Genomic DNA, 57,671 nt, shown 5'->3' with positions numbered 1-57,671 from the left:
GACAACCGGCCTCTGTCGATGCAGGCCGATCTGGCGCTCAGCGATCAACTGGTCGGCGAATTGTTCGATCATGATCTGCTGCTGATTTCCACGCCGATGTACAACTTCAACGTACCCAGCGGGCTCAAGGCCTGGGTCGATCAGATCGTGCGGTTGGGCCTGACCTTCGATCACACGCTGGACAACGGCGTCGCCCAATACACGCCGCTGTTACAGGGCAAGAAAGCCTTGATCGTCACCAGTCGCGGCGGATTCGGCTTCGGCCCCGGTGGCGAACTGGAAGCGCTGAACCACGCCGATCCATGGCTGCGCACGGCGCTGGGTTTCATCGGCATCAACGATGTCAGCGTGGTCGCCGCCGAAGGTGAAGAATCCGCCGAACGCACCTTCGCGGTGTCGGTGGCCGAGGCCGAGCAGCGTTTGCTCGACCTTGCCCGGGAGTTCTAGGTGGCCTGGGTGTTCCTGCTGATCGCTGCCGGTTTTGAAGTCACCTTCGCCATGGGCATGAAGTACGCAGAAGGTTTCACCCGGCTGTGGCCGTCGCTGATCACGGTGATCGCGGCGATCGGCGGGATTTACTTTCTGACTTTGGCGATGCGCGATTTGCCGGTGAGTATTGCTTATCCGATCTGGACGGCCATCGGCTCGCTGGGCACGGTGTTCCTCGGTTTTGCCTTGCTCGGCGAGAGCCTGACGCTGGTCAAACTGCTGTCGGTGGGGCTGATTGTGGCGGGGGTGGTGGGCCTGAAGTAGGCTGGTCGATGAGTTGTCATCATCAGGGAGGATGCTTGGCGGGCGTTTTGCAGGCCTTGCATCCACTCACCGACCACAAGGATGTTTGCCCATGTCCACGCGTTATCCGCTGGTGCTGGTACCGGGCATGCTCGGGTTTGTACGTTTAGTGCTCTATCCGTATTGGTACGGAATCATCAAAGCCTTGCGCCGTGGTGGTGCGACGGTGTTCGCGGTTCAGGTGTCGCCGCTCAATTCGACTGAGGTACGGGGCGAGCAACTGCTCGCGCGTATCGACGAGATCTTGCGCGAGACCGGCGCGCAGAAGGTCAACCTGTTCGGCCACAGTCAGGGCTCGTTGACGGCGCGCTATGCCGCGGCGAAACGCCCGGATCTGGTGGCGTCGGTCACGTCGGTGGCGGGGCCCAATCATGGCTCGGAGCTGGCGGATTATCTGGAAAAACATTACCCGGCGGACAGCGCCAAGGGGCGTCTGCTTGAGGCGTTGTTGCGTTTTTTCGGGTGGCTGATGGCGGTGCTGGAGACCGGTTATCGCGGGCCGGGATTTCCGGTGGATGTCCATGCTTCGCACCATTCGCTGACCACGGCGGGCGTGGCGCTGTTCAACCAGCGTTATCCACAGGGCTTGCCGCAAACCTGGGGCGGGCATGGGCCGGAAGAGGTTAACGGCGTGCGTTATTACTCGTGGTCGGGGACGTTGCAGCCGGGCAAGACCGACCGCGGCGGCAATCTGTTTGACGGGACCAATCGCAGTTGTCGCTTGTTCGCGAAAACCTTTGTGCGCGAGCCGGGGCAGTGCGACGGGATGGTCGGGCGGTACAGCTCGCACCTTGGCACGGTGATTGGCGATGATTATCCGCTGGATCATTTCGACATTGTTAACCAGTCGCTGGGGCTGGTGGGCAAGGGCGCGGATCCGGTGCGGTTGTTTGTTGAGCACGCGGCACGCCTAAAAGCTGCCGGCCTTTAAATCGCTTTTGTGGCGAGGGGATTTATCCCCGATGGGCTGCGCAGCGGCCCCCGCTTTTTTGGGGCCGCTACGCGACCCATCGGGGATAAATCCCCTCGCCACAAAGGTATAGGCATCAGGCAATGCGGGGCTGGCGGCCCAGCACGGTGGTCCAACGCTCAGAAAGTATCACCCCACCCAACGTCAGCAACCCGCCCACCAAGTGATACATCGCCAACTGCTCCTTCAACACCACCGCCGCAATCAGCGCAGTAATCAGCGGCAGCAAATTAAAGAACAACGTCGTCCGGCTCGGCCCCAGGCGTTGCACCGCCTGCATCCACGCCAACGGCGCAACCATCGACGCGAGCAGGCACGCATACAACACCAGCGGAACGTTCTGCAGAGTCAAACCGGTTTTCGGCGACGCTGCATACAGCGGAAACAACACGACAATCGCCACCAGTACCTGCAAATACAGCAACACCAGCGGCGGTAAGCGCAGCTGCCATTTCTTCAGCAGCGTGCTGTAAATCGCGTAAGCCAGCGTCGCGATCAACATCATCGCATCGCCCATGTTCAGGCCGTGTTGCAGCAATGCGCCAAGGCTGCCCGACGACACCACCACCAGCACGCCAGCAAACGACAGCACCGCGCCGACCAGCGCACCGGCGGTCAGACGTTGACCGAGGCTGATGATTGCCATGGCCAGCGACATCAACGGCATCAGCGACAAAATGATGCCCATGTTGGTCGCGGTGGTCAGGGTCGCCGCGAAGTAAGCGAGGCTCTGATACACCGCCATGCCGAGTACGCCGAGGACGAAGATCTTGCCCAGATTCGGGCGAATCTGCGGCCAGTGCGCGATCACCGCTTTGAGCATGAATGGCGTGAACAACAACCCGGCGAGCAGCCAGCGATAGAAACCGATCTCGGCGGGGAAAATCGCCCCGACCGCCAGTTTGTTGATCACGGTATTGCCGGCCCAGATAAAAATCGCCAACAGCGGAAACGCGTATTGCATGAGTTGAAACCAGTACGTTGATGAGTCGCAATTATCCCTTGTCTGGATGCAGGCCTATACTTCGAACCGGACAACCTGCCTCTGAAACCGGACAGCATGAACAGTAAACACATCGATCTACTGGATTTCAGCGAGCTGCCATCGGCGGTGTACTTCCGTTATGCCGATTTCAACGCCCACGAATTCGCCGCGCCGCACCGCCATCCGTGGGGCACACTGGAATACGCGGCGCACGGCGTGCTGCACATGGACGTCGACGGCAGTCGCTTCATGTCGCCGCCGCAATACGCGGTGTGGGTGCCGCCGCAGGTCGAGCACAGTTTTTACAGCCATCAACCGGTCAACTATCGCGCGGTGTGTCTGGATCCCAAGGTCTGCGCCGATCTGCCCCGACGCGCCTGCACGCTGGCGATCAGCGACATTCTCAAAGCGATCCTCAAGGACTTCGCCGCGCGCGATGTGAAAATTCCTCAACTCGATGCCGATCAACGACTGGCGCAGGTGTTGGTTGATCAACTGCAACAGGCGCCGGTGCACGAGTGTTATCTGCCCTACGCGAGCAGTCCGGGTATGCTGGCGATCCTCGAAGCGTTGCAGGCCGAGCCTGGCAACAACCAGCCGCTGGCGCATTGGGCGGCGCAAGTGCATGTCAGTGAGCGCACGTTGGCGCGTCAGTTTGTACGGGAGTTGGGGATGAGTTTTGGCGAATGGCGTCAGCGTCTGCGTTATCTCGCGGCGATCGAGGCGTTGGAGACTTCACGCAGCGTGCAGGAAATTGCCTTTGATCTCGGCTACAGCAGTGGCTCAGCGTTTATTGCGATGTTTCAGCGTCAGGCCGGCTGTACACCGGAGTTTTATCGTCGGCATAAATTGTTCTAGTCAGAAAGTGAGCTTTCTTACAGCACTTTCCGAAACAGGCTTCACGAGATAACGATGTGCTCGGGGTAGGCTCCTGCAGATTCTTTCAAGGATCGAGCAGGAATTAAAATGAGTAAGTCTTCAAGGTCTATCAGTCACTCTGTGAATAATCATTTTGGCCAAAGTGTTCATCATGAGTTCATTCGTGAGGCCATTCCTGAATGGCTCATCCAGTCATCGGGGAAAAGAGTTGCCGAACTTAAACAGGGCGTCAATGTTGTACCGGCCTGGTTAAAAGAGGCATCGTTAGTTCAACACGCATCGCTTCAGCGGGCGATAGCCTCGGGCTGGCGTGCTCAGGCTGCCGTCGATCGGATGTTTACGCGGTTGCAGGACGTCTACGCCTTCGCACAACCGTTGCTGACCCAGGCGTTGAAAGTTCAATACGGTGTGTCGGTCGATGTTCGCGAAACTTATATACGGCTTTATTCACCGGCACACCTGTCTCCCTGGACATTTAATGTAACGGGCGGTATGAGCATTCGCACCGTTTCTCTACTGGATGCGGCCCTGCATAACTTTTCAATCGATGAAAGTTTTAGCGACGGCAGTGGATTTATCAGTAAACCGGATGAGCGTGGTCAGTTTGAAGTTCGTGACTTGAATGCAATGACGGTCGAACAGTTCACGACGTTATGTCGAACACTGGATCTAGGCGCACGCTACAAGGCCTGTCTTGAAGACTACTTGCGTCCTGCCGATGCCCTGGCGCGCGGAGTCTTGCAAACACGGGTTATCGACAGCCAGAAACAGGCGCTCAAAGTGGCTGCTCACCTGGCGTTGATGAAAAAGGACGTTTCTGCTGACGGCTACTTGCACGTTCTGCATTTGTGCGACGGCAAACGTGGCCTGAAGCTCGATGGTTTGCCGGTTCGTTACTATCACCTGACGATGCTTGATGTTCGCCTGACCGGCATTGTGCTGATGATGCCGGATCCGGATGCCCCCGTTTCCGGCGTGCGGCGGGTGATCGCCTATGTGCCGCACGATGCACAACATCCCCTCAAGGAATACTCGTCATCGCAGGCTTTTTTCGTCGAGTTGACGCGACAGTTACAGGGGGATGCGGTACTGGCACCCTCCGCGCCAAACCCGTATCAAGTGTTTTTCAGCCAGTTTGTCGCGCATGAACAGCGCGGGCGGTTTTTTGCCCAACTCCAGGCACAACTGTTTCCGATTCAGTATCACGGGCCTTCGCCGCAACCCGGGCAACCGTCCTGGCGCGAAACGCCAACAGCAAACCCGCGCCTGCGCTTTGGCGCCATTGCCTTCGGCGAGCAGACGGGCGAGCACTTCAACGCCGATGTGTGGGGTTATCTGTTCCGCCAGCAAGTGAACAAGATGCTCAATGACGGCCGTACGCTGGCCGTTACGACTGCCGATGCCGACAGCGCCGCGCGCTGGGCGTGGGTCGAAGACCTTGAGCAGGTGTTTGCTGACATCCTCAATGTCGCGCTATTGGTGGTGACACCGTTTGTGCCGTTTCTCGGCGAAATGATGTTGAGCTACATGGTTTACCAGCTGGTCAGCAAAATTGTGGAGGGCGTGATCGACCTGGCCGACGGTGACTATGTGCAAGCGGCGCAACATCTCATCGGCGCGACTGAGTCGATCATTGAGGCAGGACTGTTTGCGGTCGGCGGCAGTTTTGCCAAAGAGGTTATTCAACCCAGGTTGTCTTCATTCCTGGAGAACACCCGACCGGTCACGCTGGCCGATGGCAGTCAGCGGCTGTGGGGGCAGAATCTCGACGTCTATCTGCAGCGCAATTTGCTGCTGGCGGCTGATGCCAGGCCGGAGGCTGACGGGTTGCATGTGCATCAGGGCAAATCGATCCTGCGTCTGGGCTCGCGTCACTTCGAGGTGCGCAAAGATGCACCGCGCGGCAACCATCGGCTGCAGCATCCGAGTCGTTCCAACGCCTATCAACCGGTGGTCAACACCAATGGCGCGGGGGCCTTTGTGATTGAGGGCGAGCAACCGCACACCTGGGATATCGACACATTGATGCGCCGGCTCGGGCCGTCGGTTGACGGTCTGGACGAAAGTTTCGCGGACATCCGCACCGTCAGCCAGGTAGAACCCGACGCCTTGCGGCGCATGTACAGCGGCAATGAGCGGCCTATTCCCTTGCTCAGCGATACCGTGACTCGCGTGCGAATCGACCGTGATATCAAGACCTTCATCGAGCAACTCTCGAGCGTCAGCCCCAAGCAATTTCTGCAGGCCGATCCCGCCTGGCAGTTTCAACTGCTCGATGGGCTATGGCCAGGCGAAGCCGTTGAACTGGTCGGCCCCCGCGGCGAAACGCTGGGTTATCTCGGTTCAGCCAATTCGCGGCCCTTACGCTTATCGCTGGAGGGTTTATTCGGCGGTGATTGGCTAAAAAGCCTGGTGACACAATTGGACGATGCGCAAACCCGCACCCTGCTGGGCGATCCGGCCAATGCACCGGTAGCCTCGCCCGAGGCTAGTACCCGACGGTTGCGTGCCGAGCTGGCGCGTTTGGCCCGTCAGCGGCAATCGAGTCTGTTCGAACGCCGCTACAGCAGGGAGGCCAGAACCATCTCGGCAGCGGCGCGAGTCATTCTGGACAGATTGGTCGATTTGCCAGGCCCTGTAGCGCAAGAACTGGTCTCGCTGGCCACGTCTTCGGAGCTTGAGATACTGGCGCTTGGAAAGGTTCCCGAGCGCTTGCTGAATCTCGGGCGCTGGGCTCAGCAAGATGTGCGAATCAGTCGGGCTTATGAAGGGCTTTTTCTGGACTCGGTCGAGAGTGCTGACAGCCACGCGCTGATCCTGCATTCGTTGGCGAATCTGCCGGGCTGGAACGCCGAAGTGAGCATTGATGTTCGTCTGTACCAGTACGGCGGTCGACGGCTGGATCACATCGGCGCCGATACCGCTGCGATTCAGCGCTCGATTGTCATCGACGACAACGGCAGGTTCCAGGCGCATGACGATTCGGGTCAGGCGTTGCACCCCTCCGGCGATTTCTACACGGCGATTTTGCAGGCGCTGCCGGATGCCGAGCGCAACCGTCTGGGCATCCACATCGGCGAAGGGTCGAGGTTGAAATCCGCGTTGCGTGAGCATCTCCTCAAACCTCATCGACTGCTCAAGGTTCTGAGCGATTTGCCCATTCTGCCGGTGCAGAGCTTCGATCCTTCGGTCATGCGCCTGCGCGGGGGCGGGGTGACCGAGGCCGATGAAGCCGTCTCGTTGCAGACGATCGCCGAAGAGTTTCCTGACTTTGTTACCTTGGCGTTTCACCCCAGCGTTGCCGAATATGAGCGGTACAACTATCTGCGCGGTTTGAAATTTATCGATGACAATCTGCCACTTGATTGCTGGAACGATCTTTGGGAGGCGATTGCGCACGCCAATCTTCAGGATGACGCCGCCAACCGGCGGGTGGTGGGCAGTATCGAAGTGCTACCGGATCTGAAGAAACTGCTGCCGGCGGATGCCTTTCAGCAACTCCTCGGGCGTCTGTTCACCGCCGATGGACTGGAGCCGCTGACAGCGTCCGAGCGCAATCTGGGCAACCATGCGCGCGATCTGCTGCAGACCGGGCGCGACCCGGACTATCGGGTTCTCGTGCGCGCGGTTCAGGCAAACCCGGAATACGTCGTCGAACCATCGGTGGAACTGCTTCACTACAGTGAAGTGCTCTTTCCGGGCCTCACCGTCGGTGTCACTTCGACCGAAGTCACGCCTCACGTAATGGCTAATCTGCAATTGGCGCAGCGGGCCATCTACCGAGCCAAGGAGTTGTTGCCATTGTCAGGCAATCAACTGCCGAGCATCTGGGAAAAAGGTGGTTCGGCGATTGCGAAAATCAAGGGTCTCAGGGAGCTTGATCTTCAAACGGGGCAGTTTGTAGCCCGTTTGACCCATGCGCAAACCGCGAAAAAAGCCATCGAAATCATGGGCGGAAACTGCTCGGAAAATTCCAAAGTGACGTTTTCTTTTCTCGCCAGCCAGCCTCGGGCGTCGCGCATCCATATCGTCAAAGCCACAGCCTTCGATCATCAATACGTGGTGATCGGTGATGACCTGAGCAACCTTGCCGACCTGGTGGTTGCGGACTCTTGGCCCGAGTTCCCCGTCGCGCACACGGCCGACAGGGGCTACTTCCAATTCGAGCTGCCGGCGCTGGAGACACTTGAAGCGGGCCCCGGCGTTGCCGAATACGCCTTCATCAACGACGTTCCAGCGGGCCCGGCAACGCTGCCACCGGTTTCGCGAGAGAACACCATCAGGCAAATCAAGATCAACAAGCTTCACCAACGAGGTGCCTACGCTCAATTCGTCTCACTGCTGGCGCCGGGGACGATGTACCACGTTGCGGGTGAGGTGCCGGTGTCCTTCGAGCGCCTGCCGGAATCTGTAGTGAATCGCAGACTCGAGGCCAACAGGGAATATATTCACGCGTTCGAGAGCTTGAGGACCGAAAGCACCGAATAAGCCGGAAACGGCTGGAGGAAGGTGTAACAAGATTTGGCTACACTCCTGCAGAGGCCGCACCCATCGGTGCGGCGACAAGGAGAAAACTCCATGAAGATGTTGCGTGTCCCTTTGTTGATGATTGGTTTGCTCCTGTGTTCCCAGGGTTTCGCCGCTACCGCGCAGCAAAACAAAATGACCACCTGCAATGCCGATGCGACCGCCAAGAGTCTGAAAGGCGATGAGCGCAAAACCTTCATGAGCACCTGCCTCAAGGCAACGCCAGCGGCCAATGACGGCAAGACGCTGACCCCGCAGCAGCAAAAGATGACCACCTGCAACGCCGATGCGAAAACCAAAGCGCTGACCGGCGATGCGCGCAAGGCGTTCATGAGTGATTGCCTGAAGAAAAAATAAGAGCAAAAGATCGCAGCCTGCGGCAGCTCCTACATGAGACCGCGATCCTGTAGGAGCTGCCGCAGGCTGCGATCTTTTCGGCGCGACGAGGCGCCCGGGCCTGTGCTCGCTTCGGCGCCGGAACGCTGGCAGACTGCCCATCCTTTTACGCCGTTCGTTTTGAGGCTGTATGCCAACGTTTTCTGAGCGTCATGTAGTGTTCTGGGTCAGTTGCATCATCATTTTCGGCGGTTTGCTGCTGGTGCTGCCGCTGCGCTTGTTGCCGAGCCTGCTCGCCGGCTTGTTGGTGTTCGAGCTGGTCAACATGCTCACCCCGCAACTGCAACGGCTGATCGAAGGCCGCCGTGCACGTTGGCTGGCGGTGGCGTTGCTGGGGACGTTGGTGGTCAGTGTGCTGGCGCTGCTCTTTGCCGGCGCGATCAGTTTCCTGTTGCACGAAGCGGAAAACCCGGGCGCCTCGCTCGATAAATTCATGGGCGTGGTGGATCGTGCGCGCGGGCAACTGCCGCCGTTCATCGACGCTTATCTGCCCGCCAGCGCCGGTGAATTCCGCGTGGCGATTGGCGAATGGATGAGCAAGCATCTCTCCGAGCTGCAACTGGTCGGCAAGGATGCAGCGCACATGTTCGTGACGCTGCTGATCGGCATGGTGCTCGGCGCGATCATCGCCCTGCAGCGCGTGCCGGACGTCACCAAACGCAAACCGCTGGCGGCGGCGCTGTTCGACCGTCTGCACCTGCTGGTTCAAGCGTTTCGCAATATCGTTTTCGCGCAGATCAAAATTGCCTTGCTCAACACCTTCTTCACCGGGATCTTCCTCGCGGTGATCCTGCCGATGTTCGGCGTGAAGCTGCCGTTGACCAAAACCCTGATCGTGCTGACCTTCTTGCTTGGTCTGCTGCCGGTGATCGGCAATCTGATATCCAACACGCTGATCACCATCGTCGGCCTGTCGCTGTCGATCTGGGTGGCAGTGGCGGCGTTGGGTTATCTGATCGTTATCCACAAACTCGAATATTTCCTGAATGCGCGCATTGTCGGCGGGCAGATCAGTGCCAAGTCGTGGGAGTTGTTGCTGGCAATGCTGGTGTTCGAGGCCGCGTTCGGCCTGCCGGGGGTGGTGGCAGGGCCGATTTATTACGCGTATTTGAAGTCTGAGTTGAAACTGGGCGGGATGGTGTAACCACCCCGTGATCGTTCCCACGCTCTGCGTGGGAATGCATCCCGTGACGCTCCGCGTCACAGCCTCAACAGCGGACGCAGAGCGTCCATGGCGGCATTCCCACGCGGAGCGTGGGAACGATCATCAGGCCATCGAACCGTAACGTTTCATCGCTTCAATCGCCAAACCACTACCAATGCTGCCGAAGATATTCCCTTCAACATGCCGCGCATTCGGCAGCATTGCCGAGACGCTGTTGCGCAGCGCCGGAATCCCGCTCGAACCACCAGTGAAGAACACCGTGTCGACCTGATCGACCGCCACTCCGGCATCGTTCAACAGCTGCGTAACACTGCCGCGTACCCGCTCCAGCAGCGCATCGATCGCCGATTCAAACAGCGCGCGGCTCAATTCCACGCTCAACCCGGCCTCGATCCGATCCAGCGGCACATGGCGGCTGTCGGTGTGGGTTAGCTGGATTTTGGTTTCCTCGACTTCCATCGCCAACCAGTGGCCGGCGCGCTGTTCGATCAACTTGAACAGACGGTCGATACCGCCGGTGTCTTCGATGTCGTATCGCATGCTGCCCAGCGCCAGGCTGGATTTCTGCGAATACACCGAGTTGATGGTGTGCCAGGTCGCCAGGTTCATGTGGTGGCTGGTCGGCATGTAGGCGCCGCTCTTCATGCGGCTGCCGTAGCCGAACAGCGGCATCAGGCCTTGCAGGCTCAGCTGTTTGTCGAAGTCGGTACCGCCGATGTGCACGCCGCCGGTGGCGAGGATGTCATCGTGACGGTTGTCGACACCGCGACGCTCGGGCGACAGGCGCACCAGCGAGAAGTCAGAGGTACCACCGCCGATGTCGACGATCAGCACCAGCTCTTCTTTTTCGATGGTCGACTCGTAGTCGAAGGCCGCAGCGATTGGTTCGTACTGGAACGACACTTCCTTGAAGCCGATCTTTTTGGCTACGTCGACCAAAGTGTCTTCAGCTTCCTGGTCAGCCAGCGGATCGTCATCGACGAAGAACACCGGACGACCCAGCACCACTTGCTCGAATTCCCGACCAGCGGCAGTTTCGGCGCGGCTCTTCAACTGACCGATAAACAGGCCGAGCAAGTCCTTGAACGGCATCGCGGTGCCGAGAACGCTGGTGTCGTGCTTGATCAGCTTGGAACCGAGCAGGCTTTTCAACGAGCGCATCAGTCGGCCTTCATAGCCTTCCAGGTACTCGTGCAGCGCCAGACGACCGTAAACCGGGCGGCGTTCCTCGATGTTGAAGAAGACCACCGACGGCAGGGTGATCTTGTCGTCTTCCAGCGCGATCATCGTTTCCATGCCGGGGCGCAGCCAGCCGACGGTGGAGTTGGACGTGCCGAAGTCGATGCCGCAGGCACGGGCTGGAGAGGCGTCTTTCATGTCTTTCGGTTCCGGTCAAAAAAACGGCCGCGCAGTGTATGTCAGTGCGCGCCAGAATCGAAGGCCGGTCATCTGCTATTTCGCGACTAAACTGCCTTGAAACCTCAAGCTTCGCCCCAAACTTGCTGGCATGGGCCGGCAGAACCACCGGCGGTCACAAGAACCGCCGTCTACTGCCGATAAACTTCTGCTGCGCCACCCGGTCACAACTTTGAGATCGGTCAACCTGGCACGCGCGAATCGGCGCATGCTTGGCAACGGCGCGAAATCGATAACGGATGGTGATTCCTTCAATGGACTTCAAAGACTATTACAAGATCCTCGGCGTGGAGCCGACAGCAGACGACAAGGCAATCAAGGCGGCCTATCGCAAGCTGGCGCGCAAATACCACCCCGATGTCAGCAAGGAAAAAGACGCCGAAGAGAAATTCAAGGACGCGTCGGAAGCCTATGAAGCGCTGAAAAGCGCCGACAAACGTGCCGAGTACGACGAGCTGCGCCGTTATGGCCAGCACGGTCAGCCGTTCCAGGGGCCACCGGGCTGGCAGAGCCGTGGCGGCTTTGGCGGCGGCGGTCAGGACACCGGCGACTTCTCGGACTTTTTCAGTTCGATCTTCGGCAATCGCGGCCCCGGTTTCGGTGGCGGTGAAGGTCGGCAACAACGCAGTGCAGGGCGCCGAGGGCAAGACGTGGAAATGGAACTGCCGATCTTCCTCGAGGAGACGCTGTCGAACGAGTCGAAGAAAGTCACCTTCCAGGTGCCGCAATACAACGCCAACGGCCAGCACGTCAGCAACACCACGAAAAGCCTGAATGTGAAGATTCCGGCGGGCGTGACCGACGGCGAGCGCATCCGCCTCAAAGGCCAGGGCGCACCGGGTGCTGGTGGCGGGGCGAATGGCGATCTGTACCTGACCATTCGTTTTGCGCCGCACCCGAAATTCGATGTCGAAGGCGACAACCTGATCATCACGCTGCCGCTGGCACCGTGGGAGCTGGCGCTGGGCACCGAAGTGGCCGTGCCGACCCTGACCGGCAAGATCAACCTCAAGGTGCCGGCCGGCAGTCAGAATGGCCAGCGCATGCGCGCCAAAGGACACGGTCTGAAAAACAAGGCTGGCGAACGCGGTTTCCTGTTTGTGCAGCTCAAAGCGGTGATGCCGAAAGCGTCCGATGACGAGGTCAAAGCGCTGTGGCTGGAACTGGCGAACAAAGCCGCCTTCAATCCGCGAGAGAACTTCTAAATTCGACGACGGAGTAGCCCATCATGAGCAGCCCCCTGATCGTTCAACTGGATCTGGCAGAATTCTGTGAGGCGGCCGATTTGTCGGACGTCTACGTGATCGAAATCGTCGAACACGGCATCCTCGAACCTCAGGGCGCGCAGCCCCGGGAATGGCGCTTCACCGACTACGAACTGGCCCTGGCCAAGCGCGCCGCCAAGTTGCGGCGCGACCTGGAACTGGAGTGGGAGGGCGTCGCGCTGGCGCTGGATCTGCTCGAAGAGGTTCGCGAGTTGCGTGCCGAGAACCGCATGTTGCGGCAGCGGTTGGGGCGGCTTGTGGTCGAGTAATTCTGAAGGATGTGTATTGGCTGATCGGGCCTCTTCGCGAGCAAGCCCGCTCCCACATTTGGAATGCATTCCCCTGTGGGAGAGGGCTTGCTCGCGAAGAACGATAACGCGGTATCGTTGATTAAACCCGCCTCGGCAACACCACGCTAAACCGCGTGCCGTCAGCCTCATTCGAGCTGACTTCAATCGTCCCGCCATGGGCATTGACCACTTCCCTGACAATAAACAGGCCCAAGCCCAGACTGGTCGAAGGCTGCCCAAGTTCTTCATCGGCGCTGCGCACCAGCGGATCGAAAATTGTCCCTAAGGCATCCTCCGGAATCGGCGTGCCGAAGTTATGCACCGACAGGCACACCGCGTCCGCCTCATCCTGCAAGGTCAGCGTTACCTGTTGCGTGTTCGATCCATGCTGCAGCGCATTGCCGATCAGGTTTTGCAGCAGTTGATCAATGCGCCCCGCGTCCCAGTTCCCGCGCATGTCGCCGCGAATATCCAGCACCGGCAAGCATTGCGGGTTACCGGCGCTCGCTTCGGCGATGGCGGCCCGGGCAGCATCGGCCAGATCCATTGCTGACGGATTGATCGGCAGACTTTTACCTAGACGACTGCGCACCAGTTCGAGCAAGTCACCGACCATCGCCGCCATGTGCCGGGCGCCGCGCTTGATGTTGTGGGCGCAGGCCAGCGCATCGCCTTGCAGCGCCGCTTTGCGCAACAACAATTCGGTGGACATGCTCACCGCCTGCAACGGCGCACGCAGGTCGTGGCCGAGAATCGCCAGAAAGATGTCCCGCGAACGATTGACCTGTTCCGCGTAGGCCGCCGTCGACTCGGCCAGCGCTTCATCAATGGCCTCATTGAAACGAATCATGTCCTGAAAGTAGGTCATGTCCGGTGCTTCGAGGCTGTCGGCCCAGCGACGGATCACACAGGCACGCAAATGACGAAATTCCGAGGTCATCTGCACCAGATCAAAACCGACGGTGTGGCGCAATTCACCATGGCTGGCGCCGGCCTGATCGAGGCTTGGGGTTTTCTCCGGGCCGTCGCCCTTGGCTTTGGCAGCCTGCTCGGCCGGGGTCTGCGGTTTGTTCATGTCGCGAGCGGCGGCCAGCAAAATGGCTTTGGCGTGGTCACGCAGGCCTTCGGCGTCAAGATATTCGGCCGCGGGGGTGATGGTAGCGGCGAACTGCTCCCACTCCGCGACGATGGGATCCACGTTGCACACGATGAACTCGGAAAGACGCATGAGCGGTTACCTGAGCATGAATCGATGGACGGCGATTCGAATATTAGCCCCTCTGGGGAGAAATACACGACCGCTGAAGCCCGGCTGCCGGGGATTTTATTTTGGTGCGGTACATATGTATTTTCGGCTCTCTAATTACTGCGCAGTTATGCGGTTTTCAGCGCTTTGTTGAGCAGGATTTTGGTTTTTTGTTTGTTCGGGTCGTCCGTAGTCTGAGCGCAAGTTATTGGATGACGAGATGCTCAATATGGATGTTGTGACAAACGAAGTGCCGATAAACCGTGGCCCGCACGCTGATGCGATGACCGCGCTTATCCCTGACGCGATCAAACAAGCCCCGGCCCATCGCCTGCAATCGCTCGACGCGAACCTCAACGTCGCGCACCAGTTTGCAACCTGGCCGCCCACCGGCCGCCAGCGTTTGAAAGAGCTTGTGCAAACCCATTGGCAGCTTCAGGGCGAGGTCGATACGACCCTGCAGCAGCTCGAACAAAATATCGAAGACTTCGCCCGGCCCTTGCTGACCGAAGCCCTGAAAAATCGACTGAACGTGAATCTGGACGTCGACACCGCGATGCTCAGGCTTTACGTCCCGGACAAAATCATCTTCGGCATCGACCGAGGCGCCACGCGTTCGCGGCATGCCTCATTGCTGGCGGCGGCGTTGCACAATTTCGAGCAGGCGGAGACCGAGGACGGCTACTTCCGTAGCGGCTCCGGTGTGTACGTGACCGACGCTGACGGTGCACCGGTGCAGCACGCCATCACGGTCGGTGAAATCGCCAGCCTCTGCCGCGTGCTGGATATCGGCGCGCAGTATCAACTGCACCTCAAATCGTTATTACTTCCCGCTGATCCGCAGGCGCAGGCGACCCTGAAGGCGCAAGCAATAGCGGTGGAAAAGTCAGCACTCGACGTGGCGGCGGCCGTCGCCGCGATGAACGCTGACTTGAGTATTCAGGCTCAAGCCGCCATCAGCGATGTGCTCAATGATCAGGCGCAGGTCAGTTTTTACGGTCGTCCGTTACAGTCACATCGATTACGGATACTGGGGCTGGAACTGTCCGGCATCGTGCTCTTCAGCGCCGTTGCAGAACAAAGCGAAACGGAAAAACTGTTGTCGGGTTTTGTCCCGCAAGAGTTGCAGTTTCTGTTCGACTGGTCGCGGCGTATTCCCGGGCTCAACGATAATCTGTATGAAAGATACAAAGTGCTCAGTGATGTCTTCGCCAATGGCCCGAGCGCTGTCACCGAGGAGTTATCGCGACGTAGCGACTTCTACGATCAAAGTATTCTCAACGGGCCGTTGATTGCCTACATCCCTGATGATCCGCTGCACCCGTTGAAAGAATACCCATCGCTGACAGCGTTCATGAAAGCCTTGGCAACGCAGTTGCTGGAGACGTCCTATCAGCAGTTTTTCAGCCGGTTTGTGGCTCAGAATGACAAACCGAGATTCTTCAAACGGGCCAACGAGCGCCTCAAGGAAGTAACCTGGCATCAGCGTGAACCGCTGGACATGGGGCCATGGTGGCGGGAGACGCCGGTTGAAAATCCGCAGGCCGAGCCGATCACCGTGCCGATTCAGGGCGATCTCTGGGCGCACCTGTATCGGCGCAAAAGGGACAAGGCGCTCGCTGATGCACAACTCATCGCAGTGCCCACTGATGATGAAGATGCCAAAAGCCGCTGGAACCGTTTGATCAGTTATCTGGAGGTCGGCTGGAACGTCTTCAATTTCGCCGTAATGCTGGTGCCGGGCGTCGGCGAGGTGATGCTCGGCGTGATGGTCGGCCAATTGCTCGCAGAGTTCGCCGAGGGCATTGAAGACTGGAGTCACGGCGACAAGGAAGAGGCCTGCGCGCACATCAACAGCGTGATCCTCAACTTTGCCCAACTGGCGTTGATGAGCGCGGGGCATGTGTTGCCCAAGGTCGCAGCCGCGATCAAGCCTTCGCCGTTTATCGACAACCTCAAAGCGGTGTCTCTGGCGGATGGCCGGGTGAAAATGTGGAACCCGGATCTCGTGCCGTATCGGCACACGTTGGAACTGCCCGCCGGCACATGGGCGGATGAGTCCGGGTTGTATGCGCATCAAGGCAAAAAAGTCCTGCACCTGGAGGGCCAGCAATACGTCGTTGCCGAGGATCCGCTCAGCGCTCGGTTTCGCATGCAACACCCGACTCGCGCCGATGCCTATGCACCTCAGGTCGAGCACAACGGGGCGGGCGCCTGGAAGAGCGAAATCGAACGCCCGATCGAGTGGGAAAAGACTCAGCTCTTGCGCCGACTCAATCCACTGGCAGCGACGTTCAGCGAATCCACGCTGGAGCAGGTGCTCAAGGTCAGCGACATCAATGAAGAGGCCCTGCGCCGCCTGCACGTCGAGCACGAGCAGCCCCCCGCGTTGTTGACCGACACACTCAATCGCTTCGACCTCTACGCCTCGATCAGTCGCTTTGGCGAGCAGATCCGCAACGGCAACATCAGCGATCACTTGAGTGGTTATCTACCGGGGCTGCTGACCGAACTGCCGCACTGGCCGGAATCGAAAGCCATCACTCTGAGAGACCCGTTGCCGACCGGTCGACAGTCGGTCACTTACGGCAATAACAGCGCTGCTGCGGCCGACACGCTCATCGTCAGCCAGCAAGACATTCAGACAGGCAATCTGGAGCGCCGTGTGGTCGATTTTCTCGATGAACCAGAAACCGAAGCGCTGCTCGGCCGAGCGATCTCCACTGACAAAAACGTGCGCGTACAGGCACTGCGCGAGGCGTTGGCGCAACGTGCCGCCAAGCGTGCTTCGCGGGTGTTCGAGTCGCAGTACAAGTCCGCGGATGTTTCCGCCGACATTCGTGTGCGCAAATTGCAGGGTGATTACCCCGAGTTGCCGTGCAGTGTGCTCGAACAAGTGCTCAAGGACGCCGACGCGCAAAGCCTGCGGGTATTCGAAGAAAGTGGGCAGGTCGTCCTCAGACTGCGTCAGCAACTGCGTGCGGCGGGCGAAAAGGTTCGCCTGAATCGCGCCTACGAAGGTATGTACCTGGAACAACTGGAGAACGCTGACAGCCACCGCCTGGTACTGCGTTCGCTGGAAAACCTGCCGGGCTGGTCGGCCGAGGTGCGCATCGACATTCGCGAGCAAACGTTCGACGGCCGCTTGCAGGCCAGCGTGGGTGCGGCGGATGCGCCGATTCGCAAAGTGCTGATCGCGGATGAGAATGGCCTCTACAGTGCCCGCGATGACCAAGGGCTGCACCTGCACAGCGCCGAGGACCTTTACAGCGCGGTATTACATGCCTTACCCGATGAACAACGGCGGGCGTTGGGCTTCGAGATCTTTCAGGATGAGCTGCTTAAACAAGCGATTCAGCGCTCGCCCCTGAGCCACGATCAATTCGAAAAAATCCTGATGGACGACCCAGTCCGCAAACCGACTTACGACCCTCAGAACATGCGTCTGCGCGGTGGCATGCAGGGTTATCCACTACGCCCCAAAGGCTGGCCGCAGCTCAAGAGCCGCGTCGGCTCGCTGTATCCCGCGTTCACCGAGGACGAGGTGGAAACCATGCTCAACGGCTTTGGCGCCAACGTGGTGGAAGAGCGTGTGTCGGCACTGGAGCGCGAATTCAGTCAGCTCAATCTCGACTGCCAGCGCTGGTTGAACGACATGAGCCTGGCCTATCGTTTCAGCCCCGAAGGGGTGGCGGAGTGGACATCGCGCAACAAGGTCTATCAGATCTTGCGTCAATGCTGGCAGCGCACCGGTCCTCTGGGGCCACCTGCCCGGGGCGTGATCCGCGCACAAAAACTGGTGCTCAGTGGCCTGCCGATGGACCGCCACCTGCTGAAAATGCCGCGCCTGCGTGCCAGCTTCGACCATGTCACCTCGCTGGACCTGCAGAACGGCCAGATCCTCAGTGACCAGCAACATTTTCTCGGCAATTTTCGCCAATTGCGCGATCTCAATCTGTGGAAGAACCGCTTGAGCGATTTTCCGCAGGTCATCAGTGATATGCCGTATCTGCGTGTCCTGACGCTTTCAGACAATCAGATTTCCCTGACCGCTGAAAGCGCTGCACGCCTGCGCGCGATGAGCCGGCTGCATGTGCTGAAACTCGACGGTAATCCACTCGGGCAAATGCCGGACATCAGCCAGATGCCCGCCTTGTTGATCTTGACCCTGAACAGCACCGGGGTCGATACATGGCCAATCGGTCTGTTTGCCAAGCAACGTCCGCGCAATCTGTATCTGGATTTGCGCTTCAACCAGATCAGCGAGCTTCCGGACGTTGCGCCGGGCTCGGTCTACGCCGAACTGATCGCACGAACAAACGTCAGCCGCGACGCCTTCCATCTGTCTGCCGAGAACCTCGAGAAGCTCAAGCAATACATCGAGTCGGTCGGTCTCGACCCGGATCGCCCGTATCCGTCGCGGGGCACCATCGACAGTTCGTACTGGGATGTTGGCATCAGCGAGGCTGAATGGAATGCACGCCAGCCGTTCTGGGATGAAGTGGAAGATGAGTTCGGTTCCGAGCCGTTTTTCACCGAACTGCGCAAACTCACGGCGTCCGCCGACTTCCGGGCTACGGACCCGAGCTACAGAACCGACCTCACGGCTAAGGTCTGGCGAATGATTTTCGCCATGAATGAGAACACCGTGCTGCGCGAGAAAATCTTCGCCGAGGCCGTCGCGTCGACAACCTGTGCCGATGCCGGTGCGCAGTTTTTCAATGCCATGGGTGTCGAGGTGTTGATTCATGAAGCGTACGGTTTGATCAACACCGATCTGGTCGAGGCCGAGTTGGTCGCACTGGCCCGTGGCAAATCACGGCTCGATGAATTGGGTCAGATAGCCCGACAGCGAATCGCCGACCGGTTGAAGGCCGGGGAAACGTTTCGTCGTGAGAACGCCGACGGTGTGACGGGCTCCATCGATGAGGTGGAAGTGCATCTGGCCTACATGACCGATCTGGCCGAACGTCTGGATTTGCCGTGGCAATCGCGGGGCATGTTGTTCCGCAAAATCGCCGGGGTCACCGAGAAGATGATCGAGGACGCCTACCAGCGAGTGATCGCGCTGGAGGAGGGCGAGTTATTGGCGCCGCGGATTCTTGAACAGCCATTGTGGCAGCGCTTTCTCAAGCGAACCTACCGCAAAGAGTTCGATGAGTTGCTGTTGTCTCTGCAGAATGAGGACGACATCACCCAATTCGAGGCCTTGCAGACACTGGAGAAAAACCTGACGCAAAAAGCGATTGATCGGGCGAAGCTGCAGACGGTGTATCCGCCGTTTACGGTTCAGTCGTAAACCATTGTGGAGGCGCATGAGCGCCTCCACATCGATCCACTTCTTGGCTAGAACAGGAAGTAGCGCTGCGCCATCGGCAAGGTTTCCGCAGGCTCACACCACAGCAATACGCCGTCGGCCTTGACCTGATACGTCTGCGGATCAACGTCGATGTTCGGCAGGTAATCGTTGTGGATCAGATCGGTTTTCTGCACATCGCGACAACCTTTGACCACAGCGATTTTTTTCTTCAAGCCCAGCGCTTCGGGCAACCCGGCGTCGTGTGCAGCCTGGCTGATGAAGGTCAGGCTTGTGGCATGCAGCGAGCCACCGTAACTGGCAAACATCGGGCGGTAATGCACCGGTTGCGGCGTCGGAATCGAAGCGTTGGCGTCGCCCATCAAACTGGCGGCAATCGCACCACCCTTGAGAATCAGCGTCGGTTTCACGCCGAAAAACGCCGGACGCCAGAGCACCAGGTCGGCCCATTTGCCGACTTCAATCGAGCCGACTTCGTGGCTGATGCCATGGGTGATCGCCGGGTTGATCGTGTACTTGGCGATGTAGCGTTTGGCGCGGAAGTTATCGTTGCCTGCGCCGTCCTGCGGCAGTGGGCCGCGCTGTTTTTTCATTTTGTCGGCGGTCTGCCAGGTGCGCGTGATGACTTCGCCGACGCGGCCCATGGCTTGACTGTCGGAGCTGATCATCGAGAACGCGCCGAGGTCATGAAGGATGTCTTCGGCGGCAATCGTTTCGCGACGGATGCGGCTTTCGGCGAACGCGACGTCTTCGGCAATGCTTGGGTCGAGGTGGTGGCAGACCATCAGCATGTCGAGGTGTTCGTCGATGGTGTTGCGCGTAAACGGTCGGGTCGGGTTGGTCGAGCTCGGCAGCACGTTGGGGAAACCGCAGGCCTTGATGATGTCCGGCGCGTGACCGCCACCGGCACCTTCGGTGTGGTAGGTGTGGATGGTGCGACCCTTGAATGCGCCGAGGGTGGTTTCGACGAAACCGGATTCGTTGAGGGTGTCGGTGTGGATCGCCACCTGCACGTCGAATTGATCGGCAACGGTCAGGCAGTTATCGATGCTCGCCGGGGTGGTGCCCCAGTCTTCGTGCAACTTGAGGCCGATGGCGCCGGCCTTGACCTGCTCGATCAGCGGTTCCGGCAGGCTGGCGTTGCCCTTACCGGTGAGGCCGATGTTCATCGGGAAGGCGTCGGCGGCCTGAAGCATGCGCGCCAGGTGCCAAGGGCCCGATGTGCACGTTGTGGCGTTGGTGCCCGTGGCCGGGCCGGTGCCGCCGCCGATCATGGTGGTGACGCCGCTCATCAGCGCCTCTTCAATCTGCTGCGGGCAGATGAAGTGGATGTGCGTGTCGATGCCGCCAGCGGTGAGGATCATGCCTTCACCGGCGATGACTTCGGTGCCGGCGCCGATGGCGATGGTCACGTTGGGCTGCACGTCCGGGTTACCGGCCTTGCCGATGGCGGCGATGCGACCGTCCTTGAGGCCGACGTCGGCTTTGACGATGCCCCAGTGGTCGATGATCAGCGCGTTGGTGATCAGCGTGTCGACGACTTCGGCGGCCAGCAATTGGCTCTGGCCCTGACCGTCGCGGATGACTTTGCCGCCACCGAATTTGACTTCTTCGCCGTAGGTGGTGAAGTCTTTTTCGACCTCGATCCACAGCTCGGTGTCGGCCAGGCGCACCTTGTCGCCGACGGTGGGGCCGAACATGTCGGCGTAGGCTTGACGGGAAATCTTCATTCGTTCGCCTTGAGATTCAATTGGTTTTGAAATCGCTCGCATTACTCGCTATCGCGAGCAGGCTCGCTCCCACATTTGATCGCGGTCTCATGTGGGAGCGAGCCTGCTCGCGAAGGGGCCAGTGCGGACACCGCACTAGTTACAGATCACCCATGATTCGTCCGGCAAACCCAAACACCCGCCGATGCCCGGCGTAATCCACCAATTCAACCTCACGACTCTGCCCCGGCTCAAAACGCACCGCCGTCCCCGCCGGAATATTCAGGCGCATGCCACGGCTGGCTGCGCGGTCAAACGCCAGCGCGTCGTTGGTTTCAAAAAAGTGATAGTGCGACCCCACCTGAATCGGCCGGTCGCCGCTGTTAGCGACTTTCAGGCTGATGGTGCGGCGATCGACGTTGAGTTCGATGTCGCCGGGCTGGATCTGGTACTCGCCAGGAATCATCACTGGGCTCCTTGCAGAATCTTGTAATAGAGGGCGGTCGGCCGATAGGTGCCGTTCGGGTCGCAGGCGTAATCGGGGATGGCACCCGCGCGGGTGTAACCCAATGCCTGATAGAAATTTTCGGCGGGCGAGCCCGCTTCGGTGTCGAGGTAGAGCATGCCGCGCTTGTGCTTCGGCGCTTCGAGTTCCAGCGCGCTCATCAATTGCTGACCGAGGCCGCGACGCCGCGCGTCTTCGCGCACCAGCAGTTTCTGCACCTCGGCGCGGTTCAAGCCGTTGGCCTTCTGACACAGACCCAACTGCACACTGGCCAGCACTTCTTCGTCTTTGACCACCACCCAGAGCAGCACGCTGCCCTTGTTGACGTTGTCCTGAACCTCATCGAAATATGCGCGCGCCTGCACCGCATCGAGGTCGGCCATGAAACCGACGCTGGCGCCATAACCCACTGCGTCGAGCAGCAAATCGATCAGGCCCTGACGGTAGTGGGCAAAACTCTCAGCATTGACGCGGCGCAGTTGGGCGGCGTTCATCGGTGTCACTCCTTGATGGTTTCAGGCGGCTCCGCGCCAGGATTGAGGGTCAGTTGCATGAATGTCAGGTCGAGCCAGCGACCGAACTTGGTGCCGACTTGCGGCATCTGCCCGGTGGTGATGAAACCGGCGCGTTCGTGCAGACGAATCGAAGCAGCGTTGCCGCTTTCGATGGCGGCGACCATCACATGCTTGTCGCAGGTCTTCGCCCGTTCGATCAGCACAGTCATCAGTTGCGGGCCGAGGCCGTTGCCGCGTTGGTCGCTGCGCACATACACCGAGTGCTCGACGGTGTGGCGGAACCCGTCGAACGGCCGCCAGTCACCGAACGAAGCGTAGCCGAGCACAGTGTTGTCGCCGTCGACGATCACCAGAATCGGATAGGCCTGCGCTTGACGCGCGCTGAACCACGCCTGGCGGTTGCCGAGGTCGACGGCTTGTTCATTCCAGATCGCCGTGGTGTTGAGCACGGCGTCGTTGTAGATGTCGCGGATCGCCGGCAGATCGGCGTGAACGGCGTCGCGAATGGAGTAAGTCATGGCGCGGCCTCAGACGATCGGTTGGTGGACGGTGACCAGTTTGGTGCCGTCGGGGAACGTCGCTTCGACCTGAATCTCCGGGATCATTTCCGGGATGCCTTCCATCACTTGTTCGCGGCTGAGCAGGGTAGTGCCGAAGTGCATCAACTCGGCGACGGTCCGACCGTCACGCGCGCCTTCGAGCAGCGCAGCGGAGATGTAGGCCATGGCTTCCGGGTAATTGAGTTTCACGCCGCGCGCCAAACGCCGCTCGGCGACGAGGCCGGCGGTGAAGATCAGCAGCTTGTCTTTTTCGCGTGGGGTCAGGTCCATTGTGGGGTTCCATCAGGGCAGATTGAAAAATGTGCACAAATCCCCTGTGGGAGCGGGCTTGCTCGCGAAAGCGGTAGGTCAGCCAGCATCTGTGTGAATGACACACCGCCTTCGCGAGCAAGCCCGCTCCCACAGTTGGATTGCATTTCAGGTGTTCCAGATTCGGGGTGGCTGGGCTTCGCGGTGCAGCAGCACCGGGCGTAGCAAGCGCCATAAATCGATCAGCCACGCACGGGCGAGCAATGCTTCGTTAGCCAGACACCGGGCCACCAACAGCCCCGGCAATTGCGTCAAATCCCCGCGCACGTCATGCCCCAGCGAACGACAACGCTCCAGCAACTCAGCATCAATCTCACCGGTGACCAACAACGTCGCAAACACCGGATGACCATCCAGCCCGATCGGCGAATCAAGCAAACCGTCGTCACCGACAATGCGCTGGCGTTCATGCCAGAGCAATCGGCCGTCGCGGCGAATATCCAGATGCGCCTGAAAATGCCCGCGATCAAAACGCTCGCCACTGGCCGGACGCCCCAACGCCACTACGTCCCAATAAAACAACCGCGCATCACCTTCAAGATCAATCGAAGTGCTCAGTTCAGCCTGGGCGGCGCTGTAGACGATGGTTTCCTGCGGCAGCCATTCCAGCGTCGCGCCGGCCGCCACTTTAAAGTCGAGTTTCTGATAAGCCGGGCCACCGGCGCGATACCACTTGGCCGCGCCTGGGCTGGTGATCTGCGCCCAGGCCTGTTGCTCGACGCGCACGCTGATGTCGAGGCGATCACCGCCAGCAATCCCGCCTGGCGGGTGGACGATGATGTGCTGGCAGACCTCGGGGCCTTCGGCGTACAGGTGCTTTTGCACGCGCAGCGGGCCGAGGTGCCGGCGCTGAACCGGACGTGTGCAATCGCCGAAACGCGCGTAAGCGAGTTCCAGCTCGGCGTGCCAGCTCGGGGTAAACAGGGCAGGTGAAACAGTCGAATTCATGGTTTGTAATTATCGTTAGGAAGCTACAGATTAGATCGTTGCCTTAGATCGTGACCAGCCCGCGCACGCCTTCGGCCTCCATATTTTCGCCGCGACCCTGCTGCACGATCTCGCCCCGGGACATCACCAGGTATTGATCGGCCAGTTCCGCCGCGAAGTCGTAGAACTGCTCGACCAGCAAAATCGCCATGTCGCCCCGCGCCGCGAGTTTCTTGATCACCGCGCCGATCTCCTTGATCACCGAGGGTTGAATGCCTTCGGTGGGCTCATCGAGGATCAGTAAACGCGGACGGCTGGCCAATGCGCGACCAATCGCCAATTGCTGTTGCTGACCGCCGGAGAGGTCACCGCCGCGACGCTGCTTCATTTGTAGCAGCACCGGGAACAATTCATAAATGAAACTTGGCACTTCTTTGGCTTCACTGCCGGGAAACCGCGACAGGCCCATCAACAGATTTTCCTCAACGGTCAGGCGGCCGAAGATTTCCCGACCTTGCGGCACGTAAGCGATTCCGGCGTGAACCCGTTGATGCGGCTTGAACGTGGTGATCGGTTTGCCTTCCCAATTCACTGCGCCTTCTTTGGCGGGCAGCAGGCCCATCAGGCATTTGAGCAGGGTGGTTTTGCCGACGCCGTTGCGCCCGAGCAGGCAGGTGACTTCGCCGACTTTCACGTCGAACGAGAGACCGCGCAGGATGTGGCTACCGCCGTAGTACTGGTGCAGCTTGTCGACTTGCAGCATGTCCAAAATCTCCCCCGGTGATCGTTCCCACGCTCTGCGTGGGAACGCATCCCGTGACGCTCCGCGTCACATAACGGCGGACGCAGAGCGTCCATGGCGGCATTCCCACGCAGAGCGTGGGAACGATCTATTCGCAAACCTTAGCGGCCGAGGTAAACCTCGATCACGCGCTCGTTTTCCTGCACTTGCTCAAGCGAGCCTTCCGCCAGCACGCTGCCCTGGTGCAACACGGTCACATGGTCAGCAATCGAGCCAACAAAGCCCATGTCATGCTCCACCACCATCAGCGAATGCTTGCCCGCCAGGCTCTTGAACAACTCAGCGGTGAACTCGGTTTCGGCATCGGTCATCCCCGCCACCGGCTCATCGAGCAGGAGCAATTGCGGATCCTGCATCAGCAACATGCCGATCTCGAGAAACTGCTTCTGCCCGTGGGACAACAACCCTGCCGGGCGATTGACCGAGGTGGTCAGGCGAATCGTCTCCAGCACCTCGCTGATGCGATCCTTCTGCTCACCACTTAACCGCGCACGCAAACTGGCCCAGACCGACTTGTCGGTTTTCTGCGCCAGTTCGAGGTTTTCAAACACGCTCAAAGCCTCGAACACTGTCGGCTTCTGAAACTTGCGACCGATGCCGGCCTGAGCGATTTGCACTTCGCTCATTTGCGTCAGATCCAGCGTTTCGCCGAACCACGCCTTGCCGTGACTGGGCCGGGTCTTGCCGGTGATCACGTCCATCAGCGTGGTCTTGCCCGCACCGTTGGGGCCGATGATGCAGCGCAACTCGCCGACGCCGATGTACAGATTCAGATTGTTCAGTGCGCGAAAGCCATCGAAGCTGACGCTGATGTCTTCGAGGGTCAGGATCGTGCCGTGACGCGTGTCGAGGCCCGGGCCGACGCGTTGGCCGAGGCCGATCGAGTCGCGGCTGGTGCCGGCGTCCTTGTTCGGTTCGACGGGAAAAAAGGCTGGTTCCAACATGAATTCAGCGCTCGCTGTGACTCTCATTGTTCACCTCGTTTCTTCAGCAGGCCGATTACGCCTTTGGGCAGGTACAGCGTCACGACGATGAACAACGCGCCGAGGAAGAACAGCCAGTATTCCGGGAACGCCACGGTGAACCAGCTCTTCATGCCGTTGACCACCCCGGCACCGAGCAACGGGCCGATCAGCGTGCCGCGCCCGCCAAGGGCAACCCAAACCGCCGCTTCAATCGAGTTGGTCGGCGACATTTCGCTCGGGTTGATGATCCCGACTTGCGGCACATACAACGCGCCGGCCAGACCACACAACACCGCACTCAAGACCCACACGAACAACTTGAAACCGCGCGGGTCGTAGCCGCAGAACATCAAGCGATTTTCCGCATCGCGCAACGCGGTCAACACGCGACCGAACTTGCTCTGCGCCAGACGCCAGCCGATGAACAGGCTCGCCACCAGCAACAACACCGTGGCCAGAAACAGCACCGCGCGGGTGCCCGGTTCAGTGATGCCGAAACCGAGAATCGTGCGGAAATTGGTGAAACCATTGTTGCCACCAAACCCGGTCTCGTTGCGGAAAAACAGGAGCATGCCGGCGAAGGTCAGGGCCTGGGTCATGATCGAGAAATACACGCCTTTGATCCGCGAACGGAAGGCGAAGAAACCGAACACCAGCGCCAGCAATCCCGGCGCCAACACCACCAGACACATCGCCCAGACGAAGCTGCTGGTGCCGGTCCAGTACCACGGCAATTCGCTCCACGACAGGAAGGTCATGAACGCCGGCAGACCATCGCCGGCAGCCTGACGCATCAGGTACATGCCCATCGCATAACCGCCGAGGGCGAAGAACAGACCGTGGCCTAGCGAGAGCAAACCGGCGTAACCCCAGACCAGATCCAGCGCCAAAGCGACGATGGCGTAACAGAGGATTTTGCCCACCAGCGTCAGCGTGTACGCCGAGATGTGCAGCGCATTGTCGGGCGACAACAACGACAGCAACGGCAAGGCGATCAGCAGGGCGAGGATTACCGCACCGATGGCAATGGTGACTTTCGGCCCGGCCTTTTGCGTGGCCGTGACTAACAGAGGCTGGTTCATCAGTCGATCACCCGTCCTTTCAGTGCGAAGAGGCCTTGCGGACGTTTCTGGATAAACAGAATGATCAGCGCGAGGATCAGGATCTTGCCGAGCACCGCACCGATCTGCGGTTCGAGAATCTTGTTGGCGATGCCCAGGCCGAATGCTGCGAGCACGCTGCCGGCCAACTGGCCAACGCCGCCGAGCACCACCACCAGGAACGAGTCGATGATGTAGCTCTGACCGAGGTCGGGGCCGACGTTGCCGATCTGGCTCAGCGCCACACCGCCGAGGCCGGCGATGCCCGAGCCGAGGCCGAAGGCGAGCATGTCGACACGCCCGGTCGGCACGCCGCAGCAAGCCGCCATGTTGCGGTTTTGAGTGACGGCGCGAACGTTGAGGCCGAGACGGGTTTTGTTCAGCAGCAGCCAGGTCAGCACCACCACGAACAGTGCGAAAGCGATGATGACGATGCGGTTGTACGGCAGCACCAGATTCGGCAGCACTTGAATACCGCCGGACAGCCATGCCGGGTTGGCGACTTCAACGTTCTGCGCGCCGAACAACAGGCGCACCAGCTGAATCAGCATCAGGCTGATGCCCCACGTCGCGAGCAATGTTTCCAGTGGTCGGCCATAGAGATGACGAATCACCGTGCGTTCCAGCGCCATGCCGATCGCGGCGGTAACGAAGAACGCCACCGGCAGCGCGATCAACGGGTAGAACTCAATCGCTTGCGGTGCGTAGCGCTGGAACATCAACTGCACCACGTAGGTCGAGTAGGCGCCGAGCATCAGCATCTCGCCGTGGGCCATGTTGATCACGCCGAGCAGACCGAAGGTGATGGCCAGACCGAGTGCGGCCAACAACAGAATCGAACCGAGGGACATGCCGCTGAAGGCCTGACCGAGGATCTCGCCGATCAGCAGTTTGCGTTTGACTTGAGCAAGGCTGGTTTCGGCGGCGGTGCGCACAGTGGCATCGGCTTCGACGCCGGGTTCGAGCAAACCTTCGAGGCGCGTACGGGCGAGTGGATCGCCGGTTTCGCCGAGCAATCTCACCGCCGCAAGGCGCACGGCGGGGTCAGTGTCGACCAGTTGCAGATTGGCCAGCGCCAGGCTCAGGGCGGCGTGGACGCTGTCATCTTTTTCGCCAGCGAGTTGCTGGTCGAGGAATTTCAGCTGCGCGGGTTTCGCGCTTTTCTGCAATTGCTGCGCGGCAGTCAGACGGATTTTGGCGTCGGCGGCGAGCAATTGATGGCTGGCCATCGCGGTGTCGATCAGACCCCGCAGGCGATTGTTCAGGCGCAGGGTTTTTGGCTGGCCATCGATGGTCAACTCGCCTTGTTGCAGGGCGTTGATCAGTTCGATACGCGCCGGATCGGGCTGCGCGGCCCAGGTTTCGAGGAGCTTGGCCTGTTGCACGGGATTGGCCGCGACGAAGTCTTCGGCATCGCCGGCGTGGGCGAGCATCGGCAGCAACAGTGCGATGGCGAGAAGCAAGCGGTGTATGGCAGTGCGCATATGCGTGGCCTTGCGTAGTGATCGTTCCCACGCTCCGCGTGGGAATGCAGCCCGGGACGCTCCGCGTCCCCAAAGCGGACGCAGAGCGTCCGTTGAGGCATTCCCACGCAGAGCGTGGGAACGATCAGATTGAGCGGGATAACTCAGTTGCTCTTCACCGCATAATCCGGCTTCTTGTCGTTGCCCTGAATGAACGGGCTCCACGGTTGCGCGCGGATCGGCCCTTCGGTCTGCCACACGACGTTGAACTGACCATCGGCCTGAATCTCGCCGATCATCACCGGTTTGTGCAGGTGGTGGTTGGTCTTGTCCATGGTCAGCGTGTAGCCCGACGGCGCAGCAAAGGTCTGCCCGGCCAGCGCCTCACGCACCTTGTCGACGTCAGTGGATTTGGCTTTCTCAACCGCCTGAGCCCACATGTGGATACCGACGTAAGTGGCTTCCATCGGGTCGTTGGTCACGGCTTTGTCCGCGCCCGGCAGGTTGTGTTTCTTCGCGTAGGCTTTCCAGTCAGCGACGAATTTCTTGTTCGCCGGGTTCTCGACGGATTCGAAGTAGTTCCACGCCGCGAGGTTGCCCACCAGTGGTTTGGTGTCGATGCCGCGCAGCTCTTCTTCGCCGACCGAGAACGCCACGACTGGTACGTCGGTGGCTTTCAAACCCTGGTTGGCCAGCTCTTTATAGAACGGCACGTTGGAGTCGCCGTTGACGGTCGAGATGACCGCAGTCTTGCCACCGGCGGAGAATTTTTTGATGTTGGCGACGATGGTTTGATAGTCGCTGTGACCGAACGGCGTGTAGACCTCTTCGATGTCCTTGTCGGCCACACCTTTGGAATGCAGGAACGAACGGAGGATTTTGTTGGTGGTGCGCGGGTAGACGTAGTCGGTGCCGAGCAGGAAGTAGCGCTTGGCGCTGCCGCCTTCTTCGCTCATCAGATATTCCACCGCCGGGATCGCTTGCTGGTTCGGCGCGGCGCCGGTGTAGAAGACGTTCGGCGACATCTCTTCGCCTTCGTATTGCACCGGGTAGAACAGCAGACCGTTGAGCTCTTCGAACACCGGCAACACCGATTTACGTGACACGGAAGTCCAGCAGCCGAACACCACGGCGACCTTGTCCTGAGTCAGCAACTGCCGGCCTTTCTCGGCGAACAGCGGCCAGTTCGATGCCGGGTCAACCACGACCGGCTCAAGCATCTTGCCGTTGACGCCGCCCTTGGCGTTGATCTCGTCGATGGTCATCAGCGCCATGTCTTTGAGCGACGTTTCGGAGATCGCCATGGTGCCGGACAACGAATGCAGAATCCCGACCTTGATGGTCTCGGCGGCCTGGACAGTCCAGGTCATGCCCATCGCGGCAATCGATGCCGTGAGTGTGAAAGCCTTGATCAAACTGCGACGCTTCATTGTGCGATCTCCATGAACATTTGAAGTTTTTTTGGTTGGCAGATGCGGACGACTGAAGGCTGTTTTGCAAGGGCTGTGCCCGGTCGGGTTCAGGCAGGAAAATGTCGTGTTAGAGCGCTTGCGCGGTTTCGCGCTGCACCACGAAGGGACGCGCAGGGCGCGTTGGTGCATGCGGTCGCGCCACTTTGGGGCGCGAAAAATCATGTGTAGGAGCTGCCGAAGGCTCGGGCTGCGATCTTTTGATCTTGATCGTTCCCACGCTCTGCGTGGGAATGCAGCCGTGGACGCTCCGCGTCCAAAGATCAAAAGATCGCAGCCTTCGGCAGCTCCTACAGGGAGGAGAAATCTGTGGAGGGTCAGCGGCGGCGCATCAGGCCGATGAAGAAGAGGCCGCCGATGGCAGCAGTGGCGATGCCGATCGGCAAGTCTTCCGGCGCGATCAATGTGCGCGCTGCTACATCGACCCAGACCAGAAAGATACTGCCAAGCAGCACGCACGCCGGCAGCAAACGCCGATGCTCGGCACCGACCAGACGCCGGGCAATGTGCGGCACCATCAGCCCGACAAAACCGATCGAGCCGCTGATCGATACCAGCACACCGGTCATCAACGAGGCGATGACGAACACCCGTAAACGCACCGCGCGCGCATTCAAACCGAGGGTCACGGCGGTCTGCTCGCCGGCCATCAATGCGTTCAACGGTCGCGCCATGCCCAGCAGCAACATCAACCCGAGCAGCACGCTGGCCGCTGGCACCGCGAGCAACTCCCAGCGCGCCAGCCCGAGGCCGCCGAGCATCCAGAACATCACCGCCGAACTGGCGCGGTGGTCGCCCATGAACAGCAGCAGATTGGCGATCGCCATCATCACGAACGACACCGCCACGCCACACAGCAGCAAGCGGTCACTGTCGAGCCGGCCATGGCGACTGGCAATCGCCAGCACCACCAGCATGCTCAACAGCGCGCCGATGAACGCGGCGATCGGCAAGGTCAACAACCCGACAATTTCGCCGACGTGCAGCACCACGATCACCGCGCCCAGCGTCGCCCCGGAGGTGACGCCAAGCAGATGCGGATCGGCCAGCGGATTGCGCGTCACCGCTTGCAGCACCGCGCCGATCAGCGCCAGCCCGGCACCGACCAGCGCACCGAGGAGCATACGCGGCACGCGAATCAGCCAGACGATATGTTCCTGCCCGGCGCTCCAGCTCACCTCGCCAACACCGAAAGCCTTGTGCAGCAAAATCCGCCACACCACGTCCACCGGCACCCGCGCCGGGCCGAAGCCGAGCGAGACCACGCACGACACCAGCAACACGGCGCCGAGGGCGAGCAGCAGCAAGGCATAGCGACGGTTGATCATTCGCCGTGGAAACCTTTGGCCATAGTCTCAACCGCCAACACGTTGTCGATGCCCGGCGTGGCCTGCACATACGGGATAACGATGAAGCGCTGGTTCTTGATCGCATCGACCGATTGCAGGGCTTTGTTATCGAGCAGGAACTGGATCTTCTGCTCCGCAGTAATTTCGCTGTAGTCGACGATCACGATCACCTGTGGATTGTGTTCAACCACGGTTTCCCAATTGACCCGCGTCCAGCTCGCGTCGACGTCATCGAGAATATTGCGCCCGCCCGCCGCATCGATCAGTGCTTGCGGCATACCGAGGCGGCCAGAGGTCATCGCGCGGTCTTCGCCGCTGTCATAAAGGAACACACGCGGCTTTTCCGCCGGCAGGTCTTTGCGCACGGCAGCGACTTGCGCCTGCATGTCGGCGATCAAGGCATTGGCGCGATCCTGCACGTCGAAGATTTTGCCGAGGTTGCGCAAGTCGTTGTAAGTGTCCTCCAGCGTCGCCGCCGGGCGCTTCATCACGAAAGCGCAGGACTCGGTCAACTCGTAGACATTGATACCCAGCGGTTGCAGGGTTTGCGGCGTCAGGTCGCCGCCGACGCGCATGCCGTAATCCCAACCGGCGAAGAAGAAATCGACGTTGGCGTTGAGCAGGGTTTCCACCGACGGGTACTTCGCCGCGAGCTCCGGCAGACCGTCGAGCAGCGATTGCATCTCGGGTGTCACCGACTTCCAGCCACTGACGCCGCTGTAGCCGGCCATCCGCGATTTGAGGCCGAGGGCGAGCATCATCTGGGTCATGTTGATGTCGTGGCTGACTGCGTGTTTCGGCGCTTCCTTGAAGGTCACTTGGCGGTTGCAGCTTTGCACGGTCAGCGGGTATTTGGTCGCTTCGGCCAAGGCTTCGGCACTGCACAACAGAAGAGCGACGCAAAGCAGGGAACGCAGGGTCATGGTCGGGTTATCCAAGTGATTCGCGGGTAGCCGTGGAGGGGATGCGCGTCGATCAACGCCTCGACGCCAAACACCTCGCGCAGCAATTGTTCAGTGAGGACTTCTTGCGGCGTGCCGCTGGCGACGATGCGGCCGTGATCGATCACGTACAAACGGTCGCAGAACGCGGCGGCCAGATTCAGGTCGTGGATGCTGGCGAGGGTGCCGATGTTCAGGCGTTTGACCAGTTGCAGCAATTCGAGCTGATAGCGCGGGTCGAGGTGATTGGTCGGCTCGTCGAGGATCAGCAGTTGCGGTTGTTGAGTCAGGGCGCGGGCGAGAATCACCCGCTGCTTTTCACCGCCGGAGAGGGTGGCGAAAGCGTGGTCTTCGAAGCCTTCGAGGCCGACGGATTTAAGGGCTTGAGTGGCCAGATCGCGGTCTTCCCGGGTGTCGCCGTCGAACAGACGTTTGTGCGGCGAGCGGCCCATGGCGACGACCTCCTCGACGGTCAGGCCGAAGGCATCGGGGAATTCCTGCAAGACCACGGCGATGCGTTGCGCGCACCAGCGTGAGGACTGTTTCCAGACGTTGTGGTGATCGAGTTTTACCTCACCGCTTTCCGGCGGGCTGAAGCGATAGGCGCAGCGCAGCAGACTGGTTTTGCCGCTGCCGTTGGGGCCGATCAACCCGACGAACTCACCGGCGGCCACCTGCAACGAGGCGTCACGCAGCTGGAACTGGTGATGACAGTGGCCGTGGCCCAGAGGTGTCCAGGCGAGGTCGGTGAGGGTGAGTGAGGTCATGCGGGTCCGGTGTGATGTCGATGATTGTGGTGGTTCAGTGAGATTTTTTCCCCCTCACCCCAACCCTCTCCCCCAAGGGGTAGAGGGGGAAAGGGAGCCGATCTTCATGCTGTTCAAACCCTGAGTTCGACTCGGTATTTCAAGTCGGTGCAACTTGGCCAAACACCTCGGTCAGTCCCCTCTACCTCTGGGAGAGGGCTAGGGTGAGGGCAAGGCTTTTCAATCAAAAGGTGTAATCAGCGCTGACAAAAAACGAGCGCGGTTCGCCAAGGATCCACTGCTGCCCCTCATTGTATTGGCTTTGCGCATACCGGCGGTCAAACAGGTTGTTCACCTGCAAGCCCAGCGTCGTGTTGCGTAGGGCTTGCCACGACAACGTCGCGTCGACCACGGTGTAACTCGGCAGCTCGTTGCGGTTGGCCATGTCGGCGTAACGCGCATCAACATACCGCACACCGGCGCCGGCCTTGAGATCATCGCTAAGCGCTTTGTTCAACCAAAGGTTGGCCGTACGCCTCGGTACGTCCACCGGGCGATTGCCGTTATACGACAGCGTCTGGCCGTTCACCACCTCTGAGAAATCGTCGTACTTGGCCTTCACGATCGCCGCATTCGCTTGCAGTTGCCAGGCGTGCGGCAATTGCAGATCGAGGCTCGCTTCCAGACCGTTAGACGACTGCTGACCCACTTGCTGCTTAAGCGTCGGGTTGCCCGGATCGTCAGTCAGCAGCTTCTTTTTCACAATGCGATACGCTGCCAAGGTGAACTCGCCGCGCTGATCCCAGAACAATTGCTTCAAGCCGACTTCAGTCTGGCGCGCGGTCGACAGATCGTACTGCTGCTGGCTCGGGCTCAGAGAAATCAGCCCGCCAATACCGTCGGTGCTGGTCGCCATCTGGCCGTAGAACGACGTGTCCGGCGTCAACGCAAACACCAGCCCGGCCTTCCAGTTGTTGCCGGTCAGGGTCTTGTCGCTCTGACTGCCATCGAGCAGATTATTGCGATCGACGTGCACGTAATCGCGGCGCACACCGGTCACCAGCGACCAGCGCTCACTCAACTGCGTGCGGTTCTCGGCGAACACCGACATCTGTTTGGTGGTGCTGTCGAACTGATCGCGATAAGGGTCGGCGCTCTCGAAAGTGCCGACCTGCGGGTGATACAGATCCACGGCCTGACCGGTCGGCAACACGTCGTTGAACGGTGAGTTGCTGTTGAGCTGGAAGCGGATGCGGTTGTATTCGACGCCGCTGACGGTCTGGCTGTCGAGGCCGAACAGCGAATGTTTGAAGGTGAAGGTCTGACGGTCGCCAACCTGCTCTTGTTTATGGCCGATGCCGAAATAACCGCTGCGGCTCAGTTGCTGCGTGCCCGCGTCGAAGTTGTAGTTCTCGGCGTTCTGCCAGCGGCGCTGGGCTTTGAGGTAGTACAGCTCGTTGCTGGCGCTGACCGAGTCGTTGATCTGCCAGTCGCTGGTCAGACGCGTCCACTGATCGTTGTAATGCTGTTTGTCGTCGCGCACGTTGTAGTTCTTGTAACGCAGGCTGTCCTGCAAATGGCCGTTGATCAACGGCGTGCCGAAGTAGTTTTGCGGGTGCTGATCGCCGTAATCGTGGGCGAGGGTAAACGCCAGATCTTCGCTGGCCTGCCAGCGCAGTGCCGCGCTGACGAAGTCGCTGGAGGCGTCGCCGTGATCGATCCAGCCGTTGCTGCGCAGACGATTGAGATTGAGGCGATAGCTCAACGTATCGCTCAGTGAACCGCCGCTGTCGAAGGCCTGCTGTTGGCTGTCGTAAGAGCCGTAACCGACGCGCAGATGATTTTCGATGTCGCCCTCGAATGGCTTCTTCGGAAGAACGTTGACCACCGCCCCGGTCGCGCCTTCGCCGTACAACACCGACGCCGGGCCACGCAGCACATCGACACGCTCGACCGACCAGGTGTCGACCGGGAACGTGACGGTGCCCATGCCGGTGTACATGCGGTTGCCGTCATACAACTGCATCACCGAACTCTGCCCGGTGAAACCGCGCGCCTGCAACGATGTGCCGCCATCGCCCGGCGTCCCGGTGCGGCTGATGCCAGTGCTGCGCGACACCGCGTCCTGCACGCTGCGATCGCCGCGCGCGCGGACTTGCTCGCCGCTGAGGCTTTCAACGCTGGCCGGGGTTTGCATGGCGCTGAGGTTCAGCCGCGAACCGGCGGTGGTCGGCGTGGTGAGGCTGACGGTTGCATCGTCAACGGCGGGCGCGCTGATGGTGCCGGTGGGCAACGTCAGGGGGGCGCTGTCGGCGTGGGCATTGTTCATGGCGAACAGGCAGAGGCTGGACAAGAGGTACTTGTTCATCGGTACGGTGGATCACTTCATCAAATGAAAAGCCCACGACTTGTGGTCGTGGGCAGAATGGCAAATTCGAGTTATACAGTAACACTAAAAATTGCCGGCATATAAGCCCCGGCAGTCTATAGAGCTGTCTAAATCGCGCATCTCGCCTGTTTCATGATGAAGTTGAGGCAGATTCAGGTTGGCGACCAAACCGCGACAGCAGCAGTCGATCCAGCAACCACACCACCACCAGCGAAGCCCCCACCAGCGGAAAAATCACCGCCAGCGCAAGCATGATGACCACGCCGGTTTTCCATTTCGGCAGGTCATGCCGCAGCGGTGGCACGCCGAATTTGCCCTGTGGCCGACGCTTCCACCAGATCACCACACCGCTGACGGCACTGAGCAGAATCATCAGGCAGATCAGCAACACGACGATCTGATTGAAGGTGCCGAACATCTTGCCTTCGTGGAGCATCACGCCGATTTCGGTGGCGCGGGCAACCGTGCCGTATTGTTCGAAACGCACATCGGCGAGGACTTTGCCGGTGTATTGGTCGACGTGCAGGGTGGCGTCGTTGCGCGGATCGTCGGCGAACACGGCGATGGTGAACACGCCGGTGGCGGTGTTCGGCAGGGTGATGCTGTAACCCGGTTCGACCTTGCGCGCGGTGGCGATGTTTTGCACGTCTTGCAGGCTGATGCTCGGTGCCGCCGGGCCAGCGTTGGCGCCGCCGTGGGCCATGTGTTCGGCGTGGTCGCCGGACATCGGCATCGGCGTGTTTTCCATTGCCCAAGGCACGGTCTGGCGGGTGGCGCTGTTAAGGGTTCGCGCTTCAACATCGGAGGTCGGCACGTTGTCCCACATCGCCGCAGGGAACACGTTCCACACTTGCGCGTATTGCTTGCCCCAGAAACCGGTCCAGGTCATACCACTGAGCAGCATCACCAGCAGCAATGTCGCGCCCCAGAACCCGGTGACCGCGTGCAGATCCCGCCACAACACACGACCGCGACTGTTCAACCGAGGCCACAAAATGCCTGCTGCCTGACCGCGCGGCCACCACAGAAACAGCCCGGACACCACCAACACCACGCCCCAACCGGCGGCCATTTCGATGAGACGGTCACCGACGGTGCCGATCATCAATTCGCCGTGAATCGCGCGGGCGATGGCTTGCAGGTTTTGCTTGGCATCTTGTTCGCCGAGGATGTCGCCGTGGTACGGATCGACGAACACGTTGAGTTCGTGACCGGCGTTGGTCACCACAAATTGCGCGCTGCGTTCGGCGTTGACCGGCGGCAGGTATTGGGTGACCTGGCCTTGTGGATAAGCGCTTTTTACCCGTTGCAGCAAGTCATCGGCCGGGACGCTGTGATGACCGGCGGGGACGTTGAGCAGGCTGCTGTACATCAATGAATCGAGTTGCGGTTTGAACAGGTAAATCATGCCGGTCAGGGCCAGCATCACCATGAAAGGGGCGACGAAGAGCCCGGCGTAAAAATGCCAACGCCAGGCCAGGTTGTAGAAATTCGGTTTGGGCTGATTCATCACGTGTGCTCCGCTTGGCTTGGATCTTCTAGTTGTTCATTCAGGTTGCAACACTGCATTCACTGTGGGAGCGGGCTTGCTCGCGAAAGCGGCGGCACATTCAACATTGATGTCGCCTGGCATGCCGCCTTCGCGAGCAAGCCCGCTCCCACATGGGTGGGTGTTGCCTGTCAGAAACTCATGTCCACCTTGGTCCAGAGCGTGCGCCCCGGTTCATTGATGGCTTGCGGGTCGTTGGCCGGGTAGCCGAATCCGGCGTTGCCCGCCAGGTTCAGGTGTTCGGCGTAAGCCTTGCCGAACAGGTTGTCGACGCCGCTGCTGACCTTCCAGTTTTTGTTGATCCGGTAGGCACCGTTGAGTGAGAACACGCCGAAGCCCGAACTCTTGTCGTAATCCTTGCCGACCACGTTGCCCTTGTTCTGGTCGATACGGTTTTGCGCGGCAACCACCCTCCACAGTGCGCCGGCGCTCCAGTTGTCTTTGGTATAGGTCAGACCGAAGCGTGCATCCAGCGGCGGCATTTGCGGCAGGGCCGAACCGTCGCTGCTGTTCTTGCCCCAGGCGTAGGCCAGGGTTGCATCGGTCTTCCAGTTGTCGGTGAGTTGATACGCGGCACCGAGTTCACCGCCCATGATTCGCGCGTCGATGTTCTCGGCGCGCGAGGTGCTCATGCCCATCATTCCCGGGGTGTAATCGAAGAGGATGTAATCGCGCACCACGCCGATGTAGCCCGAGGCCCAGGCTTCCAGATCGGCGCTCTTGTAGTTCACGCCGAAATCGAACTGCGTGGTTTTCTCCGGTTTGATCGAATCGAACGCGTTGAGCGAACCGACCGGGCCGCTGCTCGCCGAGAACAGCTCCCAGTAATCCGGAAAGCGCTGCGCGTGACCAAGGCCGGCGTAGAGCGTGGTCGGGCTGCCAGCGAGGTCATGCTCGTAGCGCACGAAGCCGCTGGGCAGGGTGTCGGCGCGGGTGTCGTCGGCGGTCGGATTGGGGCGGGTCATCATTCCCGAACCGCTGGTTTGCCGATAATCCTTGGCCGAGGCGCGGTCGACGCGGGCGCCGGTGATCAGCCGATCGCGGTCGGCGGCGTACCAGGTCATTTCACTGAACACGCCGTAGTTATGGAAATCGGCGTCCTTGGTGTAGGGCAGATCTTTGTAGGTGTCGACGCCCATTGAACTGCGCTGGCGATGCTCGTTGGTCTGCGCGTCGAGGCCGGTGATCAGTTGAATGTCGGCCCAACGCCAGGTCGCTTTGATCCGCGCACCGAGGGTGCGACGGTCGACATTGGACGCCATGGGCCCGGCCATCATGCCGGTGCCCGACGGCGTGCGCAGGGTGTAGTTGTCCATAACATGGTCGGCGTAGTTGTAGTAGACCTGCGCTTCGAGTTTCTCCAGCACGTCGGTGATGTTGGATTTTTCGAAGCGCAGACCGAGGCTTTCACGCAGGAATTGCGAGCCGTCCATGCCGCGCCCAGCGTAGCGTGCTTCGCCGTCGCCCTTGCCGGCGGTGAGTTCGATCAGGGTGTCGGCATCCGGCGTCCAGCCGACCGCGACGTCGCCGTTCCACTTGTCGTAGCGCGAGGCGACGATGTCGTTGTTGCCGTCGCGGTAATCGTCGGAATGCGCGGTGTTGCCGATCACTCGCACGTAACCCAACGGGCCACCGGCAGCGGCATCGACCACTTTGTCGAAACGTCCGTGAGAACCGGCCAGGACACTGGCGTTCACCCGCGTGCCGAGTTCGCCAAAGCTCTCCGGTTCGCGATCAAATAACACTGTGCCCGCCGAGGCTCCCGGGCCCCAAAGCACGGTTTGCGGGCCTTTGATCACGGTAAGTTTGTCGTAGGTCTCCGGCGAGATGTACGAGGTCGGCGCATCCATCCGGCCCGGGCAGGCGCCGAGCAGCATGCTGCCGTTGGTGAGGATATTCAGGCGCGAGCCGAACATGCCGCGCAATACCGGATCGCCGTTGGTGCCGCCATTGCGCACCAGCGCAAAACCCGGAATGGTTTTCAGATAATCGCCGCCGTCACTGGCCGGCACTGGTTGGCGTGGATCTTTTGGGTTGGTAACGATGGTCAGCGGTGAGCTCGGCGCGATCGCGGTGATCACCGTTGGGCTCAGTTCTTCGTTGTGGCCGGTGTGATCATCGGCCAACACCAACGGGGACAGCAGGACGCCGCAAAGGACGGCGCTAGCATGCCTGAAACGAATCCGTGATTCGTTCAAAGCGAAGGACGCCGGGGCGGAACCCGAGCGTGAAACAGCAGCAAACCTGGACATGACAATTTCCATCAAACAGTCGTAAACGACACGGCCGGCAGCCTGAAGCTGTCTTCTCAACCGTGTGCAATCAAAGGTGCGTGTTTACGTGGCGATGGGCGGGGCGCGGCTGCGGGCGCCGGGGAAGAAGGTTTGCCGGGCGTGGCCCAGGCGCGGGGAGGGCGGAGTGAAAGTGTTGAGTGGCGGGATGTTGAAGGCGACGAAATCGCCGCCGCCGGTCAGTGCCGGGCAATTGAACAGCAGGCTGCAATAGCCGCATTTTTCCCACAGCACGTGGTGCGAGGATTGTGGCGGGCAATGTTCGGCGCTGGGTTTCGCGTCGTGTCCGGAGTGATCCATCCCCGGCATGTCCATCGACATGTCCATGCTCATTGGCAGGGAGGTCGAGGCGTGCTGATCCATCGGCATCGACTGAGAAATCAGTGGGCCGATGAAAATCATCAACATGGCGAACAGGGCGATCCAGCTGCCGCGAGTCAGGTGTTCAGTCTGACGGCGTGGCGCGGAGGGCCTGGCGCTCAGCGGGCGCATGGGCGGAATCTGCCGGAAGGCTTACTGAGCGTGCGCGTGAGCCTGCGTGGTTTCCGGGGGCTTCTTCTGCACCGAAACTTCGACGGTGACGTCGCCGGCCTTCTCGAAATGCATCGTCAGCGGGAATTGCTTGCCGTCCGTGAGCAGGCTGCGATCAGTCGGGTTGAGCAGCATCACGTGATAGGCCATCGGCGCAAATATCACGTTGCCGCCAGCAGGGATTTCCACGCTCGGCACCTGCTGCATCTTCATCAGATCGCCCTGCATCACATGCTCATGCAACTGCGCTTGGGGGGCGATCGGCGAGTCGACGCTGAGCAAGCGGTCAGCCGTTTTGCCGCCGTTGTGAATCACGAAATACGCCGCTACGGTCGGCGCATTCGGCGGCAATTCCTGCGACCACGGGTGGGCGATTTCAATCTCGCCAGCCTTGTATTCGTGGGCATTGGCGAAGCACGCGGGCAGCAACAGCGCAGCGATGACGATGAGTTTGTTCAACATGGCAGTTCTCCAGAACGATTTGAAACGCAGGTCAATTGCGAGAACAAATCAAACCAGAGGAGAGGCGCGGGGATTGAGGCTCGGCCATTGCTGGCGCGGAGTAGGGGTTTGCAGTGAGAGCGGCGCGACGCTGTGATTGCTTTCATAGCGGGCGAAATACAGCTGCGGCGAATGGCCCGGCAACGCCACCAATGGCGCAGAACCCGAGCAACACCAGCAATGCTGCATGTTGGAATGCGTGTCGTTGGCCGGCGCTTTTTGATCGGTAGCGCCGATGTTGATCGCCACCATCTTCGTCCCGCTGCCGGTGCAGAAACTGCTCCACAGCAACTGTTCGGCCGGTGAATTGGCCGCCTGCGCCATCGCCCCCGTCATCGGCATGGCGAGCATGTTGAACAGCACTGCAAAGCAGGCGATCCAGGCAAATGCTAGCCGTTGTCGGTTCATGGGAGAGATCCATTTGGGTGGGCGATCAGGCGCGGGCTATTTAGCCTGATCAGGGCCGATAAGTAAAAAAGCGTCGTGCGGTTTGGTGTCGCAGCGCCTCGTTTAAAAGTTTGAGGAGTCTGCGCGCCAACTCGATTTCGCCATTATGGAAGAGTGTAGCGGCTTCGATCCGCATTGCTTGGGCGAAGTCCGGGTCACTTTGTATTCGTGCGCGAATTGTTTGCATGACATCTCGACGCGCAGCTCGGATCAGTTGCCCATCGCCTGAGTCATCTACATCACAAGCTTTGATGTATTGGCTTAGGTCGGAAGGGGTTTTGAGATAGTCCTGAACGTCGAAGCGGGCGAATTTCTCGGACATTGGCAATCGGCGCTCTTGGGTTTGAAGGCTGAGAGCGTAAAGCCTCGCTCAAGATGCGGACAGTCGGCCGTTTTCTAAGTAGTTGTGGGTTTCGTCCACTTTTGCTGTAGGACTCAGGTCGTGGGGTTGGCCACAAAGATGCCTTCGCGAGCAACCCCGCTCCCACAGTGATTGATGGCGTACGCAGAAAATGCGAACGCCGCGAACCCTGTGGGAGCGGGCTTGCCCGCGAAGGCGTCCTCAAGGTTTCTAACCTTTCAAATCAGGCCTTCAGTCGTGAGGGCCGCGAGGACTTCAGACGCCGACCCAAACTCCCGATCAACCCCCGGCAACACCGGCCGCTTCAACACCAGCACCGGCACTCCACGCTCGCGTGCCGCTTCCAGTTTCGGCTCGGTGGCGGTGCTGCCGCTGTTTTTGCTGATCAGCACATCGATCTGCTGGCGTTCGAACAAGGCGCGTTCATCGTCGATCAGAAACGGCCCGCGCGCGCCGATGACTTCGCAGCGTTCGTTGCCGGGATAAACGTCGAGGGCGCGCAGCGTCCAGAATTGCTCGGCGGGGATTTCATCGAGGTGCTGCAACGGTTCTCGGCCAAGGGTAAACAGCGGACGGCGGAAGGGTTTGAGGGCATTGATCAGCTCCGCCCAGTCGCTGACTTCGCGCCAGTCATCGCCCGCTTGCGGCTGCCACGCCGGGCGGCGCAGGGCCCAGCAGGGGATGCCGGTCAGATGCGCAGCGGTGGCGGCGTTCTGGCTGATCTGTGCGGCGTACGGGTGCGTGGCGTCGAGCAGCAGGTCGATGCCTTCCGCGCGAATAAACTGCGCCAGACCTTCGGCACCGCCATAACCGCCGACGCGCACCTGACAGGTCAGATCGGTCGGCACACGACCGACACCGGCGAGGCTGTAAATGTGCTCCGGCCCCAGCGTACGGGCGATGGCGAGTGCTTCGGTGACGCCGCCGAGCAGCAGGATTCGTTTACGCATCGAAGGGTTTAACCAGATCAAGCAAAGTGATCGGCAACGCTTGTCGCCATGTATCAAACTCGCCCAGCGGCTGCGCCTGCGCGACATGAATGCGCGTCAGCTCACCGCCGAAACGTTCGCGCCAGCTCATCAGGGTGACTTCACTTTGCAGGGTCACGGCGTTGGCCACCAGACGCCCGCCGGGTTTGAGCCGTTCCCAGCACGTTTCAAGCACGCCCTCACGGGTGACGCCGCCGCCGATGAAAATCGCATCCGGGCGCTCCAGACCTTGCAGCGCTTGGGGAGCCTTGCCGCGAATCAACTGCAAACCGGGCGCGCCCAACGCATCTCGGTTGAGCTCGATCAATTGCTGACGGCCGTCATCGGCTTCGATGGCCAGCGCGCGACAGCTCGGATGTGCGCGCATCCATTCGATGCCGATCGAGCCGCTGCCGGCGCCGACGTCCCAGAGCAATTCGCCGGGCGTCGGGGCGAGGCGGGCGAGGGTGATGGCACGCAGGTCGCGTTTGGTCAGTTGGCCGTCATGTTTGAACGCCGAGTCCGGCAGGCCTGCAAGGCGAGACAAGCGTGGCGTGTTGGCGTCGGCGAGGCATTCGAGGGCGATCACGTTGAGGTCGGCAGTCGAGGCAAGGTTCCAGTCGTGGGCGCTGGCGTCGATCCGTTGCTCGGCATCGCCACCCAAGTGTTCGAACACGCTCATGCGACTCGAACCAAAACCGCGTTCACGCAGCAATTGCGCAACCGCCGCCGGGCTCTGTCCGTCATTGCTCAACAGCAGCAACCGCACGCCGCTGAACAACTGCGCATTGAGCGCTGCCAGTGGCCGCGCCACCAACGACACGATGCTCACTTCCTGCAACGGCCAGCCCAGCCTTGCCGCCGCCAGTGAGCAGGACGACGGTGCGGGCAGAATCAGCATCTCATCGCTCGGTACCTGCCGCGCCAGGCTGGCGCCAACGCCATAGAACATCGGATCGCCGCTGGCCAACACACAGACCGCTTCGCCGCGCTGCTCAAGCACCGGCGCGAGAGAAAACGGGCTCGGCCACAATTGCCGTTCGCCGCGAATGCACACCGGCAGCAAATCCAGTTGGCGTTGGCCACCGACGACTCGCGAGGCATTCATCAAGGCGCGGCGGGCATTTTTGCCCAGGCCTTTGAAGCCGTCTTCACCGATTCCCACAACTGTCAGCCAGGGTGTCATGCCGTTCCTTACTCTCGTGCGCGTGTGCAAACGCCGCATGATAACTCGACTTGTGAAGCTTGGCGCTCAGCCATGAAATTTTATGTAGTTGAAAAGTCATGGGCGATATAAATAACTTTGTTAGTTTGATGTTGGCGAGTTGACGGCATTCGAAAGTAATAGTGCCTGTTAAAAATCTAGCGTGTTTTGCAGGTTTATGAGTACGCGCCGCAACGGCGCTTAAGTAATAGGGAGATGGACTTTACATGGACGACGTAAAACATAATGCGACGCTCGTTGGCGATATCGTATTGACCGGTACGCAAGGGCAGTCCTGTGCGGACTATCAGTTTGCGATGAACTGTACTTATCTGGCGCAACGACAGGCCGATATCATCTATAACAGTCAAACCCAGCCGGGACGTTGGATTGATTACTACGCCGATGTGCTGTGGTCGTATGGCTGGAACCGCGATCATCAGCCGATCGAGTATGTTCAGAAAGAGTTTGACGGAAGTGTCCGGCAAATCTGGTCGAAACTGGCGTCACCATTGTTAACTATTGGACAGGTCGATGGCGTGAACAGGGGGCTGGGCGCGCTTGAGCGAGATATTGATCTATTGAGCAAAGTAAAAGGGATCAGTGGCAAAGCATTCGACCTCAAAATCATGCCCATCAGTTACAACGCCGATGGCGACATGGAGTTGGTGGTCAGCAACATCCGGTTTATCAAATCCAGAATGAGCACAGACTTTCTGTTTTGGGAAATAACCCAGGTCATGTCGCAACTGGATGTGCTGGCGCGCAAGGTGGTTATCAGCCGGCGCGTAATGGAAGCACGGCGCCCGAGTGTGCTGAAGGCCATGCAAGGGATCAAATTCAATTTCGAGGATTACGAACTCTGAAGGGCCGGCGCAGAGATTTTCCGTTGTGGAAATGACCGAGAATGCACAAACCGACCGGCAGGCGTTTTCATGCGCTTGGGCAAAGCAGGCATAATGGCGACCTTTCGCCCTCACAGCGCTGTCAGCCAGCCGGTCACCCCTTGAACGAACACCCGATTACCCGCGCTTTACGCCCCTCGGCCTGTCCGGGGTTGCTGCGTATTGTCCAGGCGCTGGACGGCGGAATCTGTCGGATCAAACTCAATGGCGGTTCGATGTCGGCTGATCAGGCAGACGCGGTGGCCGACGCCGCCGAACACTTTGCCAGCGGCGCGATCGAGGCGACCAACCGCGCCAATTTGCAGATTCGCGGAATCGGCGCGCAATCAGCGGCATTGATCGACAGCTTGCTGGCTGCCGGCCTCGGCCCGCGATCCGCAGCCGCCGACGATGTGCGCAATCTGATGCTCAGCCCCGCTGCCGGGATCGACCAGCAGATGCACCTCGACACCCGTCCACTCGCCGAACAGATCCTCGACACCCTGCAAAACCATCCGCGCTTTCATGAGTTGAGCGCCAAGTTCGCCGTGCAACTGGACGGCGCTGAAGCCTTGACGATGCTCGAACACCCGCATGACCTATGGTTGTCGGCCTTCAAAAAGGACGGCGAGACATTGCTGGCATTCGGTCTGGCCGGTTGCCCGACGGATCGTGCGCTTGGTGCGTTGGCGCTGGAAAATGGCCATGCGCTGGTCGTTGCGGTGCTGGAGCTGTTCCTTGAACTGGCGCGGCCCGAGCAAACACGGATGCGCCATTTGCTCAGCGAAATGACGCCTGAGCTGTTTCTCGAAAAACTGGATCAGCGCTTGAACCTGCTGGCCGCTAGCGATTGGGAGCGTGTGCCAGCGGCGGACGATCTGCACTTCGGCGTTCATCCGCAAAACGCCTTGGATTTGGTGTACATCGGCGCCGTACCAGCGCTCGGTCGTCTCGATCCGACAATGCTGCGCGGTGTTGCACAACTGGCTCGCCAGTTCGGCAACGGCCACCTGCGTTTCACCCCGTGGCAAAGCCTGTTGCTGCCCGACGTCAAAATCACTGACGCCGCCGAGGTGCTGCAAGGCCTCAAGCAACTCAACCTGCTGACCGAGCCGAGCGAACCGCTGTCGCGCCTGATTGCCTGCACCGGTTCCAACGGCTGCGGCAAAGGCCTCGCCGACACCAAACAGGACGCCCGCCATCTGGCGACGCTGCTGCCCTCGGCGCTCAGCGTGCACCTGTCCGGTTGCTCGCGCTCCTGCGCCGCCGCGCACCGTGCGCCGGTGACGTTGCTGGCGGTCAGCCCCGGTCATTACGACCTCTATTTTCGCGATGCGACGCTGCCGGGTTTCGGCGCGTTGCACGCACGCAATCTTACTATTGAAGCGGCCGCGACCCTGCTCGACGCCCGCTCCCGGAGCCCCCTTGATGCTTGATTACATCCGCGACGGTCAGGAGATCTATCGCAACTCCTTCGCGATCATTCGCAGCGAAGCCAACCTCGCGCGAATCCCGGCCGATCTGGAAAAACTCGCGGTGCGGGTGATTCACGCCTGCGGCATGGTCGAGGCCATCGACGGTCTGCAGTTTTCCGAAGGCGCGGGCAAGGCCGGGCGCGAGGCGCTGGCCGCCGGTGCGCCGATTCTGTGTGATGCGCGGATGGTCTCTGAAGGCGTGACTCGTGCGCGTCTGCCGGCCAACAACGAAGTGATCTGCACCTTGCGCGACGACAGCGTGCCGGAGCTGGCGCGCCAACTGGGCAACACTCGTTCCGCCGCTGCGCTGGAGCTCTGGCGTCCGCACCTTGAAGGCAGTGTTGTGGTGATCGGCAACGCGCCGACTGCGCTGTTCTATCTGCTGGAAATGCTCGATGCCGGCGCACCAAAACCGGCGCTGATTCTGGGCTTCCCGGTCGGCTTCGTCGGCGCTGCCGAATCGAAAGCGGCACTGGCCGCCGACAGCCGTGGCGTGCCGTTCGTGATCATGCAAGGCCGCCTCGGTGGCAGCGCCATGGCCGCCGCCGCCGTCAATGCCCTCGCCACGGAGATCGAATGATGCAGGCTAAAGGACGTTTGATTGGCCTGGGCGTCGGCCCCGGTGATCCGGAACTGATTACCGTCAAGGCGCTGCGCTTGCTGCGCGAATCGCCAGTGGTCGCGTACTTCGTCGCCAAGGGCAAAAAGGGCAACGCGTTCGGCATCATCGAAGCGCACCTGCAAGTAGCGCAGAACCTGCTGCCGCTGGTGTATCCGGTGACTACCGAAGCGCTGCCGGCACCTCTTTCCTACGAACAAGTCATCAGCGACTTCTACGATGAAGCCGCCGAAACCGTCGCCGCGCATCTCGATGCCGGTCGCGATGTCGCGGTGATTTGCGAAGGTGATCCGTTCTTCTACGGCTCCTATATGTACCTGCACGATCGCCTCGCCACGCGCTATGAAGCGCAAGTGGTGCCGGGCGTTTGCTCGATGCTCGGTGGCGCTTCGGTGTTGGGTGCGCCGCTGGTGTATCGCAATCAGAGCCTGTCGGTGCTCTCCGGCGTGTTGCCCCATGAAGAATTGAAGCGACGTCTGGCGGATGCTGACGCCGCCGTGATCATGAAACTGGGGCGTAACTTCCCGAAGGTGCGTCAGGTGTTGGAAGAACTCGGTCTGGCCGAGCGTGCGCTTTACGTCGAGCGCGCGACCATGGCCAATCAGAAGATCGTGCCGATGGATCAGGTTGAGCCGATGTCCTCGCCATATTTCTCGCTGATTATCGTGCCGGGCGAACGGTGGCAGGGCTGATGACTCACTCAATACCCGCGATCGTCATTCTTGGTCAGGCCAGCCTGGCCACGGCCCGTCGCATTCAGCAGGTCTATCCGGCGGCGCAGATCCACGGCCTCGCCGGGCGCGTTGAAGGCGCCGATTGCAGCTATCAGGAATTCGGCGCGACCTTGCGCGATCTGTATCAGCACAACACGCCGATCATTGCCCTGTGTGCGGCGGGCATTGTCATCCGCACACTGGCGCCGCTGTTGCTGGAGAAGGGCGCCGAACCTGCCGTGCTCGCGGTGGCTGAAGACGGCAGCGCGGTGGTGCCGCTGCTCGGCGGCCTCGGTGGGGTGAATGTCATGGCGCGGGAAATCGCTGCCGGGCTGCAAGTGACGGCGGCAATCACCACCAGTGGCGAATTGCGCTTCGGCACTTGCCTGCTCAATCCACCCAGCGGTTATGCGCTCGCCGATCTGGAACTGGGCAAGCGTTTTGTCTCCGATCTGCTGGCCGGGCACAGCGTGCGTATTGAAGGCGAGGCGCCGTGGCTGGATCACGCGCAACTGCCGGAAGACCCGCAGGCGCAGCGTTCGATTCATGTAAGCAGTGCTGAGCGTGAAGTCAGCGCCAACGAATTACTGATTTATCCGCGCAGTGTGGCGGTGGCGGTCAGTGCTGACGTTGCCGATCTGCCGAGCGCCGTTCGCAAAGCATTGCAGCAAGCAAAAATTGCGCTGCAATCGCTGGCGTGTCTGGTCGTCGCTGACAGTCAAATGGCTTCGGCGAACTTGCGTGATGCAGCGCTTGAACTGGGCGTGCCGCTGCGGTTTGTCGCTGCGCAAACTGATCTCGAAGCATTGGCACTTGATGCCGTACCTTCAGCGAGCATCGTGACCGCAAACAACCTCGTCATCGCGATTGCCGAGCAGCCGCTGGACATTGCCCATGTCGGCCGCCCACGCGGTCGTCTCGCCGTCATCGGTCTTGGCCCCGGCGCTGCCGAACTGATGGTGCCCGCCGTCAAAGCCGAACTGGCGCGTTGTACCGATGTGCTCGGCTACGAAACCTATGTGCGCATGGCCGGCCCGTTTCGCGACGATCAAGTGCAGCATTGCACCGACAACCGCGAAGAAATGCAGCGCGCCCGTCACGCTTTCCGACTGGCCGCCGAAGGCCGTTCGGTGATCGTGGTTTCTTCGGGCGATCCCGGCGTGTTCGCCATGGCAGCGGCGGTGCTCGAAGCGCTGCACGAGTCGGATGATCCCTCGTGGCACAGCGTCGATCTGGAAATTCTGCCGGGTGTCTCGGCATCGCTGGCCACCGCCGCACAGGCCGGTGCGCCGCTGGGGCACGACTTCTGCGTGATGTCGCTGTCGGACAACCTCAAGCCGTGGTCGATTATCGAGAAACGTCTGGATCTGGCGGCGGAAGCGGATCTGGCGCTGGCCTTCTACAACCCTATTTCCAAGGCGCGTCCATGGCAGTTGGGGCGAGCGCTGGAAATCGTCGCGCAACACCGCACGCCAGAAACGCCAGTGGTGTTGGGGCGGGACATTGGCCGACCGGGGCAAACATTGCGCACCACCACGCTGGGCGCGCTGACACCGGATCAGGTCGACATGCGCACGATGGTGTTGATCGGTTCGTCGACCACTTGCACCTTTCCTCGCGCAACTGGGGGTGATTGGGTTTACACGCCGCGCTGGTATGGGACTAAACCGAAATCCTGACTTCGAGTTGCTCTATTCGCTAGAAGCTAAAGTGATGACGATGGCGTTGCTTTCAGAGGGTATTTATCGCAAAGCAAGCGGAAGAAGCCGCAAATGAAATGGGTTTCTTCGCTGCTTTATTAGAAAGTGTCATTTATGGATACACAATGCGTTTTCAGGGTGAAACGCTTACATCGAAGCTGCCTTTAAGCTTAAGTAGTTCTCCTGCTTTGCTTTTTAATGTGATGGCGAGTGAGCCTTTCATCTGTTCTGTACTGGCGACTTCCAGAGTGACTGTGCCTGCGCTGATAGCGTATTCGGTCGGTGGCGCAGGAGGAAATTTTTGAATGCTTTTCATGAAACGTGCAGATAATCTGTTTTTTTTGTCAGGGTAAGTATAAGTTCCTGGCGGGGTTTCGTTGGCAACAGAAAGTTCGAACGATTCGTCTTCCAGTTCTCCTCTTAAATGGAAGCCTCCTACGGTGGAGACATTTTTTGTATGAAACAGCTTGCCGTCATCTCGTTCCAAGCTAATAAAACCTGAAGCGTTAGGTGTTTCACTCGCATTGCTCATTAGGGCTTTCCTATATGGGATTGATCAGCAGGTTGATTTAACCTGAGTAGGAGATTATTCGCCTGATTAGCGGCTCGTCTACTGTCAGAAATCACAGTAGACAATGACTGGGTGTTGTGGGTCTCGAAGGGAAATAAATAGTGGTTGCTGTTTTTTCACTAATGGCAGCAGGATTTCAACCAATTATTCGTAAATAAATGACGCTGAATTGTCGAAGAGACTAAGTTTCTTGAGCGTAATTTCCTAGGGTGTTTTATGGCGATTGGCCGTGATCAGGGAACAAGCAGTCAAGGCAAAAAAAAGCGGCTCTTCGGAGCCGCTTTCCATATGTTCATTACGGTAAATTCAGCTCAGGGCACCAGATAACCCTTCACCCCGGTAAAAATAATCTGCGCCGCCAGCGCACAGACGAACAGCCCCATCAAGCGACTGACAATCTGCAAACCCTGATCGCCGAGAATCCGTTCGATCCGGTTCGACAGGTACAACACCACGCCAACCGTAAAACTGGCCAGTGTGATACTCATGATCGCCGTGAGCTTATCGTCCCAATGCGGTTGGCTCACGCCCATCACCAATAACGCGCCGATGGTGCCGGGGCCGACGGTGATCGGAATGGTCAGCGGCACAATGGTCACGTCTTGCTGAACGTTGTCGGCCTGCACCGCCGGTTTGCCCTGCGCCATCCCCAGCGCCGAAATGAACAGCACGCTGCCGGCGCCGATGCGGAAGGCGTCCACGGTGATGCCGAACACATCGAAAATCACCCGTCCGAACAGGTACAGCAAGACGCTGGAGATCAATGTTGCCAGCGCGACTTTCCACGCCAGACGCCGTTGCTCCTTGCGCGAGTAACCGCGAGTCAGGCTGATAAAGCAGGACAGCACGAAGAACGGGCTATAGAGCACGAGCATCTTCAGGTAAACGCTGAACAACACATGGAGCATGGTATCGGCTCGCATCCGGAGTAGGGTGAAATGGAGTCTATCAGCCGATCAAATATCTGTGGATGTTGTTTTGCTTTTTTATGATGTGGCGCAACTAGGCAGAGGCTGTTGAATGTGTGTAATTACTTCCGGATATAGTGTTACATGTTTGGGTTTGTCAGTTGTGATGGGTTTGGTTATTGTTCTTTCAGCAAGTTCATGAGGAACTTGTTTAATGATAAGTAAGGATTCTATTGTGTCTAATCAAGTTGTAAGCCAAAGCTATATTTCTGCGTGCGTTCAAAGTCTGAAGGATTATGATCTGGGTGAGCCGCAACTTATTCAGCCGCGCGGCCTGTTCACTTCCGCTGACGATGTCGTAGAGCCCGGTAAAGGTTCTATCGTCGGTGACGGTATTCTGACCTTCAGCGGTAATTTGACCGGTGCCAATCGCACTGACGCTCAGAACGCCTTTCTTTATGCGTCGCTGGTAGCGAACAAGTTCTATCCACTGGAAAGCCAGGGTAAAGAATGGTACATGCAGTTTCGCGAAGTCATGACCAATGCCGGCTGGTCGCCCATCAGCAAGTACTACAGCGATTTGACTGTCGGCGGTACCAGTGTGCGCATGGACAAATTGGTACTGGAGATTCTCGGCTCGGTTGTTGCCGGTCTTGCCATTCCTGGCCCGAGCACTGCGCTGATGCTGAAAGTAGCGGGCGAAGCTATCGCCTCGCTGGCCAAGCGTGACACTGCCCTGACCCTTTATGAGCGTAACTTGCTCGAAAATGGCATGTGCGGTGTGACCGCCGGTTCGTGCACCGAAGTAAACGGCGTCACTGTTTTTGCCATTGGCGCGGTGCGTTTCGCTCGTAAAAACACATCGACCAAAGTTCTTTTTGTTGATGTGGATATTCGTAATGTAAATCTGTATCGCGGTGAAACATCGTTCGAAAAGAATGATCTGGTGGCAGAGGCTACTCGCGCAGTCATTGCAGAGAAGTTGATCAAGCACGCGACCAAGAAAATCGATTACGACATCTGATAAGTGTCTGGAAGGACAGTCAATGTTGACTGTCCTTTTTTAGCAGAGAGGCATTTATATGAAGCTTGATTATTCAGTAATGATCGTCGGTGCTGCGATTCTGATTGTGCCTGCTTCAGAAGATGTTGCTGATTTTGATGATGCAGTGAATTGCGTATTGTTTGCGCAGTTAGTGGCGAATAAGCAGTTGGAAAAGCAGCCAGGCATTAACTGGTATGACGCTTATGCAGACGTCTTCGATGGCTTTTGGTTAAGGCAAGTAAAAGCCCGGCAGGATCGGTATCTTCCACCCGAAAATACCGAGTCGGTCGTTGAATGGGTGGTGGCAGCCTTGGCGAATGCCGGGGCAGACAGCGAGCCGCTGGTCAGCGAAGTCTTGTCTCGACTGATCAACGTTTCGGAAACAGACCCCGCCATCAAATTGTTACGCAGTCATGTGCAAGCAATGGTCGGAGAGCCGTCACCCGAGAGGCCGATGCCAGCCACGGACGTACATTTGCTGATCATGGTGGCTCGCTCGCCGTCCTCGCTTTCCAGCGTATTTGTCGAAATGAAGACTCGGCAGGTACTCAGCCCCAATCCTTTGGCGCACCTGTTCCGGGGCGAAGATGTAGAAGGCCTGGTGAGTCTGCGTTACACCAAGGCGAACTTGTCGCATACGCTGTATGACCCGGTGCGTGATGACGTCGCTTTGAAAATCAAAAACAGAATCGCGGCCAATGTTGCGCTATTGACCTTCGCTGACGAGTCTGCGGAGGCGAACAAGTCATGACGCTCTGACGCGTCACTCAAAAGGTTGAAGCCGTCCGATTCTGCTGATCACGCTCAGCCACCCAATGCTCGATCAACTCGCGCAACTGCGACAATTCCACCGGTTTCGACATGTGCCCGTCCATGCCGGCCTGACGCGCGCGCTCTTTGTGTTCGGCAAGAATGTGCGCGGTCAGGGCAACGATCGGCGTGCGGATGCGCTGGTTGCTGACTTCCCAGGCGCGTAATTGTTGCGTCGCCGAGAAACCATCGAGAATAGGCATTTCGCAGTCCATCAGCACCAGATCGTAACGCTGCGCCTTCATCGCTTGCAGGGCTTCTTCGCCGTTGCTGGCGGTGTCCGGTTGCAGGTTGAGTTTACCGAGCATGCCGCGAATCACTTTGGTCGAAATCGTGTTGTCTTCGGCGACGAGGATGCGGAAATCGCTCGGCACTTTCGCCGCCGTGGCCGCGGTGACCACTTGCGGCTGGAACACCACCTGACCTTTGTTGCGCTGGTTGAGTTCGTCCGCCAGCGTGGTCTTGAGGGTGTAGCCGGCCACCGGTTTGGCCAGAATGCGTTTGATCCCCGAGTTGCGCGCAATGATCTTGCTCGGCGCGTTGCTGATGCCGGTGAGCATGATCAGCAGGATGTCGTGATTGAGGCTCGGGTCTTCCTTGATCTTCGCCGCGAGCTGCATGCCGGTCATGCCGGGCATGTTCTGATCGAGCAGCACCACGTCGAAGTAATCGCGCAGGTGCGCCTTGGTGCGCAGCAGAGCCAGCGCTTCCTTGCCCGACGGCACGGCGCTGACATTCAAGCCCCAGGCGCTGCATTGCTGCACCAGCACTTTGCGGCAGGTGTCGTTGTCGTCGACCACCAGTACGCGCGCGCCTTGCAGTGGGCTGTCGAGATCGGAGGTCGGGTGTTCGAGACGATCCGGATCCAGCGGCAAAGTCAGCCACAACGTGCTGCCCTGCGTGGTGCCGCTCTTGATGCCGAATTCACCCTGCATCAAACGAATCAGTTGCCGCGCGATGACCAAGCCAAGATTTCCGCCCAGACGATTCGCCGAGAGGAAGTGTTTGCTGTGCAGTTCGGCGTGCATCAGCGCATCGCGTTCTTCCTGCTCCATCGGCGCGCCGCTGTCCTGCACGGCGATGCGCAGACGCGGTTTGGTGCTGCGCTCGTCGAGGGCGACGACGATCAGCACTTCGCCTTCTTCGGTTTTCTTCAGGGCGTTTTCCAGCAGGCTGAGCAAGGTTTGGCGCAGGCGGGTCGGATCGCCGCTGATGACGCGCGGGACTTGCGGCTGGATGAAACTGATCAGTTCGACGTTCTGCTGTTCGGCCTTGGCGCGGTAGATGCTCAGGCAATCGTCGATCAACGCATTGAGGTCGAACTGCACATCGTCCAGTTCGATCTGTCCGGACTCGAGTTTGGAGATGTCGAGAATCTCGTTGATCAGCGTCAGCAGTTCGTTGCCGGCGCTGTGGATGGTCTGCACATAATCGCGTTGCTTGACCGACAGCGGCGTACCGAGCAGCAGTTCAGTCATGCCCAGCACACCGTTCATCGGCGTGCGGATTTCATGGCTGATCTTGGCGAGGAATTCGGCCTTGGCGTTGATCTCGGCGTTGCTCGCGGCGAGGTCGCGGCTGACGCTGAAACGGCTTTCGGTGATGCTGCGCTGACGCTCGCCGAGGGCGATGCTCATCAACAGACCGCTGACGCAGATGAACGCCATCAGCGTCATGATCAAGCCTTGCGGCGACACCAGTGTCAGGCCTAGCAGCGCCGGCAAAATAATCAGCGTGCCGATGTTGAACACCACCATCGCGGCCACAAACAGCCGCGCCGGGCGGTAACCTTTCTGCCAGTGATAGACGCCGACGAACAACATGCTCAGACCGGCGAGTGCCACCAATGCGTAGGTGATGATGTTCAGCGGCAGTGTGTTGACGAACAACAGCAGCAGGCTGCAGATGACAATGAACAGGATGTCGGCCATCAGCAGCTTGTTCAGCGCGTGCGGGCCGAGTGGGCCGAAGAAGCGATAAGCAAACATCAAACCGGCGGGGGCGGTCAGTAGCAGCGCCAGATAAGCGCCCGGTGTCTGGATCGCGTGCCAGTTCGGCAGCCAGGGCCCGAGCAGATTGAGCAGCAGCAACAGGCTCAGGCCCAGCAGACCTTCGCAAACCGCCAGCCACAAGCTGCTGCGTGAACGCGAATAGCTGTAACGCACCACGTTATGCAGCAGGAGCATGGCGAGGCAGCCGAACAGCAAACCGAAAATCAGCGAATGGTTTTGATTGGCCGCGCTCATCACGGCCGATTGCAGGGTGATGTGCGGACGCAATTGATGGTCGGAGACCATCCGTAAATATACGTCGAGGGGTTTGTCGCTTTGCGGCAGGGCGAGCATGAAGTCGCTGCTGGGCAACGGTCGTTCGGCCTGCGGTTGCTCGGTGCCGGTGTTGCGTTGCTCGATCAACCGGTCGCCGTCGAGCACGTACAGATTGAGCTGCGAGAGGTCGGGGGCAAAGATGCGCAGCACTTGTTCGTGCTTGCCCGGCGCCAGTCTGAAGCGCAGCCACAGTGCACCATCGGGCTCGGACGCGGTGAGGCGCTCAAGGTCGATGGGGCTGAATTGATTGGTGTAGCGAGCGGAGCGGATGTCGCTCAGTTGCAGATTGCCCTGATCGTCGAGCAATACCGACCAGCCACTGCCTTGCGTGGCCTGGGCCGGGAGCATGCAGAGCAAGGTCAACATCGTGACGGTGAAGCTTATGGCAATCCTGAGCCAGCGCACGGCGAAATCCCTTCGTAGGTTGATGCCAGAATATAACGATGCGCCGCGGCGGAACAGCCCGGCGAGGAACGGTATCCCTCGCCGGACTTGATGAACAGCTTATTCCTGAATTTCGCCACGTTCACGGGCAATGGCGCGGTAGCCAATGTCCTTGCGGTAGAAGCTGCCTTCCCAGTCGATGGCTGCTGCCAGCTTGTACGCTTGCTGCTGCGCTTCACCGACGCTTGCGCCCATTGCAGTGGCGCAGAGTACGCGACCACCGGCGGTGACAACCTGGCCATCCTTCAGCGCAGTACCGGCGTGGAAGACTTTGCCTTCCAGCTTCGCCGCTGTGTCGAGACCGTTGATCGCCGCGCCCTTGGCGTAGTCGCCCGGGTAGCCGCCAGCGGCCAGCACGATGCCGACACTCGGGCGTTGATCCCACTGTGCTTCAACCTTGTCCAGCGCTTGCGCCAGCGCGGCTTCGACCAACAGCACCAGGCTCGATTGCAGGCGCAGCATCACCGGTTGGGTTTCCGGATCGCCGAAGCGGCAGTTGAACTCGATAACTTTCGGATTGCCGGCCTTGTCGATCATCAGACCGGCATACAGGAAACCGGTGTAGACGTTGCCTTCCTCAGCCATGCCGCGCACGGTCGGCCAGATCACCAGATCCATCACGCGCTTGTGCACGTCGGCAGTGACCACCGGGGCAGGGGAGTAAGCACCCATGCCGCCCGTGTTCGGGCCGCTGTCGCCGTCGCCCACACGTTTGTGATCCTGGCTGGTGGCCATCGGCAGCACGTTTTTGCCGTCGACCATGACGATGAACGACGCTTCTTCGCCGTCGAGGAACTCTTCGATCACCACGCGCGAACCGGCGTCACCGAAAGCGTTGCCGGCGAGCATGTCGCGCACGGCGTCTTCGGCTTCGGCCAGGGTCATGGCGACGATCACGCCTTTACCGGCGGCCAGGCCATCGGCCTTGATCACGATCGGTGCGCCTTTTTCACGCAGATAAGCCAGGGCCGGCTCGATCTCGGTGAAATTCTGGTAGTCGGCCGTCGGGATCTTGTGACGGGCGAGGAAGTCTTTGGTGAAGGCTTTCGAACCTTCCAGTTGTGCAGCGCCGGCAGTCGGGCCGAAGCAATCCAGACCTCGGGCGCGGAACAGGTCAACGACGCCAGCCACCAATGGCACTTCCGGGCCGACGATGGTCAGGGAAACGTTTTTCTCGGCGAAGTCGGCCAGTTGCTCAAGGGCCAGCACGTCGATGGCGACGTTTTCGCACTTGGCTTCGATGGCGGTGCCAGCGTTGCCCGGTGCAACAAAAACCTTCTGCACGCGCGGATCCTGAGCCACTTTCCAGGCCAGAGCGTGTTCACGGCCACCGCTGCCAATGATCAAAACATTCATTTCAAAAACCTCAGAATTCTGTCAGTCGCTGCTGGAGCGCTTTATGTGGGAGCGGGCTTGCTCGCGAAAGCGGTGTGTCAGGCAAAATACCTGTGACTGACAGATTGCATTCGCGAGCAAGCCCGCTCCCACATTTGGATCGAGTTGAATCAGTGACGGAAGTGGCGCATGCCTGTGAAGACCATAGCGATGCCGGCTTCGTCAGCAGCGGCAATCACTTCAGCGTCACGCATCGAGCCGCCCGGCTGGATCACCGCAGTGATACCGACCTTGGCCGCGTTATCCAAACCGTCGCGGAACGGGAAGAACGCGTCCGAGGCCATCACCGAACCGGCGACTTGCAGACCAGCGTGCTCAGCCTTGATCGCAGCGATACGCGCCGAGTTTACGCGGCTCATCTGGCCCGCGCCGACACCGATGGTCTGACGGTTCTTGGCGTAGACGATGGCGTTGGACTTAACGTACTTGGCAACTTTCCAGGCGAAGATCAGGTCATGGATTTCCTGCTCGGTCGGCGCACGTTTGGTCACGACTTTCAGGTCATCAGCGCTGATCATGCCGATGTCGCGGCTCTGTACCAGCAGGCCGCCGTTGACGCGCTTGTAGTCCCACGCTGCAGCGCGGTCAGCCGACCAATCGCCGCAGGCCAGCAGGCGCACGTTGGCTTTGGCCGCAACAATGGCGCGGGCTTCTTCGCTGACGCTTGGGGCGATGATCACTTCCACGAACTGACGCTCGACGATCGCTTTGGCGGTCTCGGCATCCAGTTCACGGTTGAAGGCGATGATGCCGCCGAACGCCGACTCGGTGTCGGTGGCGTAAGCCAGTTCGTAGGCCTGACGGATGCCGCCTTCAGCGTCCGGGCTGACGGCCACGCCGCACGGGTTAGCGTGTTTGACGATGACGCAGGCTGGCTTGACGAAGCTCTTCACGCATTCCAGCGCGGCGTCGGTGTCGGCCACGTTGTTGTACGAGAGTTCTTTGCCTTGCAGTTGGGTCGCGGTGGCGATGCCGACTTCAGCAGGTTTGGCTTCAACGTAGAACGCCGCGCTCTGGTGCGGGTTCTCGCCGTAGCGCATTTCCTGGGCCTTGATGAACTGGCTGTTGAAGGTGCGCGGGAATTCGCTGCGACCTTCAGTGCTCAGGGTTTCAGCGGCCTGATTCACGGTGCCCATGTAGTTGGCGATCATGCCGTCGTAGGCAGCGGTGTGTTCGAAGGCTTTGAGCATCAGATCGAAGCGCTGAGCGTAGGTCAGGCCGCCGGCCTTGAGGCCTTCCAGCACGCTGGCGTAATCGCTGGCATTCACCACGATCGCGACGTCTTTGTGGTTTTTCGCTGCCGAACGCACCATGGTCGGGCCGCCGATATCGATGTTTTCGATAGCGGTCGGCAGGTCGCAGCCTGGCTTGTTGATGGTGGCTTCGAACGGGTAGAGGTTGACGGCAACCAGATCGATCGGCTTGATGCCGTGCTCGTTCATGATCGCGTCATCGATACCGCGACGACCGAGGATGCCGCCGTGGATTTTCGGGTGCAGGGTTTTCACCCGACCGTCCATCATCTCGGCGAAACCGGTGTAATCCGCGACTTCCACTGCGGCAACACCGTTGTCGCGCAGCAGCTTGAACGTTCCGCCGGTGGAGAGGATCTCGACGCCCAGAGCTTCAAGCTCCTTGGCGAATTCGAGGATCCCGGTCTTGTCGGAAACGCTGATCAAGGCGCGGCGGATCGGCAGGCGGGTAGTCTGGTCGGTCATCTCAATTTCCATCAAAAGCAAAGGAAGTCAGCAAAAAAGGCGACCGTTTTTTACGCGGGCGCCTTTCTGGTTTGATTGAATGCTTACAGCAGATCGTACTGCTTGAGTTTCTTGCGCAGCGTGCCTCGGTTGAGACCGAGTAGCTCGCTGGCCTTGGTCTGGTTGCCCTTGACGTAGTTCATCACGCTTTCGAGCAGGGGCGCCTCGACTTCG

General features: G+C 59.7%; 49 protein-coding genes (1 of these 49 running past the window's edge). 17 read left to right on the top strand and 32 right to left on the bottom strand.

Annotated elements, in window-relative coordinates; translation table 11 throughout:
* From ACIP1X_RS07545 to ACIP1X_RS07535, 3 genes are all read left to right on the top strand, one after another.
* Positions 1–447: the 3' portion of an FMN-dependent NADH-azoreductase gene (locus ACIP1X_RS07545; RefSeq protein WP_212549836.1), read on the top strand. It extends 192 nt beyond the left edge of the window; 447 of the gene's 639 nt are visible here — the last part of the coding sequence; the start codon falls outside the window, past its left edge; it ends in the stop codon at positions 445–447.
* A complete protein-coding gene (locus ACIP1X_RS07540) occupies positions 448–753 on the top strand; it encodes a DMT family transporter (protein WP_400750776.1) in 306 nt (101 codons plus the stop codon).
* Positions 754–844: 91 nt separating this feature from the next.
* Entirely contained in the window at positions 845–1,723 is an 879-nt protein-coding gene (locus tag ACIP1X_RS07535; protein WP_400750773.1) for an alpha/beta fold hydrolase, read from the top strand.
* A 115-nt stretch (positions 1,724–1,838) separates the two neighbouring features.
* On the opposite strand, the gene ACIP1X_RS07530 is transcribed toward ACIP1X_RS07535, so the two are convergent.
* A complete protein-coding gene (locus ACIP1X_RS07530) occupies positions 1,839–2,726 on the bottom strand; it encodes a DMT family transporter (RefSeq protein WP_400750771.1) in 888 nt (295 codons plus the stop codon).
* Positions 2,727–2,822: 96 nt separating this feature from the next.
* Between ACIP1X_RS07530 and ACIP1X_RS07525 the strand changes: the two genes are divergently transcribed.
* The 4 genes from ACIP1X_RS07525 to ACIP1X_RS07510 all read left to right on the top strand — a co-directional run bounded on the left by ACIP1X_RS07525 (position 2,823) and on the right by ACIP1X_RS07510 (position 9,693).
* Positions 2,823–3,605, top strand: a complete 783-nt coding sequence (locus ACIP1X_RS07525; RefSeq protein ID WP_400750768.1) for an AraC family transcriptional regulator — start codon at positions 2,823–2,825, stop codon at positions 3,603–3,605.
* Positions 3,606–3,713: 108 nt separating this feature from the next.
* On the top strand, positions 3,714–8,114 hold the full coding sequence (locus ACIP1X_RS07520) for a dermonecrotic toxin domain-containing protein (RefSeq protein ID WP_400750766.1): 4,401 nt from the start codon (positions 3,714–3,716) through the stop codon (positions 8,112–8,114).
* Positions 8,115–8,204: 90 nt separating this feature from the next.
* Positions 8,205–8,510, top strand: a complete 306-nt coding sequence (locus ACIP1X_RS07515) for a PsiF family protein (protein ID WP_400750763.1) — start codon at positions 8,205–8,207, stop codon at positions 8,508–8,510.
* A 169-nt stretch (positions 8,511–8,679) separates the two neighbouring features.
* Complete coding sequence (locus ACIP1X_RS07510; RefSeq protein ID WP_053116830.1) at positions 8,680–9,693, top strand: AI-2E family transporter; 1,014 nt, start codon at positions 8,680–8,682, stop codon at positions 9,691–9,693.
* A gap of 123 nt (positions 9,694–9,816) precedes the next feature.
* On the opposite strand, the gene ACIP1X_RS07505 is transcribed toward ACIP1X_RS07510, so the two are convergent.
* Entirely contained in the window at positions 9,817–11,091 is a 1,275-nt protein-coding gene (locus ACIP1X_RS07505; protein WP_400750760.1) for an Hsp70 family protein, read from the bottom strand.
* A 293-nt stretch (positions 11,092–11,384) separates the two neighbouring features.
* On the opposite strand from ACIP1X_RS07505, the gene ACIP1X_RS07500 reads away from it, so the two are divergent.
* A complete protein-coding gene (locus ACIP1X_RS07500) occupies positions 11,385–12,335 on the top strand; it encodes a DnaJ C-terminal domain-containing protein (RefSeq protein WP_400750757.1) in 951 nt (316 codons plus the stop codon).
* A 23-nt stretch (positions 12,336–12,358) separates the two neighbouring features.
* Entirely contained in the window at positions 12,359–12,664 is a 306-nt protein-coding gene (locus ACIP1X_RS07495; RefSeq protein WP_016984795.1) for a chaperone modulator CbpM, read from the top strand.
* A 121-nt stretch (positions 12,665–12,785) separates the two neighbouring features.
* Here the strand turns inward: ACIP1X_RS07495 and ACIP1X_RS07490 are convergent, their stop codons facing one another.
* The gene (locus ACIP1X_RS07490; RefSeq protein WP_400750754.1) at positions 12,786–13,913 is read right to left on the bottom strand and encodes a sensor histidine kinase; all 1,128 of its coding nucleotides are present in this window, start codon (positions 13,911–13,913) and stop codon (positions 12,786–12,788) included.
* A 247-nt stretch (positions 13,914–14,160) separates the two neighbouring features.
* Between ACIP1X_RS07490 and ACIP1X_RS07485 the strand changes: the two genes are divergently transcribed.
* Positions 14,161–19,230, top strand: coding sequence for an NEL-type E3 ubiquitin ligase domain-containing protein (locus ACIP1X_RS07485; protein WP_400750751.1), 5,070 nt, complete (start codon positions 14,161–14,163; stop codon positions 19,228–19,230).
* Between the two features lie 47 nt (positions 19,231–19,277).
* Here ACIP1X_RS07485 and ureC read toward each other — a convergent pair whose 3' ends face one another.
* The 23 genes from ureC to cbiE all read right to left on the bottom strand — a co-directional run bounded on the left by ureC (position 19,278) and on the right by cbiE (position 42,831).
* Positions 19,278–20,978 (bottom strand): urease subunit alpha, encoded by a 1,701-nt coding sequence (gene ureC, locus ACIP1X_RS07480; protein ID WP_053116837.1) that lies wholly within the window; start codon positions 20,976–20,978, stop codon positions 19,278–19,280.
* Positions 20,979–21,117: 139 nt separating this feature from the next.
* Positions 21,118–21,423 (bottom strand): urease subunit beta, encoded by a 306-nt coding sequence (locus ACIP1X_RS07475; protein WP_212544928.1) that lies wholly within the window; start codon positions 21,421–21,423, stop codon positions 21,118–21,120.
* On the bottom strand, positions 21,423–21,956 hold the full coding sequence (locus tag ACIP1X_RS07470) for a GNAT family N-acetyltransferase (protein ID WP_053116839.1): 534 nt from the start codon (positions 21,954–21,956) through the stop codon (positions 21,423–21,425). The genes ACIP1X_RS07475 and ACIP1X_RS07470 overlap by 1 nt, the downstream gene beginning before the upstream one ends.
* Positions 21,957–21,961: 5 nt before the next feature.
* On the bottom strand, positions 21,962–22,495 hold the full coding sequence (locus tag ACIP1X_RS07465; protein WP_159815228.1) for a GNAT family N-acetyltransferase: 534 nt from the start codon (positions 22,493–22,495) through the stop codon (positions 21,962–21,964).
* 9 nt (positions 22,496–22,504) lie between these two features.
* Positions 22,505–22,807: an urease subunit gamma gene (gene ureA / locus ACIP1X_RS07460; RefSeq protein WP_008085431.1), complete on the bottom strand. Its 303-nt coding sequence runs from the start codon at positions 22,805–22,807 to the stop codon at positions 22,505–22,507.
* A 147-nt stretch (positions 22,808–22,954) separates the two neighbouring features.
* A complete protein-coding gene (locus ACIP1X_RS07455) occupies positions 22,955–23,794 on the bottom strand; it encodes an urease accessory protein UreD (protein WP_400750748.1) in 840 nt (279 codons plus the stop codon).
* A 43-nt stretch (positions 23,795–23,837) separates the two neighbouring features.
* The gene (gene urtE, locus ACIP1X_RS07450) at positions 23,838–24,536 is read right to left on the bottom strand and encodes an urea ABC transporter ATP-binding subunit UrtE (RefSeq protein WP_053116875.1); all 699 of its coding nucleotides are present in this window, start codon (positions 24,534–24,536) and stop codon (positions 23,838–23,840) included.
* A gap of 140 nt (positions 24,537–24,676) precedes the next feature.
* Positions 24,677–25,546 (bottom strand): urea ABC transporter ATP-binding protein UrtD, encoded by an 870-nt coding sequence (urtD, locus tag ACIP1X_RS07445; RefSeq protein ID WP_008078129.1) that lies wholly within the window; start codon positions 25,544–25,546, stop codon positions 24,677–24,679.
* Positions 25,543–26,622, bottom strand: a complete 1,080-nt coding sequence (gene urtC, locus ACIP1X_RS07440) for an urea ABC transporter permease subunit UrtC (RefSeq protein WP_159813567.1) — start codon at positions 26,620–26,622, stop codon at positions 25,543–25,545. Before urtC ends, urtD begins: the two co-directional genes overlap by 4 nt.
* The gene (gene urtB, locus ACIP1X_RS07435; RefSeq protein WP_159813565.1) at positions 26,622–28,124 is read right to left on the bottom strand and encodes an urea ABC transporter permease subunit UrtB; all 1,503 of its coding nucleotides are present in this window, start codon (positions 28,122–28,124) and stop codon (positions 26,622–26,624) included. Before urtB ends, urtC begins: the two co-directional genes overlap by 1 nt.
* 143 nt (positions 28,125–28,267) lie before the next feature.
* Positions 28,268–29,533, bottom strand: a complete 1,266-nt coding sequence (gene urtA / locus ACIP1X_RS07430) for an urea ABC transporter substrate-binding protein (protein ID WP_053116878.1) — start codon at positions 29,531–29,533, stop codon at positions 28,268–28,270.
* Between the two features lie 356 nt (positions 29,534–29,889).
* Positions 29,890–30,900, bottom strand: a complete 1,011-nt coding sequence (locus ACIP1X_RS07425; RefSeq protein ID WP_400750745.1) for a FecCD family ABC transporter permease — start codon at positions 30,898–30,900, stop codon at positions 29,890–29,892.
* Positions 30,897–31,844: an ABC transporter substrate-binding protein gene (locus ACIP1X_RS07420; RefSeq protein ID WP_400750743.1), complete on the bottom strand. Its 948-nt coding sequence runs from the start codon at positions 31,842–31,844 to the stop codon at positions 30,897–30,899. The genes ACIP1X_RS07425 and ACIP1X_RS07420 overlap by 4 nt, the downstream gene beginning before the upstream one ends.
* Positions 31,841–32,629: an ABC transporter ATP-binding protein gene (locus tag ACIP1X_RS07415; RefSeq protein WP_400750740.1), complete on the bottom strand. Its 789-nt coding sequence runs from the start codon at positions 32,627–32,629 to the stop codon at positions 31,841–31,843. The genes ACIP1X_RS07420 and ACIP1X_RS07415 overlap by 4 nt, the downstream gene beginning before the upstream one ends.
* 223 nt (positions 32,630–32,852) lie before the next feature.
* Positions 32,853–34,976, bottom strand: a complete 2,124-nt coding sequence (locus ACIP1X_RS07410; protein ID WP_400750737.1) for a TonB-dependent receptor — start codon at positions 34,974–34,976, stop codon at positions 32,853–32,855.
* A gap of 151 nt (positions 34,977–35,127) precedes the next feature.
* Positions 35,128–36,507 carry a PepSY-associated TM helix domain-containing protein gene (locus tag ACIP1X_RS07405; RefSeq protein ID WP_400750734.1) on the bottom strand — a complete coding sequence of 460 codons (1,380 nt, stop codon included), beginning with the start codon at positions 36,505–36,507 and terminating at the stop codon, positions 35,128–35,130.
* Positions 36,508–36,677: 170 nt separating this feature from the next.
* Positions 36,678–38,798 (bottom strand): TonB-dependent copper receptor, encoded by a 2,121-nt coding sequence (locus tag ACIP1X_RS07400; RefSeq protein WP_400750732.1) that lies wholly within the window; start codon positions 38,796–38,798, stop codon positions 36,678–36,680.
* 84 nt (positions 38,799–38,882) lie between these two features.
* On the bottom strand, positions 38,883–39,329 hold the full coding sequence (locus ACIP1X_RS07395; protein WP_400750729.1) for a DUF2946 domain-containing protein: 447 nt from the start codon (positions 39,327–39,329) through the stop codon (positions 38,883–38,885).
* 21 nt (positions 39,330–39,350) lie between these two features.
* Positions 39,351–39,830, bottom strand: a complete 480-nt coding sequence (locus tag ACIP1X_RS07390; RefSeq protein WP_212549819.1) for a copper chaperone PCu(A)C — start codon at positions 39,828–39,830, stop codon at positions 39,351–39,353.
* Positions 39,831–39,878: 48 nt separating this feature from the next.
* Positions 39,879–40,277, bottom strand: coding sequence for a DUF2946 domain-containing protein (locus ACIP1X_RS07385; RefSeq protein WP_400750726.1), 399 nt, complete (start codon positions 40,275–40,277; stop codon positions 39,879–39,881).
* 49 nt (positions 40,278–40,326) lie between these two features.
* Positions 40,327–40,638, bottom strand: coding sequence for a hypothetical protein (locus ACIP1X_RS07380; RefSeq protein WP_400750724.1), 312 nt, complete (start codon positions 40,636–40,638; stop codon positions 40,327–40,329).
* A 257-nt stretch (positions 40,639–40,895) separates the two neighbouring features.
* Positions 40,896–41,627 carry a cobalt-precorrin-6A reductase gene (locus tag ACIP1X_RS07375; protein WP_400750722.1) on the bottom strand — a complete coding sequence of 244 codons (732 nt, stop codon included), beginning with the start codon at positions 41,625–41,627 and terminating at the stop codon, positions 40,896–40,898.
* Positions 41,620–42,831: a precorrin-6y C5,15-methyltransferase (decarboxylating) subunit CbiE gene (gene cbiE, locus ACIP1X_RS07370; protein WP_400750719.1), complete on the bottom strand. Its 1,212-nt coding sequence runs from the start codon at positions 42,829–42,831 to the stop codon at positions 41,620–41,622. Before cbiE ends, ACIP1X_RS07375 begins: the two co-directional genes overlap by 8 nt.
* A 245-nt stretch (positions 42,832–43,076) precedes the next feature.
* Between cbiE and ACIP1X_RS07365 the strand changes: the two genes are divergently transcribed.
* The 5 genes from ACIP1X_RS07365 (at position 43,077) to cobJ (ending at position 48,219) form a co-directional block, all read left to right on the top strand.
* Positions 43,077–43,715, top strand: coding sequence for a hypothetical protein (locus ACIP1X_RS07365; RefSeq protein ID WP_400750717.1), 639 nt, complete (start codon positions 43,077–43,079; stop codon positions 43,713–43,715).
* 155 nt (positions 43,716–43,870) lie between these two features.
* Positions 43,871–45,169 (top strand): precorrin-3B synthase, encoded by a 1,299-nt coding sequence (gene cobG / locus ACIP1X_RS07360; RefSeq protein WP_400750829.1) that lies wholly within the window; start codon positions 43,871–43,873, stop codon positions 45,167–45,169.
* Positions 45,162–45,788, top strand: a complete 627-nt coding sequence (locus ACIP1X_RS07355; RefSeq protein WP_400750715.1) for a precorrin-8X methylmutase — start codon at positions 45,162–45,164, stop codon at positions 45,786–45,788. The genes cobG and ACIP1X_RS07355 overlap by 8 nt, the downstream gene beginning before the upstream one ends.
* Positions 45,785–46,519 (top strand): precorrin-2 C(20)-methyltransferase, encoded by a 735-nt coding sequence (locus ACIP1X_RS07350; protein ID WP_400750712.1) that lies wholly within the window; start codon positions 45,785–45,787, stop codon positions 46,517–46,519. The genes ACIP1X_RS07355 and ACIP1X_RS07350 overlap by 4 nt, the downstream gene beginning before the upstream one ends.
* Positions 46,519–48,219 (top strand): precorrin-3B C(17)-methyltransferase, encoded by a 1,701-nt coding sequence (gene cobJ / locus ACIP1X_RS07345; RefSeq protein ID WP_400750709.1) that lies wholly within the window; start codon positions 46,519–46,521, stop codon positions 48,217–48,219. Before ACIP1X_RS07350 ends, cobJ begins: the two co-directional genes overlap by 1 nt.
* Positions 48,220–48,373: 154 nt before the next feature.
* On the opposite strand, the gene ACIP1X_RS07340 is transcribed toward cobJ, so the two are convergent.
* Entirely contained in the window at positions 48,374–48,772 is a 399-nt protein-coding gene (locus tag ACIP1X_RS07340) for a hypothetical protein (protein ID WP_400750706.1), read from the bottom strand.
* Between the two features lie 350 nt (positions 48,773–49,122).
* Positions 49,123–49,719 carry a MarC family protein gene (locus ACIP1X_RS07335; RefSeq protein ID WP_282357217.1) on the bottom strand — a complete coding sequence of 199 codons (597 nt, stop codon included), beginning with the start codon at positions 49,717–49,719 and terminating at the stop codon, positions 49,123–49,125.
* 235 nt (positions 49,720–49,954) lie between these two features.
* Here ACIP1X_RS07335 and ACIP1X_RS07330 point away from each other — a divergent pair, with 235 nt between their 5' ends.
* Together ACIP1X_RS07330 and ACIP1X_RS07325 are read left to right on the top strand one after the other, a co-directional pair.
* Positions 49,955–50,743: a hypothetical protein gene (locus ACIP1X_RS07330; RefSeq protein WP_400750703.1), complete on the top strand. Its 789-nt coding sequence runs from the start codon at positions 49,955–49,957 to the stop codon at positions 50,741–50,743.
* A 58-nt stretch (positions 50,744–50,801) separates the two neighbouring features.
* On the top strand, positions 50,802–51,515 hold the full coding sequence (locus tag ACIP1X_RS07325) for a hypothetical protein (RefSeq protein ID WP_400750701.1): 714 nt from the start codon (positions 50,802–50,804) through the stop codon (positions 51,513–51,515).
* 16 nt (positions 51,516–51,531) lie between these two features.
* Here ACIP1X_RS07325 and ACIP1X_RS07320 read toward each other — a convergent pair whose 3' ends face one another.
* The 4 genes from ACIP1X_RS07320 to ACIP1X_RS07305 form a co-directional block, all read right to left on the bottom strand.
* A complete protein-coding gene (locus ACIP1X_RS07320; RefSeq protein ID WP_400750698.1) occupies positions 51,532–54,306 on the bottom strand; it encodes a response regulator in 2,775 nt (924 codons plus the stop codon).
* Positions 54,307–54,405: 99 nt separating this feature from the next.
* Positions 54,406–55,701 (bottom strand): phosphoribosylamine--glycine ligase, encoded by a 1,296-nt coding sequence (gene purD, locus ACIP1X_RS07315; RefSeq protein ID WP_400750695.1) that lies wholly within the window; start codon positions 55,699–55,701, stop codon positions 54,406–54,408.
* A gap of 149 nt (positions 55,702–55,850) precedes the next feature.
* A complete protein-coding gene (gene purH / locus ACIP1X_RS07310; protein WP_400750692.1) occupies positions 55,851–57,458 on the bottom strand; it encodes a bifunctional phosphoribosylaminoimidazolecarboxamide formyltransferase/IMP cyclohydrolase in 1,608 nt (535 codons plus the stop codon).
* Positions 57,459–57,541: 83 nt separating this feature from the next.
* The coding region (locus ACIP1X_RS07305) for a helix-turn-helix domain-containing protein (protein WP_400750826.1) at positions 57,542–57,671 on the bottom strand (130 nt) is incomplete at its 5' end.

It is taken from the genome of Pseudomonas sp. NPDC088885 (genome assembly GCF_044750025.1).
Lineage (GTDB): Bacteria > Pseudomonadota > Gammaproteobacteria > Pseudomonadales > Pseudomonadaceae > Aquipseudomonas > Aquipseudomonas rustica.
This window is presented reverse-complemented; position numbering and strand designations above follow the sequence as displayed.

What these genes read in the sequence shown, in the direction of transcription:
- ACIP1X_RS07380 (WP_400750724.1), bottom strand. Translation starts at nt 40,638, where the DNA reads ATGTCCGAGAAATTCGCCCGCTTCGACGTTCAGGACTATCTCAAAACC.
- cbiE (WP_400750719.1), bottom strand. Translation starts at nt 42,831, where the DNA reads ATGACACCCTGGCTGACAGTTGTGGGAATCGGTGAAGACGGCTTCAAA.
- ACIP1X_RS07510 (WP_053116830.1), top strand. Translation starts at nt 8,680, where the DNA reads ATGCCAACGTTTTCTGAGCGTCATGTAGTGTTCTGGGTCAGTTGCATC.
- ACIP1X_RS07420 (WP_400750743.1), bottom strand. Translation starts at nt 31,844, where the DNA reads ATGACCCTGCGTTCCCTGCTTTGCGTCGCTCTTCTGTTGTGCAGTGCC.
- ACIP1X_RS07325 (WP_400750701.1), top strand. Translation starts at nt 50,802, where the DNA reads ATGAAGCTTGATTATTCAGTAATGATCGTCGGTGCTGCGATTCTGATT.
- ACIP1X_RS07425 (WP_400750745.1), bottom strand. Translation starts at nt 30,900, where the DNA reads ATGATCAACCGTCGCTATGCCTTGCTGCTGCTCGCCCTCGGCGCCGTG.
- ACIP1X_RS07395 (WP_400750729.1), bottom strand. Translation starts at nt 39,329, where the DNA reads ATGCGCCCGCTGAGCGCCAGGCCCTCCGCGCCACGCCGTCAGACTGAA.
- ACIP1X_RS07470 (WP_053116839.1), bottom strand. Translation starts at nt 21,956, where the DNA reads ATGAACGCCGCCCAACTGCGCCGCGTCAATGCTGAGAGTTTTGCCCAC.
- ACIP1X_RS07385 (WP_400750726.1), bottom strand. Translation starts at nt 40,277, where the DNA reads ATGAACCGACAACGGCTAGCATTTGCCTGGATCGCCTGCTTTGCAGTG.
- ACIP1X_RS07335 (WP_282357217.1), bottom strand. Translation starts at nt 49,719, where the DNA reads ATGCTCCATGTGTTGTTCAGCGTTTACCTGAAGATGCTCGTGCTCTAT.
- urtE (WP_053116875.1), bottom strand. Translation starts at nt 24,536, where the DNA reads ATGCTGCAAGTCGACAAGCTGCACCAGTACTACGGCGGTAGCCACATC.
- cobJ (WP_400750709.1), top strand. Translation starts at nt 46,519, where the DNA reads ATGACTCACTCAATACCCGCGATCGTCATTCTTGGTCAGGCCAGCCTG.
- ACIP1X_RS07515 (WP_400750763.1), top strand. Translation starts at nt 8,205, where the DNA reads ATGAAGATGTTGCGTGTCCCTTTGTTGATGATTGGTTTGCTCCTGTGT.
- ACIP1X_RS07350 (WP_400750712.1), top strand. Translation starts at nt 45,785, where the DNA reads ATGATGCAGGCTAAAGGACGTTTGATTGGCCTGGGCGTCGGCCCCGGT.
- urtD (WP_008078129.1), bottom strand. Translation starts at nt 25,546, where the DNA reads ATGAGAGTCACAGCGAGCGCTGAATTCATGTTGGAACCAGCCTTTTTT.
- ureA (WP_008085431.1), bottom strand. Translation starts at nt 22,807, where the DNA reads ATGGACCTGACCCCACGCGAAAAAGACAAGCTGCTGATCTTCACCGCC.
- purD (WP_400750695.1), bottom strand. Translation starts at nt 55,701, where the DNA reads ATGAATGTTTTGATCATTGGCAGCGGTGGCCGTGAACACGCTCTGGCC.
- ACIP1X_RS07520 (WP_400750766.1), top strand. Translation starts at nt 3,714, where the DNA reads ATGAGTAAGTCTTCAAGGTCTATCAGTCACTCTGTGAATAATCATTTT.
- ACIP1X_RS07455 (WP_400750748.1), bottom strand. Translation starts at nt 23,794, where the DNA reads ATGAATTCGACTGTTTCACCTGCCCTGTTTACCCCGAGCTGGCACGCC.
- urtC (WP_159813567.1), bottom strand. Translation starts at nt 26,622, where the DNA reads ATGAACCAGCCTCTGTTAGTCACGGCCACGCAAAAGGCCGGGCCGAAA.
- urtB (WP_159813565.1), bottom strand. Translation starts at nt 28,124, where the DNA reads ATGCGCACTGCCATACACCGCTTGCTTCTCGCCATCGCACTGTTGCTG.
- ACIP1X_RS07400 (WP_400750732.1), bottom strand. Translation starts at nt 38,798, where the DNA reads ATGTCCAGGTTTGCTGCTGTTTCACGCTCGGGTTCCGCCCCGGCGTCC.
- ACIP1X_RS07390 (WP_212549819.1), bottom strand. Translation starts at nt 39,830, where the DNA reads ATGTTGAACAAACTCATCGTCATCGCTGCGCTGTTGCTGCCCGCGTGC.
- ACIP1X_RS07355 (WP_400750715.1), top strand. Translation starts at nt 45,162, where the DNA reads ATGCTTGATTACATCCGCGACGGTCAGGAGATCTATCGCAACTCCTTC.
- ACIP1X_RS07530 (WP_400750771.1), bottom strand. Translation starts at nt 2,726, where the DNA reads ATGCAATACGCGTTTCCGCTGTTGGCGATTTTTATCTGGGCCGGCAAT.
- ACIP1X_RS07375 (WP_400750722.1), bottom strand. Translation starts at nt 41,627, where the DNA reads ATGCGTAAACGAATCCTGCTGCTCGGCGGCGTCACCGAAGCACTCGCC.
- ACIP1X_RS07505 (WP_400750760.1), bottom strand. Translation starts at nt 11,091, where the DNA reads ATGAAAGACGCCTCTCCAGCCCGTGCCTGCGGCATCGACTTCGGCACG.
- ACIP1X_RS07410 (WP_400750737.1), bottom strand. Translation starts at nt 34,976, where the DNA reads ATGAACAAGTACCTCTTGTCCAGCCTCTGCCTGTTCGCCATGAACAAT.
- ACIP1X_RS07525 (WP_400750768.1), top strand. Translation starts at nt 2,823, where the DNA reads ATGAACAGTAAACACATCGATCTACTGGATTTCAGCGAGCTGCCATCG.
- urtA (WP_053116878.1), bottom strand. Translation starts at nt 29,533, where the DNA reads ATGAAGCGTCGCAGTTTGATCAAGGCTTTCACACTCACGGCATCGATT.
- ACIP1X_RS07475 (WP_212544928.1), bottom strand. Translation starts at nt 21,423, where the DNA reads ATGATTCCTGGCGAGTACCAGATCCAGCCCGGCGACATCGAACTCAAC.
- ACIP1X_RS07415 (WP_400750740.1), bottom strand. Translation starts at nt 32,629, where the DNA reads ATGACCTCACTCACCCTCACCGACCTCGCCTGGACACCTCTGGGCCAC.
- ACIP1X_RS07500 (WP_400750757.1), top strand. Translation starts at nt 11,385, where the DNA reads ATGGACTTCAAAGACTATTACAAGATCCTCGGCGTGGAGCCGACAGCA.
- ACIP1X_RS07365 (WP_400750717.1), top strand. Translation starts at nt 43,077, where the DNA reads ATGGACGACGTAAAACATAATGCGACGCTCGTTGGCGATATCGTATTG.
- ureC (WP_053116837.1), bottom strand. Translation starts at nt 20,978, where the DNA reads ATGAAGATTTCCCGTCAAGCCTACGCCGACATGTTCGGCCCCACCGTC.
- ACIP1X_RS07405 (WP_400750734.1), bottom strand. Translation starts at nt 36,507, where the DNA reads ATGAATCAGCCCAAACCGAATTTCTACAACCTGGCCTGGCGTTGGCAT.
- ACIP1X_RS07465 (WP_159815228.1), bottom strand. Translation starts at nt 22,495, where the DNA reads ATGACTTACTCCATTCGCGACGCCGTTCACGCCGATCTGCCGGCGATC.
- ACIP1X_RS07490 (WP_400750754.1), bottom strand. Translation starts at nt 13,913, where the DNA reads ATGCGTCTTTCCGAGTTCATCGTGTGCAACGTGGATCCCATCGTCGCG.
- ACIP1X_RS07535 (WP_400750773.1), top strand. Translation starts at nt 845, where the DNA reads ATGTCCACGCGTTATCCGCTGGTGCTGGTACCGGGCATGCTCGGGTTT.
- purH (WP_400750692.1), bottom strand. Translation starts at nt 57,458, where the DNA reads ATGACCGACCAGACTACCCGCCTGCCGATCCGCCGCGCCTTGATCAGC.
- ACIP1X_RS07340 (WP_400750706.1), bottom strand. Translation starts at nt 48,772, where the DNA reads ATGAGCAATGCGAGTGAAACACCTAACGCTTCAGGTTTTATTAGCTTG.
- ACIP1X_RS07495 (WP_016984795.1), top strand. Translation starts at nt 12,359, where the DNA reads ATGAGCAGCCCCCTGATCGTTCAACTGGATCTGGCAGAATTCTGTGAG.
- ACIP1X_RS07485 (WP_400750751.1), top strand. Translation starts at nt 14,161, where the DNA reads ATGGATGTTGTGACAAACGAAGTGCCGATAAACCGTGGCCCGCACGCT.